The sequence below is a fragment of the Pseudomonas fluorescens genome (assembly GCF_002837185.1).
Lineage (GTDB): Bacteria > Pseudomonadota > Gammaproteobacteria > Pseudomonadales > Pseudomonadaceae > Aquipseudomonas > Aquipseudomonas fluorescens_AM.
In genome coordinates, this window is the sequence record NZ_KZ477985.1 from 111,601 (window position 1) to 168,177 (window position 56,577).

The 56,577-nt window shown below is 60.7% G+C and carries 49 protein-coding genes, 1 tRNA gene and 2 pseudogenes (2 of these 52 cut by a window edge); 26 read left to right on the forward strand and 26 right to left on the reverse strand.

The window, feature by feature from the left end:
• Positions 1 to 21, forward strand: the 3' end of a protein-coding gene (locus tag CIB54_RS00575; protein ID WP_065950650.1) for an energy-coupling factor ABC transporter permease. Its footprint begins 669 nt before the window's first position; 21 of the gene's 690 nt are visible here — the last part of the coding sequence; its start codon lies off the left edge, out of view; the stop codon is at positions 19 to 21.
• Between the two features lie 63 nt (positions 22 to 84).
• Entirely contained in the window at positions 85 to 300 is a 216-nt protein-coding gene (locus tag CIB54_RS00580; RefSeq protein WP_065950651.1) for a hypothetical protein, read from the forward strand.
• Here the strand turns inward: CIB54_RS00580 and yacG are convergent.
• Genes yacG through CIB54_RS00600 form a run of 4 tightly spaced genes read right to left on the reverse strand, consistent with a single transcriptional unit; the run spans position 297 to position 3,185 of the window.
• Positions 297 to 497, reverse strand: coding sequence for a DNA gyrase inhibitor YacG (gene yacG, locus CIB54_RS00585; protein WP_003188437.1), 201 nt, complete (start codon positions 495 to 497; stop codon positions 297 to 299). The two genes, CIB54_RS00580 and yacG, sit on opposite strands and share 4 nt — an antisense overlap.
• Positions 494 to 1,117, reverse strand: coding sequence for a dephospho-CoA kinase (gene coaE / locus CIB54_RS00590; protein WP_101218204.1), 624 nt, complete (start codon positions 1,115 to 1,117; stop codon positions 494 to 496). Before coaE ends, yacG begins: the two co-directional genes overlap by 4 nt.
• The gene (locus CIB54_RS00595; protein ID WP_101218205.1) at positions 1,114 to 1,980 is read right to left on the reverse strand and encodes a prepilin peptidase; all 867 of its coding nucleotides are present in this window, start codon (positions 1,978 to 1,980) and stop codon (positions 1,114 to 1,116) included. The genes coaE and CIB54_RS00595 overlap by 4 nt, the downstream gene beginning before the upstream one ends.
• On the reverse strand, positions 1,977 to 3,185 hold the full coding sequence (locus CIB54_RS00600) for a type II secretion system F family protein (RefSeq protein ID WP_101218206.1): 1,209 nt from the start codon (positions 3,183 to 3,185) through the stop codon (positions 1,977 to 1,979). The genes CIB54_RS00595 and CIB54_RS00600 overlap by 4 nt, the downstream gene beginning before the upstream one ends.
• Positions 3,186 to 3,383: 198 nt before the next feature.
• Here CIB54_RS00600 and CIB54_RS00605 point away from each other — a divergent pair, with 198 nt between their 5' ends.
• The 3 genes from CIB54_RS00605 (at position 3,384) to CIB54_RS00615 (ending at position 4,403) form a co-directional block, all read left to right on the forward strand.
• A complete protein-coding gene (locus CIB54_RS00605; protein WP_065950655.1) occupies positions 3,384 to 3,797 on the forward strand; it encodes a pilin in 414 nt (137 codons plus the stop codon).
• A gap of 64 nt (positions 3,798 to 3,861) precedes the next feature.
• Positions 3,862 to 3,937, forward strand: a tRNA-Thr gene (locus CIB54_RS00610).
• Positions 3,938 to 4,097: 160 nt separating this feature from the next.
• On the forward strand, positions 4,098 to 4,403 hold the full coding sequence (locus tag CIB54_RS00615; protein ID WP_065950656.1) for a DUF6388 family protein: 306 nt from the start codon (positions 4,098 to 4,100) through the stop codon (positions 4,401 to 4,403).
• A gap of 66 nt (positions 4,404 to 4,469) precedes the next feature.
• Here the strand turns inward: CIB54_RS00615 and nadC are convergent, their stop codons facing one another.
• Positions 4,470 to 5,318, reverse strand: coding sequence for a carboxylating nicotinate-nucleotide diphosphorylase (gene nadC, locus CIB54_RS00620; protein WP_101218207.1), 849 nt, complete (start codon positions 5,316 to 5,318; stop codon positions 4,470 to 4,472).
• A gap of 243 nt (positions 5,319 to 5,561) precedes the next feature.
• Between nadC and CIB54_RS00625 the strand changes: the two genes are divergently transcribed.
• The 5 genes from CIB54_RS00625 to CIB54_RS00645 all read left to right on the forward strand — a co-directional run bounded on the left by CIB54_RS00625 (position 5,562) and on the right by CIB54_RS00645 (position 11,904).
• Positions 5,562 to 7,718 (forward strand): DUF1631 domain-containing protein, encoded by a 2,157-nt coding sequence (locus CIB54_RS00625; RefSeq protein ID WP_101218208.1) that lies wholly within the window; start codon positions 5,562 to 5,564, stop codon positions 7,716 to 7,718.
• 61 nt (positions 7,719 to 7,779) lie between these two features.
• The gene (gene ampD / locus CIB54_RS00630) at positions 7,780 to 8,343 is read left to right on the forward strand and encodes a 1,6-anhydro-N-acetylmuramyl-L-alanine amidase AmpD (protein WP_065950659.1); all 564 of its coding nucleotides are present in this window, start codon (positions 7,780 to 7,782) and stop codon (positions 8,341 to 8,343) included.
• Positions 8,340 to 9,176: a regulatory signaling modulator protein AmpE gene (ampE, locus tag CIB54_RS00635; protein ID WP_065950660.1), complete on the forward strand. Its 837-nt coding sequence runs from the start codon at positions 8,340 to 8,342 to the stop codon at positions 9,174 to 9,176. Before ampD ends, ampE begins: the two co-directional genes overlap by 4 nt.
• Positions 9,177 to 10,645: 1,469 nt before the next feature.
• Positions 10,646 to 11,350, forward strand: coding sequence for a methyl-accepting chemotaxis protein (locus CIB54_RS27915; RefSeq protein ID WP_420094151.1), 705 nt, complete (start codon positions 10,646 to 10,648; stop codon positions 11,348 to 11,350).
• 125 nt (positions 11,351 to 11,475) lie between these two features.
• A complete protein-coding gene (locus tag CIB54_RS00645; RefSeq protein WP_065950662.1) occupies positions 11,476 to 11,904 on the forward strand; it encodes a hypothetical protein in 429 nt (142 codons plus the stop codon).
• Here the strand turns inward: CIB54_RS00645 and CIB54_RS00650 are convergent.
• Together CIB54_RS00650 and cra are read right to left on the reverse strand one after the other, a co-directional pair.
• Complete coding sequence (locus CIB54_RS00650; protein ID WP_065950663.1) at positions 11,851 to 12,627, reverse strand: TatD family hydrolase; 777 nt, start codon at positions 12,625 to 12,627, stop codon at positions 11,851 to 11,853. The two genes, CIB54_RS00645 and CIB54_RS00650, sit on opposite strands and share 54 nt — an antisense overlap.
• 2 nt (positions 12,628 to 12,629) lie before the next feature.
• Entirely contained in the window at positions 12,630 to 13,625 is a 996-nt protein-coding gene (gene cra, locus CIB54_RS00655) for a catabolite repressor/activator (protein ID WP_065950664.1), read from the reverse strand.
• 293 nt (positions 13,626 to 13,918) lie between these two features.
• On the opposite strand from cra, the gene ptsP reads away from it, so the two are divergent.
• The 4 genes from ptsP (at position 13,919) to CIB54_RS00680 (ending at position 21,149) form a co-directional block, all read left to right on the forward strand.
• Positions 13,919 to 16,777: a phosphoenolpyruvate--protein phosphotransferase gene (gene ptsP / locus CIB54_RS00660; RefSeq protein ID WP_101218210.1), complete on the forward strand. Its 2,859-nt coding sequence runs from the start codon at positions 13,919 to 13,921 to the stop codon at positions 16,775 to 16,777.
• The gene (gene pfkB / locus CIB54_RS00665; RefSeq protein ID WP_101218211.1) at positions 16,778 to 17,698 is read left to right on the forward strand and encodes a 1-phosphofructokinase; all 921 of its coding nucleotides are present in this window, start codon (positions 16,778 to 16,780) and stop codon (positions 17,696 to 17,698) included. It abuts the gene before it with no gap.
• A gap of 11 nt (positions 17,699 to 17,709) precedes the next feature.
• Positions 17,710 to 19,413 carry a PTS fructose-like transporter subunit IIB gene (locus tag CIB54_RS00670; RefSeq protein WP_101218212.1) on the forward strand — a complete coding sequence of 568 codons (1,704 nt, stop codon included), beginning with the start codon at positions 17,710 to 17,712 and terminating at the stop codon, positions 19,411 to 19,413.
• Positions 19,414 to 19,607: 194 nt separating this feature from the next.
• Positions 19,608 to 21,149: an alkaline phosphatase D family protein gene (locus CIB54_RS00680; RefSeq protein WP_101218214.1), complete on the forward strand. Its 1,542-nt coding sequence runs from the start codon at positions 19,608 to 19,610 to the stop codon at positions 21,147 to 21,149.
• A 132-nt stretch (positions 21,150 to 21,281) separates the two neighbouring features.
• Here the strand turns inward: CIB54_RS00680 and CIB54_RS00685 are convergent, their stop codons facing one another.
• A complete protein-coding gene (locus tag CIB54_RS00685; protein WP_101218215.1) occupies positions 21,282 to 23,819 on the reverse strand; it encodes a PepSY domain-containing protein in 2,538 nt (845 codons plus the stop codon).
• Positions 23,820 to 23,880: 61 nt separating this feature from the next.
• On the opposite strand from CIB54_RS00685, the pseudogene CIB54_RS00690 reads away from it, so the two are divergent.
• Positions 23,881 to 23,967 (forward strand): annotated as a pseudogene (locus CIB54_RS00690) (CopG family transcriptional regulator); the annotation flags it as partial.
• Positions 23,967 to 24,080: pseudogene (locus CIB54_RS00695) on the forward strand (type II toxin-antitoxin system RelE/ParE family toxin); the annotation flags it as partial. The pseudogenes CIB54_RS00690 and CIB54_RS00695, both read left to right, overlap by 1 nt.
• A gap of 65 nt (positions 24,081 to 24,145) precedes the next feature.
• Here CIB54_RS00695 and CIB54_RS00700 read toward each other — a convergent pair.
• From CIB54_RS00700 to CIB54_RS00720, 5 genes are all read right to left on the reverse strand, one after another.
• Positions 24,146 to 25,309 carry a type III PLP-dependent enzyme gene (locus tag CIB54_RS00700; protein WP_003188470.1) on the reverse strand — a complete coding sequence of 388 codons (1,164 nt, stop codon included), beginning with the start codon at positions 25,307 to 25,309 and terminating at the stop codon, positions 24,146 to 24,148.
• A 474-nt stretch (positions 25,310 to 25,783) separates the two neighbouring features.
• The gene (locus CIB54_RS00705) at positions 25,784 to 26,941 is read right to left on the reverse strand and encodes an osmoprotectant ABC transporter ATP-binding protein OsmV (RefSeq protein WP_005784718.1); all 1,158 of its coding nucleotides are present in this window, start codon (positions 26,939 to 26,941) and stop codon (positions 25,784 to 25,786) included.
• Positions 26,938 to 27,591 (reverse strand): ABC transporter permease, encoded by a 654-nt coding sequence (locus CIB54_RS00710; protein ID WP_057726112.1) that lies wholly within the window; start codon positions 27,589 to 27,591, stop codon positions 26,938 to 26,940. The genes CIB54_RS00705 and CIB54_RS00710 overlap by 4 nt, the downstream gene beginning before the upstream one ends.
• Positions 27,592 to 27,603: 12 nt before the next feature.
• Entirely contained in the window at positions 27,604 to 28,497 is an 894-nt protein-coding gene (locus CIB54_RS00715) for a glycine betaine ABC transporter substrate-binding protein (RefSeq protein ID WP_101218216.1), read from the reverse strand.
• A gap of 37 nt (positions 28,498 to 28,534) precedes the next feature.
• A complete protein-coding gene (locus CIB54_RS00720; RefSeq protein ID WP_370671691.1) occupies positions 28,535 to 29,287 on the reverse strand; it encodes an ABC transporter permease in 753 nt (250 codons plus the stop codon).
• A 296-nt stretch (positions 29,288 to 29,583) separates the two neighbouring features.
• Here CIB54_RS00720 and CIB54_RS00725 point away from each other — a divergent pair, with 296 nt between their 5' ends.
• From CIB54_RS00725 to CIB54_RS00735, 3 genes are all read left to right on the forward strand, one after another.
• Positions 29,584 to 31,167 carry a peptide chain release factor 3 gene (locus CIB54_RS00725; RefSeq protein WP_065883636.1) on the forward strand — a complete coding sequence of 528 codons (1,584 nt, stop codon included), beginning with the start codon at positions 29,584 to 29,586 and terminating at the stop codon, positions 31,165 to 31,167.
• A 297-nt stretch (positions 31,168 to 31,464) separates the two neighbouring features.
• A complete protein-coding gene (locus CIB54_RS00730) occupies positions 31,465 to 31,884 on the forward strand; it encodes a hypothetical protein (RefSeq protein WP_101218217.1) in 420 nt (139 codons plus the stop codon).
• Between the two features lie 310 nt (positions 31,885 to 32,194).
• Positions 32,195 to 32,440: a hypothetical protein gene (locus CIB54_RS00735; protein WP_101218218.1), complete on the forward strand. Its 246-nt coding sequence runs from the start codon at positions 32,195 to 32,197 to the stop codon at positions 32,438 to 32,440.
• 200 nt (positions 32,441 to 32,640) lie between these two features.
• Here the strand turns inward: CIB54_RS00735 and CIB54_RS00740 are convergent, their stop codons facing one another.
• The 10 genes from CIB54_RS00740 to CIB54_RS00785 form a co-directional block, all read right to left on the reverse strand.
• Positions 32,641 to 33,612, reverse strand: coding sequence for a peptide ABC transporter ATP-binding protein (locus tag CIB54_RS00740; RefSeq protein ID WP_057724522.1), 972 nt, complete (start codon positions 33,610 to 33,612; stop codon positions 32,641 to 32,643).
• Positions 33,612 to 34,580, reverse strand: coding sequence for an ABC transporter ATP-binding protein (locus CIB54_RS00745; protein ID WP_065951577.1), 969 nt, complete (start codon positions 34,578 to 34,580; stop codon positions 33,612 to 33,614). The genes CIB54_RS00740 and CIB54_RS00745 overlap by 1 nt, the downstream gene beginning before the upstream one ends.
• A gap of 10 nt (positions 34,581 to 34,590) precedes the next feature.
• Positions 34,591 to 35,502 (reverse strand): ABC transporter permease subunit, encoded by a 912-nt coding sequence (locus CIB54_RS00750; protein ID WP_005784738.1) that lies wholly within the window; start codon positions 35,500 to 35,502, stop codon positions 34,591 to 34,593.
• Between the two features lie 10 nt (positions 35,503 to 35,512).
• Complete coding sequence (locus CIB54_RS00755; protein WP_003171721.1) at positions 35,513 to 36,523, reverse strand: ABC transporter permease subunit; 1,011 nt, start codon at positions 36,521 to 36,523, stop codon at positions 35,513 to 35,515.
• Between the two features lie 76 nt (positions 36,524 to 36,599).
• Positions 36,600 to 38,195 carry an ABC transporter substrate-binding protein gene (locus CIB54_RS00760; RefSeq protein ID WP_065951578.1) on the reverse strand — a complete coding sequence of 532 codons (1,596 nt, stop codon included), beginning with the start codon at positions 38,193 to 38,195 and terminating at the stop codon, positions 36,600 to 36,602.
• A gap of 80 nt (positions 38,196 to 38,275) precedes the next feature.
• Positions 38,276 to 39,670, reverse strand: coding sequence for an OprD family outer membrane porin (locus CIB54_RS00765; protein ID WP_065951579.1), 1,395 nt, complete (start codon positions 39,668 to 39,670; stop codon positions 38,276 to 38,278).
• 171 nt (positions 39,671 to 39,841) lie between these two features.
• Entirely contained in the window at positions 39,842 to 41,446 is a 1,605-nt protein-coding gene (locus CIB54_RS00770) for an ABC transporter substrate-binding protein (protein ID WP_065951580.1), read from the reverse strand.
• A 303-nt stretch (positions 41,447 to 41,749) separates the two neighbouring features.
• Positions 41,750 to 43,378 (reverse strand): ABC transporter substrate-binding protein, encoded by a 1,629-nt coding sequence (locus CIB54_RS00775; protein ID WP_065951581.1) that lies wholly within the window; start codon positions 43,376 to 43,378, stop codon positions 41,750 to 41,752.
• A 257-nt stretch (positions 43,379 to 43,635) separates the two neighbouring features.
• Complete coding sequence (locus CIB54_RS00780; protein ID WP_101218219.1) at positions 43,636 to 45,237, reverse strand: ABC transporter substrate-binding protein; 1,602 nt, start codon at positions 45,235 to 45,237, stop codon at positions 43,636 to 43,638.
• A gap of 91 nt (positions 45,238 to 45,328) precedes the next feature.
• The gene (locus CIB54_RS00785; RefSeq protein WP_065951583.1) at positions 45,329 to 46,042 is read right to left on the reverse strand and encodes an SIMPL domain-containing protein; all 714 of its coding nucleotides are present in this window, start codon (positions 46,040 to 46,042) and stop codon (positions 45,329 to 45,331) included.
• Between the two features lie 266 nt (positions 46,043 to 46,308).
• Between CIB54_RS00785 and CIB54_RS00790 the strand changes: the two genes are divergently transcribed.
• The 3 genes from CIB54_RS00790 (at position 46,309) to CIB54_RS00800 (ending at position 49,948) form a co-directional block, all read left to right on the forward strand.
• A complete protein-coding gene (locus tag CIB54_RS00790) occupies positions 46,309 to 47,571 on the forward strand; it encodes an ATP-binding protein (protein WP_101218220.1) in 1,263 nt (420 codons plus the stop codon).
• The gene (locus CIB54_RS00795) at positions 47,564 to 48,124 is read left to right on the forward strand and encodes a response regulator transcription factor (RefSeq protein WP_010213178.1); all 561 of its coding nucleotides are present in this window, start codon (positions 47,564 to 47,566) and stop codon (positions 48,122 to 48,124) included. The genes CIB54_RS00790 and CIB54_RS00795 overlap by 8 nt, the downstream gene beginning before the upstream one ends.
• 99 nt (positions 48,125 to 48,223) lie before the next feature.
• Positions 48,224 to 49,948 carry an ABC transporter ATP-binding protein/permease gene (locus CIB54_RS00800; RefSeq protein ID WP_101218221.1) on the forward strand — a complete coding sequence of 575 codons (1,725 nt, stop codon included), beginning with the start codon at positions 48,224 to 48,226 and terminating at the stop codon, positions 49,946 to 49,948.
• A 209-nt stretch (positions 49,949 to 50,157) separates the two neighbouring features.
• Here the strand turns inward: CIB54_RS00800 and CIB54_RS00805 are convergent, their stop codons facing one another.
• On the reverse strand, positions 50,158 to 50,595 hold the full coding sequence (locus CIB54_RS00805; RefSeq protein ID WP_057724532.1) for a Z-ring associated ZapG family protein: 438 nt from the start codon (positions 50,593 to 50,595) through the stop codon (positions 50,158 to 50,160).
• A gap of 146 nt (positions 50,596 to 50,741) precedes the next feature.
• Between CIB54_RS00805 and CIB54_RS00810 the strand changes: the two genes are divergently transcribed.
• The 3 genes from CIB54_RS00810 to zapE all read left to right on the forward strand — a co-directional run bounded on the left by CIB54_RS00810 (position 50,742) and on the right by zapE (position 53,917).
• Entirely contained in the window at positions 50,742 to 51,371 is a 630-nt protein-coding gene (locus CIB54_RS00810) for an alpha/beta hydrolase (protein ID WP_065951585.1), read from the forward strand.
• 16 nt (positions 51,372 to 51,387) lie between these two features.
• A complete protein-coding gene (locus CIB54_RS00815) occupies positions 51,388 to 52,743 on the forward strand; it encodes a tryptophan--tRNA ligase (RefSeq protein WP_101218222.1) in 1,356 nt (451 codons plus the stop codon).
• 79 nt (positions 52,744 to 52,822) lie between these two features.
• Positions 52,823 to 53,917: a cell division protein ZapE gene (zapE, locus tag CIB54_RS00820; protein WP_101218223.1), complete on the forward strand. Its 1,095-nt coding sequence runs from the start codon at positions 52,823 to 52,825 to the stop codon at positions 53,915 to 53,917.
• A 66-nt stretch (positions 53,918 to 53,983) separates the two neighbouring features.
• Here zapE and CIB54_RS00825 read toward each other — a convergent pair whose 3' ends face one another.
• A complete protein-coding gene (locus CIB54_RS00825; protein WP_101218224.1) occupies positions 53,984 to 54,193 on the reverse strand; it encodes a hypothetical protein in 210 nt (69 codons plus the stop codon).
• 259 nt (positions 54,194 to 54,452) lie between these two features.
• Complete coding sequence (locus tag CIB54_RS00830) at positions 54,453 to 55,373, reverse strand: GlxA family transcriptional regulator (protein WP_198557178.1); 921 nt, start codon at positions 55,371 to 55,373, stop codon at positions 54,453 to 54,455.
• 220 nt (positions 55,374 to 55,593) lie between these two features.
• Here CIB54_RS00830 and CIB54_RS00835 point away from each other — a divergent pair, with 220 nt between their 5' ends.
• Positions 55,594 to 56,577: the 5' portion of an acyl-CoA dehydrogenase family protein gene (locus tag CIB54_RS00835; protein WP_101218226.1), read on the forward strand. The gene runs 153 nt beyond the window's last position; 984 of the gene's 1,137 nt are visible here — the first part of the coding sequence; its start codon is at positions 55,594 to 55,596; the stop codon falls past the right edge of the window.

Below are 56,577 nucleotides of genomic sequence, written 5' to 3' on the forward strand. Positions count from 1 at the left end.
GACGACGATTCGCGGCGTTGATCCAGATCAAAGAGCGCATGAGTGCACAGGCCCATGCTCTGCGAAACTTCAGGAGCACCAATCATGAGTGTGTACGAATGGGCACGGCAGGAGTTGCGCAGAAGCCAGGATGCAGCGCAGGAAATCGGTTTTGATCCGGGCTTGACCCTGCGCGCCATGCTCAGCGCGGTGGTGCAGCAGAGCAAGGGCGTTCGCAGCTTTGAAGACTTGGCCGACGAGTTGCAATACCTTGCGGAAAACCTCGACGACCAGCAGGCGTACGCCTTTATGCGGCCTTAATGGCGCGGCGGCAGGTCTTCGGAAAACAACTCGTCTTCGGCGTCCGGGGCCACCGGGATTTTGTGTTCTTCAGCGGCCCAGGCACCCAGGTCGATGAGTTTGCAACGGTCCGAGCAGAACGGCCGGTTGAGGTTGGTCGCTTTCCATTCCACGGGTGCGCCGCAGGTTGGGCAATCGACGGTCAAGGGTTGGCTCATGATCGGCCTCCACGCAAAGTAAGGTAAAAGTGGTGCAGTCGCTCGACCTCGCCGTGCAGCCAGGCAAGGTCCTGGTCATTGACCAGTACGTCATCGGCATGGTTCAGGCGGTCTTCGCGGCTCGACTGGGCTTTGAGAATGGCCTGCACCTGTGGCTCGCTGATGCCGTCGCGCTGCAGGGTACGCTGAATCTGCAGTGATTGCGGCACGTCGATCACCAGGATGCGTTGGGTCATGCTGTATTGGCCGGACTCGATCAGCAGCGGTGACACCAGAATCGCGTAAGGCGACTGGGCGCGTGCCAGGTGATCGCGAATTTCGTCAGCGATCAGCGGGTGCAACAGGCCTTCGAGCCAGCGACGTTCTTCGGGTACTTCAAAAATCAATTTGCGCAACGCGGCGCGGTCCAGTTGGCCGTCCGCCTGCAGCACACCGCTGCCGAAATGCTCGGCAATGCGCGCCAGCGCCGGCCGGCCGGGCTCGACCACCCAGCGGGCGGCATGATCGGCGTCGACCAGGTCGACACCCAGCTTGGTGAAGTGCTCGGCTGCAGCGCTTTTACCGCTGCCGATACCGCCGGTGAGGCCGAGAATCCAGGGTGTTGCAACAGGAGTGGTCATGTGAAACCGACAGACTGCAAATAGAAGTCGGTTATTTGACCACCCCAGAGCAATGCAATCCAGCCGGCAATTGCCAGGCAGGGTCCAAATGGGATGGGTGCCGACACGTGCGTCTTGCGCCAGCGCATCAGCAGCAGCCCGGCAGACACGCCGAGCAGTGACGCCATCAGCAGCGTCATCGGCAGTATCTGCCAGCCGCCCCAGGCACCTAACAGCGCCAATAGCTTGAAGTCGCCATGGCCCATGCCATCCTTGCCGGTGACCAGCTTGAACAGCCAGAACACGCTCCACAGGCTCATGTAGCCCAGCACCGCGCCCCATAACGCATCGGGCAATGTTACGAGCAGGCCCAGGCTGTTGAGGACAAGCCCCAACCATAGCAACGGCAGCACCATGGCATCCGGCAGCAGTTGATGATCCACATCGATCAGGCTCATGCCCAGCAGCCCCCAACTCAGCAGTATCACCGCACCCGCCTGCCAGCCAAAGCCGTAGTGCCAGGCAACGGTGGCGGATATCAGCGCACATGCCAGTTCGGTGAGGGGGTAGCGCGCGCTGATGGTTGCACGGCAGTGGGTGCAACGTCCCTTGAGCATCAGGTAGCTGAGCAGGGGGATATTCTCCCAGGGGCGAATCGGCTGGTCGCAGTGTGGACAGCACGAATTCGGGCGCATCAGGTTATAGACCGGCCCCGCTGGCGCAGCAGGCAGGCCGAGGATCTCATGGGCCTGGGCGCGCCATTCGCGCTCGAGCATCTTGGGCAGGCGCCATACCAGCACATTGAGAAAACTGCCAACGATCAGGCCCAGCACCAGCGCCATGCCGACAAATGCCCAGGGCTGCTCGCCCAGCAACGCGCTCAAAATGCCGAACCGAGTTGAAACACCGGCAGGTACATTGCAATCACCAACGCGCCGACGATGCTCCCCAGTACTACCATGATCAGCGGTTCCATCAAGCTGGTGAGGTTATCGACGAGGGTCTCTACGTCGGCCTCGTAATGGTCCGCGACTCTTTCCAGCATGTGGTCCAGGGTGCCGGACTCTTCGCCGATTGCCGTCATCTGGATCGCCATGCCTGGAAACAGGCCGCTGGCGGCCATGGACTGATTCAACTGCATGCCTGTGGATACATCGTGGCGCATATGTTCGATTGCCTGTTTGAAAGGGTCATTGCCGACGGCGCCGGCCACTGAGCCGAGCGCCTGCACCAGGGGAACACCTGCTGCAAAGGTGGTTGAAAGCGTGCGGGCGTAGCGGGCGACGGCAGCTTTGTTCATTAGTTTGCCTGCCAGGGGTACTTTCAACAAACCTGCCTGCAGCCGGTAGCGAAACTGCGCAGAACCACGGTAGGCGTGGCGCAGCCCGCCGATGGCCGTGCCCAGGCCCAGCACCAGTATCCACCAGGCCCGTTGCAGAAAATCGGAGAGGGCGATGACCCCCAGGGTAAAACCGGGCAATTGACTGTCGACTCCGGCGAACAGGTGCTGGAACTGCGGCACCACCTGTATCAACAACACTGCGCTGACGAGGCCGGCCACCACCAGCACTGCAAGAGGGTAGGTCAGGGCTTTTTTGATTCTGGTTTTGAGGCGTTGGCTTTTTTCCAGCTGAATGGCCACGCGCTCCAGCAGTGTTTCCAGGGCTCCGGCCTGTTCACCGGCGGCAATCAGGTGGCAGTACAGGTCATCGAAGTAAAGGGGGTATTGGCGCAGCGTGCTGGTCAGGCTGTTACCGGCGGCGACGTGTTGCTTCAGCCCCTTGACCAGCTCGCGCAGTGGGCGGTTTTCGACGCCCTCGCTGATGATGTCGAAGGCTTGCAGCAGCGGGATACCGGCCTTCAACAGCGTCGCCAGCTGGCGGGTGAACAGCGCGATATCCGCCGGCAGTATCGGCGCCGCCAGGCTTGGCAGGCCTGACGATTGCTTGCGCACATGTTCGGGGCAGATTCCTTGCTGGCGCAGTCGTGCCTTGATCCATGCAGGGTCATGCCCCGAGATTTTCCCGCACACCCTGCGGCCGTTGCGGTTGATGCCCTGCCAGGCATAGATCGTCGAGGTGTCGTTCATGTCGCGTTCGCACATGCAGATTAAGAATTTACAGCTTAGCCAGCGGGCGGATACAGGCAGGCGGGTGTTGGGCGATAAAATGTCAGATTGTGCTTCTGGTATGCGATTGGCCGCTCAGGGATGAGTACACTGGCGCCGCTGCACAATACGGGGCGCAGGATGCGCCTTGTCATGGTTCTATTCTGGAGAGTGAAAGTGATGCGTCAGAAAGGCTTTACCTTGATCGAGTTGTTGATCGTCGTGGCAATCATCGGCATTTTGGCCACGATTGGCTTGCCCATGTACACCAAGCACCAGGCCAAGGCCAAGTTCACGGCGGGGTTGGCCGAAATCAGCGCGTTGAAGGCCGGCTACGAAGATGTCATTAACCAGGGCGCTGTGCCCACGGTGCCGTTGATTGGCGGCAAGAGTCCCACTGCCAATTGCAAGGTCGATGTGACAGCAGATGTCACCACGGGCAGCGGCTCCATCAGCTGTGAAATCCTTGATGCACCTGCGCCCGTACTGGGCAAGACCATCACCTTGACGCGCAGCGCCACCAGCGGCTGGACCTGTGTCACCACGGCCGAGGCGCAATACGTCGCCAAGGGTTGTGGCGCCAACGGCGCATGACGGCTGCCGGGCGGTGAGCGAGCCGGTTGCCGCATGCCCAATGCGGTGCTAGCTTTAGCCCACTGCCCGTGTAGCTCAGCCGGTAGAGCAGCGCACTCGTAACGCGAAGGTCGCAGGTTCGATTCCTGTCTCGGGCACCAAGGCAACACTGTTTCAAAGGCATGTTTCAAAGGCACTGTTTTCAGATGATCCACAGAATGGTTCTGAAGGCCAGACGAGCCGGTATTCGCGCCTGCTCTTTGTATCTGCGCAACCTTGATGACCCAGATGCATCCCCATTCCTCGATCTAAGAGAACGACATGACCACGACTGAGATGACCCAGGAAGCACGGCACGAAGAAGCGCTCAAGAAGTATCTTGATGATATGCCGCAGCTTAAAGAAGAGATCAAGGACCTGAGCGCTGACGACCAGCGTGATCAGATTCAGTGGGCATTCGAGGACGAGGCGGAGAGCCAGAACCTCCAGCCTTGGGAACTGACCCTCAAGTACACCTCTACCCCGGAAGAGTTCGAAGTCGCACGCCTGGTCTTGCACAAGGAGGCCGCCGAAGTGCTGGGTGTCGAATGGGAAGAGTACTGCGAGATGAATAATCTTGTAGTTTGAGATCAGCTTCAAGCTTCAAGCCGCAAGGGACGCGACACCCTCTTGCAGCTTGCAGCTTGCAGCTGCTCAAATACTCAACCGCATCGACAAATCCACAGCCTTCACATCCTTGGTCAGCGCACCAATGGAGATGTAGTCCACGCCCGTCTCGGCGATGGGCAGCAGGGTACTTTCATTGATCCCGCCGCTGGCTTCCAGACTGGCCTTGCCTGCGTTCAACCGCACGGCTTCGCGCATGTCGTCCAGGCTCAGTTCATCGAGCATGATGATGTCGGCGCCCGCCGCCAATGCTTCGCGCAACTCCTGCAGGCTTTCCACTTCGACCTCCACCGGCTTGCCCGGGGCGATTTTGTGGGCCGCGCTGATGGCCTGGGCAATGCCCCCGCATGCGGCGATATGGTTTTCCTTGATCAGGAAGGCGTCATACAGCCCGATGCGATGATTGTGGCAACCGCCGCAGGTCACTGCGTATTTCTGCGCCAGGCGCAGGCCCGGCAACGTCTTGCGAGTGTCCAGCAGCTTGACCTGGGTGCTGGCGACGAAATCCGCCAGGTATCGGGCACGGGTGGCGACGCCTGACAGCATCTGCAGGAAATTCAGCGCACTGCGTTCACCGGTGAGCAGCGAACGCGCCGGCCCTTCAAGGTGAAACAGCGGCTGGTTGGGGCTGACACGTTCACCATCGGCCACTTGCCAATGCACGGCGACGCGGGGGTCCAGTTGGCGGAAGACCGTATCCACCCAGGCGGTCCCGGCAATAACGGCCGCATCGCGGGTAATGATCGTGGCCTTGGCCAGCCGTTCGGCCGGGATCAGCTGTGCGGTGATATCACCACTGCCGACGTCTTCCAGCAGTGCGCGGCGCACGTTGGCTTCGATTTCAGCGGCGAGGTCGGCAAGACGCAGGTTCGGCATAACAGTCTCCACAGACAAAGTGCCGCGATTATAGGGGCTGTGTGGACTGGAACCCAGACTCGTCACTCATTTACCGCGCAGGGCAGAGTTTACTGGCGCAACGGCCCTGATTTGCCGATAATCTCGCGCCTTGCGATTGGCGTCATAGCTTTGACGTCCTGATGGTGGCCGGTACTCGCAGCGCCCAGCAGGCCTGCTTCCGTTCCTTGCCCATCTCAACACCCGCCGTTTCAGGAGGCCAGGATGCACAATGACGGGAAGGTGGTGCCTATCAAACAGGCACAGGCCACGCCATCGCCGCTCGCACGTCTACCGGTGGTGGTGCTGCAGGTGCGTGACAAAGCGGCGCAGCAGTTGCAACAGGGATTGCAGGAACTGTTCGATAACGCCGACGACACCCTGTTTGAAATGGCCGACAAGGCCCGCAGCACGGTTGACCAGCATATTTTCTTTCAGGCCATGCGCGACCTGCGCCTCAAGCGCAAGAACTTCGAGCGCGTGCTCATGGAGCAACTGTTTGCCGCCTTCGCCAATCTGAGCCAGGTCGATAGCGGCGGGTTGCATCCGGTGCCTGTGGTGTCCTATGAGATGGCCGGCGCTACCCGGGCTGATGACCGGGAAAAGGCCGTGGCACTGGAGGCAATGCTCGGTCGGGTACGGCACCGTGATGGCCTGGCGCTCGGGCAACTGAGCGCGCGCTTGAGTGAAGTGTTGGGCAGGCCTTTGACCGACCATGAGAACCCTCTGGGCCCTGCACGGCTTTGCCAGTTTTTTCTGCAGGCGGGCCGCAGCCTGGGGGTGGAGATCCGGGTCAAGCTGATCATGCTCAAGCTCTTCGAGAAATACGTGCTCAGCGATGCCGACCAACTCTATGGCGAAGCCAATCAACTGCTGGTTGCCACCGGGGTCCTGCCTGAACTCAAGAGCGTGCCCTCCCGTCGTGCGGGTGGACGCGCGTCGCGTGAGCTTCAGCACCAGGCTCGTCCGCCGGCCACCGACCCTCCTTGTGACGAAAGCGGCCAGCAAGCCTTTACCGCCTTGCAAGCCTTGCTGGTGGCGGTGCGCGGCAGCGTCGCGCCGACCCTTGAAGCCAGTGCGCAACCGCAACCCATCGCCAGCCGAGACCTGCTGCGCCTGCTGTCGCATTTGCAGCAATACGTACCGGAGCCTGGGGCTGAGGACGATTTCGACCTGCGCAACCAGCTCGAACAGTTGCTGACCCGAGTCAGCGTCAAGAGCGGCAAGTCGCGGGTGGTGGAGGCGGCTGACGAGGATGTGATCAACCTTGTCGCGCTGCTTTTTGAGTTCATCCTCAATGACGCCAGTGTGCCCCACGCCTTCAAAGCCCTGATCGCTCGCTTGCAGATCCCGATACTGAAAGTCGCCCTGCTGGACAAGAGCCTGTTCAGTTACCCCGGGCACCCGGCACGCCGCTTGCTCAATCAGATCGCCAGTGCCGCCATGGGTTGCAGCCCGCATAATGGCTATCAGAACGACAGCCTGTACCTGCGTATCGAGCAGGTCATCCAGCGCTTGTTGAATGAGTTCGTCGAAGATCCGGCGATTTTTTCGCAGTTACTGGCGCCATTCAGCACGTTCATCAATGAAGAGCAGCAGCGCAGTGCGTTGCTCGAACAGCACACCCGTGACGTCGAGGAAGGGCGCCTGCGTACCGAGGTCGCGCGCCAGCGCGTGGCACAAGCGCTGAACCGGCGGTTATCGGGCAAGGTCCTGCCGCCATTCGTGGTGCAGTTTCTGCAACACACCTGGAGCCAGGTGCTGTTGCTGGCCAATCTCAAGCACGGCGAACACTCGGTGCAGTGGCAGGCCGGGCTGCGCACCATGGATGAATTGATCTGGAGCGTCGGCCTGCACGAAGACACCGAGGCGGGCCGGCATCTGCTGGAGCAATTGCCAGGGTTGCTCAAGTCGTTGCGCGCCGGGTTGGCCGGTGCGGCGTTCGATCCTTTCAGCACTCGGGAATTTTTTTTACGATTGCAGACCGTACATGTTCAAACATGCGAAGGCGAGGGCGACGACGGGCTGATTGAAGTCCGCGAGCCCTTCGTTCTCGGCACCCAACTGTCGGACGCCATCGAAGCCTGGCCGCATGATGACCCGGACCTGCTCAAGGTTCGCCCATTACGGGTCGGTGGTTGGGTGGAGTTCCAGCAGGACGACGACACGATATTGCGGTGCAAGCTCACGGCGATCATGGCGCCGAACCATCGTTATATTTTCGTCAGCCGCACGGGGCTCAAGGTCCTGGAGCAAACCCCCGGGCAATTGGCTGCGGCTTTTAAGCGCGGCGCCCTGCGCAGCCTGGACGAGGGTTTGCTGTTCGACCGCGCGCTGGCGGCGGTGATTGGCAACCTGCGTCAACTCAATCGCGGCAAGTGATCGCAACCGCAGGGCGGAACGCGGCATACTGGTAACACTTTGTCTCAGTCAAGGAGCCTGTATGCAGTTGGACCCCGTCAGCGGTTGGTTCGAGGGCATTCGTCATTGCCCTTCGCCCAACTTCAACGAGCGCCCGGCAGGCGAGGTATCGTTGTTGGTGATACATAACATCAGCTTGCCCCCGGCGCAGTTTGCCACCGGTAAAGTGCATGAGTTTTTCCAGAATCGCCTGGATGTAACGGAACACGCCTACTTTGAGGGGATCGTCCACCTACGGGTTTCTGCGCATTTTCTGATTGAACGCGACGGTGCAGTGACGCAGTTTGTGGCGTGCCAGGACCGGGCCTGGCATGCGGGCGTTTCCAGCTTTGAAGGCCGGGATACCTGCAACGACTTTTCGTTGGGAATCGAGCTGGAAGGCACAGACGATCTGCCGTTCACCGACGCCCAGTACCAGGCGCTGATTGAGCTGACGCGCCAGTTGCTCCCAGCTTACCCTGCGATTACCCCCCAGCGTATCTGCGGTCACAGCGACATCGCCCCAGGCCGCAAAACCGATCCGGGCCCGGCTTTTGATTGGAAGCGCTTTCGTAGCGCGCTGCAGGATGGAGGACACAAACTATGAGTTTTCTGGTGCTGGTACTGGCAGTGTGGATCGAGAAGTTCTCGGCCTTGCGCCAGCGGTTGCAGCGCGACGGCGGCTGGCTGCGCGAGCTGGCCAGGCTTGAATCGAGCCCGCGCATGGCCAAGCGGCCCTGGCTGATCCTGCTGGCGCTGGTGGTGCTGCCCGTGGCGCTGCTGGGCTTGTTGCTGCTGGTGCTGGAGCCCGTGGCCTATGGTTTGTTGGCGTTGCCGGTGCATGTGCTGGTGGTGATCTACAGCCTGGGCCGTGGCGATCTGTTGGCCGCGTTGGGGCCGTTTCGTGATGCCTGGCGGCGGGGTGATCTGCAAGCCGCCGAGCATGTGGCCGAACGTGACCTGAACCTGGGTGCCGACAGTGGCGAGCAACTGCTCGAGCGGGTTCAAGGCCATTTGCTGTGGCAGGCGTACCAGAGCTTTTTCGCGGTGATTTTCTGGTATTTCCTGCTGGGCCCGGTGGCCGCTCTGGCCTATCGCCTGCTGGCGCTGGCCAGTGAGCACAGCCAGAATCCCCTGGTGGCCGAACGCGCCACGCACATGCGCCACGCCTTTGACTGGCTGCCGGTGCGCCTGCTGGCGGCGAGCTTTGCCCTGGTGGGCAATTTTGTCGGGGTCAGCCGGGTCATGCTCCACGAATTGCTCAGTTGGGATATCAGCGCTGCACAGCTGGTGGAAAAAGTCGGCCTGGCCGCTGCGCAGATACCGCCTCCGGTGGTGGGCGCCGAAGGTATCACCAGTCTTGATCAGCTGTGGGAATTGCTGCTGCGTGCGGCGGTGCTGTGGTATGCCGGTTTTGCAATCTGGACGGTGTTGCCCTGAGACAGCCGGCAGGGGCACCCCCTGCCGTTAACCTTACGTTACAAAACTCCCCTTCAAATTGAGCTATACAGACAGAATGCCAAATAGTGGCTATCTGCCGCCGCCCTGCGCCTCAATAAAAATAAAAGTAAGGGAGATCACCTGTGAAGCGCTTGCTCTATCCCGCCGTCGCGTTGATGAATCGCCTGAGTTTCGGCCTGAAGTTCAGTCTGATCAGCGTGCTGTTCCTGCTGCCGATGCTGGCGACCAACTATTTTCTGGTGCGTGACGCCTGGGCTGAGTTCCAGGGCACCCGTATTGAGCTGCAGAGCCTCGATCTGCTGGGCAGCAGCCTGGTGGTGCGTCGCGAGCTGGAAGCACTCAATAACCAGGTGCAGATCAACGCGACCCTCGGCCAGTCCGGCAAGGCCGGCGACCTTGAAGCCAGGATCGGCGCCCTGGAGCAGAGTGTGCTCGGCCGTGTGCAGGGACTCAGCGCGATGGCGACCCAGCCCGAACAGGTTGCAGCTTTCGATGCCAAGCGTGATGAGCTGATCGCTGCGTTCAAGGCTCAGCAACAGGAAACGTCACTGCTCAACAAAACTGCATTGATCGGCAAATTGCTCAACCAGGCCCAGATACTCAGCCAGATCATCGCCAGTCAATCCGGCTTGAGCCGAGATTCGCAGAGCGATCTGCGCCAACTCAGCGAACTGATCACCGCCGTCACCCCACACGTTACGCAGTTGCTCGGGGAAGGGCGTGCGATGGGCGCGTACTCCCTGGGCCAGGGCTTTATCAATTCATCTTCCAGCACACGCTTTGACGAGCTGCTGCAGCAATTGGAAAAACTCCAGGGCGAATACGGCTTGAAGCTGCAGGATGCGCTCGGCGCCAGCAGTGCCGCGCAGGCGGCGCTTGATACCGTAGCGCAAGCCAGCCAGGCCAGCCTCAAGCAGGGCGCTGAATTGTTCGAAGAACGGGTGGTGGTGGCTGAAACCCTGGACACACCGTGGCAGGGCTTTTATGACGACGTCAGTCAACTGATGGCCAAGACCTATCAACTCGATGACGCCTCCCTGGCATTCCTCAAGCAGCAACTGGAACAACGCCTGGCGCAAAAGCGCCTGCACATGATGCTGTTGGTCACGGCGCTGGTGGCGGTATTTGCGCTGATTTTCTATTTGTATGCAGGCTTCTATGCTTCCACGCGCGCGACCTTGCGCAGCCTTGGGGCGATGATGGATAAAGTGGCGGCCGGCGATATGACGGTCAGTTTCGTTGCAGAAAGTCGCGATGAACTGGGGGATCTGGGCCAGGTATTCAATGGCACCGTGGCCAAGATCCACGACCTGATCGAGCGCGTCGGGCACACGGTCGGCCAGGTCGAGCTGCAAGCCGGGCAAGTCCAGGCGGTCTCGGCACAGAGCAACCAGGCGGTGTCCGGCCAGCGCAGCCAGATCGAGCAAGTGGCCACAGCGATGAACCAGATGTCATCCACCGCCCAAGAGGTGGCGCGCAGCGCCGCAGCCGCTGTCAGCAGCGCCCACAGTGTCAACGATGAAACCGTCAACGGCCGCGGACTGGTGCAGTCCCAGCAAGGCAGCATCGCGCGCCTGGCGTCGGAGATCGATGAGTCGGTGCGGGTGATCAACCAGTTGGCTGTCGACAGCCAGTCCATCAGCAGCGTGTTGGACGTCATCAAAAGCATCGCCGGGCAAACCAATTTGCTGGCACTCAACGCGGCGATCGAGGCCGCGCGCGCCGGTGAGCAGGGGCGCGGTTTTGCCGTAGTGGCCGACGAGGTGCGTACGCTGGCGCGGCGTACGCAGCAGTCCACCGAAGAAATCGAGCAGATGATCGCGCGCCTGCACAGTGGCGTCGGCGCAGCGGTCAAGGCCATGGGCGCCAGCCATGACATGGCCAATGGCACGGTAGGGCAGTCCGAAGAAGTCCAGCAAGCCTTGGAGAATATTCTCGGTGCGGTAGGAATGATCGTCGATCAGAACCAGCAGATCGCCGCCGCCGTGGAGCAGCAAACGGCCGTCGCCCACGAGATCGATCAGAATATCGTCGCGATCAATCGTGCGGGTGAGCACGCCGCCCAGGGCGCCGACCAGACCGAAGCGGCCAGCCATCAGCTGTCGCAGCAGGTCACTCAATTGAAGCTATTGATTGGCGCGTTTCGCGTGTAGGAACTCTCGGTGGGATTTAACTCGGTAGGGCGTGGCACTTGTCCTGATTTCGCTGATGGCCTTTCAATGCGCCGTGAATAGGTGGAATTTGTATCATCTGGTCACGGTCTCAAGGAGGCACGGCGATGGCCGCTGTCATCGGCATCAAAGGGCATTGCGCCCACTGCGACATGACGTTTGAACTCAAACCCTGGCAACTGAACGCCATTGCCATCGACGAGCCCTTTGTCTGTACCTATTGCCATGCGTGCCTGCAGCTGTGTTGTCGAAAACAGCTGCGTCGATTTCGTGCCCTGGACCAATGGGCGCTGGTGCCGCCCGGCATGATCATGCTGACGTGCGCGACCCTCCTGGTGGCGCTGTTTGCAGAGTGGCTGGGACTGCTCAGTGTGATCGGGCAATTCAACATTTCGTTGACGACGCTGTTGATCCACTTCCTGGTGCTGCGCTACGTGCGTCATCGGCGAAGGATGACCTTGAACCTGCAAGCCGTCAGCCGGTTACCACTTGAACAGCTCGCACGCGTTGCGTGTGCTCGCCTCAGCCAGCCGTGAAGCGCTGATGCCCATCCGCTCGGCCAGGGCGCTGCAGATAGCCGGCAAGTGGTGTGGGCTGTTGCGCCGGCCCGGGTACATGGCGGGGGCCATATCCGGCGCGTCCGTCTCCAGCACCACGGCTTCCAGCGGCAATTGAGCCAGCACCTTGTGCATGCGCAAGGCCTGCGGCCAGGTGGCGGCACCGCCCAGGCCCAGCTTGAAGCCGAGCTTGATGTACTCGCGGGCTTCTTCCCGGCTGCCGGCGAACGCATGAATAATGCCGCCACGCGGCAGGTGAATGCGCTTGAGCGTGGCGATCACCGCCGCGTGACTGCGGCGTACGTGGAGCAAGGCCGGCAGGGCGAAATCCACCGCGAGTTTCAACTGGGCTTCGAACAGCGCTTGCTGGCGCTCACGGTCCAGGTGTTCAAGAAAGTAATCCAGGCCGATTTCACCCACGGCGCACAGTTGCCGGTGGCCCTGCAGGCGCGCCAGCCAGTCGCCCAATTCCAGCAGGTCGGCAGGGCGATGCTCATCCAGATACACCGGGTGCAGGCCGAAAGCGGCGAACAAGCCTTCATCCTCCACCACCAGATCCCACAACCGCTGCCAATTGCGCTGATAAACCCCGAGCACCACCATGCGCCGCACACCGAGTTGACGGCTGTGGGCGAGGACCTGCGGACGATCATCGTCGAAGTCCGCGAAATCCAGGTGGGTGTGGGTGTCGATCAGCTCCACGCTCAGGCCTCGTGAATACGCTGCTTGAAGGTCCGGCTGATGCCGTGCACACCGGGCTGGTAATGTTCTTCTTCAATGGCCGCCAGGGCCAGGCGCAGGGCGGTGTCGGCGATCAGTTGATGCTGCTGGGCCATGGCGTTGACCGGCAGCGGCAGGAAGTCCAGCAACTGCGTATCGCCGAAGGTGCCCAGGCGCAGTGGCCGAGATTTGAGCGGGAAGTCGTGAAGGGCGTCAAACACGCCTTGCAGCAGCACGTAGGACGTGGTCACCAGAGCGTCAGGCAGATGCCCCAGGCGCTGCAGTAATTGCTCCATCAGCTGTCGCCCGCAGTCGCGGCTGAAGGCTTCGCCCTGTTCGATGATCACCTCACCGGTAAAGCCTTGCAGGGCTTCACGGAAACCCGCGGCACGTTCCTGGCTGATGCTCAGCTCCGGATGTGCGCCGATCAGCGCGATTTGCTTGGGCAACGGTTGCAGCAGGCTGCGGGTAAGCTGGTGACAGGCTTGACGGTCGTCGCTGACCACCGAACAGAACTGGCTGGACTCCATGACCCGGTCGATAGCGATCACCGGCAAGCCTTTGGCCTGCAGTTCGCGATAGCTGTCATCCTCGGCTGGCAGGCAGCTGGCAACGAACAGCGCATCGCAGCGCCGCGCGCGGAACAGTTGCAGCAACTGGCGCTCGCTGTCAGCTTCATCGTCGGAGCTGGCGATCAGCAATTGATAGCCGCGCGCCCGTGCGCCTTGTTCGAGCAACTTGGCAATGCGTGCGTAACTGGGGTTCTCCAGGTCCGGCAGGATAAAGCCCAGGGTGCGCGTGTGCCGGCTGCGCAATCCGGCCGCTTGGGGGTTAGGCGTAAACCCGTGGGCCTGGACCACGGCCCGCACCCGCTCCACCGTCGCGTTGCTGATACGTTGCTGTTCGGCCTTGCCATTGATGACATAGCTGGCGGTGGTCACGGACACACCGGCCAGACGTGCGATATCACTGAGTTTCAAACCGGGTTTCCTTGTTTTTTTGAGCGTGCCCCGACATTTTGTCCAATCGTAACCGATTCCAGCATACGACCAATGTCCCACAGCAGGCGCCGAGTGGCCCTTCAAGCTTGCGCAATTAACGCGTAATCTGCCATAAATTCTAGATTAAACGTTTCAGCAAGGGTATTTTTACGATGTTCGCCGCTGAGTGGCTACTGCCAACTGACCGCTCAGTCAGTTAATTTTGAACACCGCTAAGCTGATTTATTCAAAACAATACCTAGTGCGCACCTCGCACTAACTAGGAGAACGGCATGCTCGAGCTCACTGTAGAGCAGATATCCATGGGCCAGGTGGCAGTGGATAAATCTGCGGCCTTGCACCTGCTCGCTGAAAAACTGGTGGCCGATGGCCTGGTTGCCGAGGGTTATCTCAGTGGCTTGCAAGCCCGTGAAGCCCAAGGCTCGACCTTTCTTGGCCAAGGCATCGCCATTCCTCACGGCACCCCGGAAACCCGCGACCAGGTATTTTCCACTGGCGTGCGTCTGTTGCAGTTTCCCGAAGGCGTGGACTGGGGCGACGGCCAGGTCGTGTACCTGGCGATCGGGATTGCCGCCAAATCCGATGAACACTTGCGCCTGCTGCAATTGCTGACCCGCGCCCTGGGTGAGACCGACCTCGGCCAGGCGCTGCGCCGCGCCGGTTCCGCCGAGGCGTTGCTGAAACTGCTGCAAGGCGCGCCGCAGGAACTGGCACTGGATGCACAGATGATCAGCCTCGGCGTGTCGGCCGATGATTTCGAGGAACTGGTGTGGCGAGGCGCGCGCCTGTTACGCCAGGCCGATTGCGTGAGCAACGGGTTTGCCGCCGTGTTGCAGCAAGTCGATGCACTGCCCCTGGGCGATGGCCTGTGGTGGTTGCACAGCGAGCAGACGGTCAAGCGCCCGGGCCTGGCGTTCGTCACGCCGGACAAACCCATGCGCTATCTGGGCCAGCCGCTCAATGGCCTGTTCTGCCTGGCCAGCCTGGGCGAAGCGCATCAGGCGTTGCTCGAGCGCCTGTGTGCCTTGCTGATCGAAGGGCGCGGCCAGGAATTGGGCCGCGCCACCAGCAGCCGTGCCGTGCTTGAAGTGCTGGGTGGCGAACTGCCGCCCGACTGGCCCAGTGCCCGCATCACCCTGGCCAACGCCCACGGCCTGCATGCACGCCCGGCGAAGATCCTCGCGCAACTGGCGAAAAGTTTCGACGGCGATATTCGCGTGCGCATTGTCGATGGCCCGGTCGGTGCGGTGTCGGTTAAAAGCCTGAGCAAGCTGTTGAGCCTCGGCGCGCGGCGTGGCCAGGTGCTGGAATTCGTCGCTGAGCCGGCGATCGCTGGCGATGCGCTGCCAGCCCTGTTGACCGCGATTGAAGAAGGCCTGGGCGAAGAGGTCGAGCCGTTGCCGACCGTCAGCGCCCAGCCCGCCACCGTCGACATCGAGCCAGTCATCAGCGCGCCGCTGTCCGGTAGCCAGATCCAGGCAATTGCCGCCGCGCCCGGTATCGCCATCGGCCCCGCGCATATCCAGGTGCAACAGGTCTTCGACTATCCACTGCGCGGTGAGTCCTGCGGTGTCGAGCGCCAACGCCTGCAGGCTGCGCTGAGTGATGTTCGTCGCGATATCGAGGGCCTGATCGAACGCAGCCAGTCCAAGGCGATTCGCGAGATCTTCATCACCCACCAGGAAATGCTCGACGACCCGGAGCTTACCGACGAAGTCGACACCCGCCTCAAGCAAGGCGAAAGCGCCGAAGCGGCCTGGATGAGCGTGATCGAAGCGGCCGCCAGGCAGCAGGAGTCGTTGCAGGATGCCCTGCTTGCCGAGCGCGCCGCCGACCTGCGCGACATCGGTCGCCGCGTACTGGCGCAACTGTGTGGTGTCGACACCGCGCAGGAGCCCAATGAGCCCTACATTCTGGTGATGGACGAAGTCGGTCCTTCGGACGTTGCGCGCCTGGACCCGGCCCGTGTCGCCGGCATCCTCACGGCCCGTGGCGGCGCCACGGCCCACAGCGCCATCGTCGCCCGCGCGCTTGGCATTCCCGCGCTGGTCGGGGCCGGCGCGGCGGTATTGCTGTTGAGCGCCGGTACACCCTTGTTGCTCGATGGCCAGCGCGGCCGCCTGCACGTCGACCCCGATGCCGCCACCCTGCAACGCGCGACCGTTGAGCGCGACACCCGCGAACAACGCCTGCAAGCCGCCTCCGCACAACGCCATGAACCGGCGCTGACCCGCGACGGCCACGCGGTGGAAGTGTTCGCCAATATCGGCGAAAGCGCCGGAGTGGCCGCGGCGGTGGAGCAGGGCGCCGAGGGCATCGGCCTGTTACGCACCGAGCTGATTTTCATGGCCCACCCCCAAGCCCCGGACGAAGCCACCCAGGAAGCCGAATACCGGCGCGTACTCGACGGCCTCGACGGGCGCCCGCTGGTGGTGCGCACCCTCGACGTGGGCGGCGATAAACCGCTGCCGTACTGGCCGATTGCCGAGGAAGAAAACCCGTTCCTCGGTGTGCGCGGCATTCGCCTGACCCTGCAACGCCCGCAGATCATGGAAGCGCAACTGCGCGCGCTGTTGCGTTCGGCAGACAGCCGGCCGTTGCGCATCATGTTCCCCATGGTCGGCAGCGTGGATGAATGGCGCGCGGCCCGCGACATGACCGAGCGTCTGCGCCTGGAAATCCCGGTGGCCGACCTGCAACTGGGGATCATGATCGAAGTGCCTTCGGCCGCGCTGCTGGCGCCGGTACTCGCCCGGGAAGTCGACTTTTTCAGCGTCGGCACCAACGACCTGACCCAATACACCCTGGCCATCGACCGTGGGCACCCGACGCTGTCGGCCCAGGCCGATGGCCTGCACCCGGCCGTGCTGCAACTGATCGACATCACCGTGCGTGCCGCCCATGCCCATGGCAAATGGGTCGGCGTGTGCGGTGAGCTGGCGGCGGACCCGCTGGCGGTGCCGGTGCTGATTGGCTTGGGTGTGGACGAGTTGAGCGTGTCGGCGCGCAGCATCCCCGAAGTGAAGGCGCGGGTGCGTGAATTCAGCCTGAGCCAGGCCCAGGGCCTGGCGCAACAGGCACTCGCGGTGGGTTCGCCCGCCGAAGTACGTGCTCTAGTGGAGGCCGTGTAAATGGCAAGGATTTTGACCCTGACGCTGAATCCGGCGTTGGACCTCACGGTACGCCTGGCGCGCCTGGAACCCGGTGCAGTCAACCGCAGCGAAACGCTCATCACCCATGCCGCCGGCAAGGGCGTGAACGTGGCGCAGGTGCTGGCGGACCTCGGCCACGAGGTCAGTGTGGGCGGCTTTCTCGGCGCGGATAACCCCCAGGCGTTCGAGGCGCTGATCGCCAGCCGTGGGTTTGGCGATTCGTTCATCCGCGTGCCGGGCGAAACCCGCAGCAATATCAAGATTGCCGAGCAGGATGGCCGGGTCACCGACATCAATGCTCCGGGGCCGTTGGTGAGCGCGCAGGCGCAGGAAGAACTGCTCAAGATGATCACGCTCGTCGGCCCCGAATTCGATGCGGTGGTGGTCGCCGGCAGCTTGCCGCGTGGCGTGAGCCCACAATGGTTTCAGGCCCTGATCGAGCAATTGAAAAACCTCGGTTTGAAAGTGGCCCTGGACACCAGCGGCGAAGCCTTGCGCGCCGGCTTGAAGGCAGGCCCCTGGATGGTCAAGCCCAATACTGAAGAGCTTGCCCAGGCCTTGGATAACGCCACGGATGCCATCAGTCAGTTGCATCAACAGGGTGTGGAACATGTGGTGGTCTCGGACGGTGCTGCCGGCGTGAGCTGGTACAGCTCGGGTGCGACCGTGCAGGCCACGCCGCCCAGGGTGACGGTTGCCAGCACCGTAGGCGCCGGCGACTCGCTGCTGGCGGGCATGCTCCACGGCCTGCTGCGCGACGAAGCGCCCGAGCAGACCCTGCGCCGCGCCACGGCAATTGCCGCGATGGCGGTGACGCAAATCGGTTTCGGCATCAGCGATGACGCGCAGTTGGCGCGCCTCGAAGGCGGCGTCGATGTGCGCACGCTGACAGAACAATAAGAGGGTTTGTGATGAAGTTAGCCATTGTTACCGCCTGCCCGAACGGCATGGTCACCAGTGTGCTGTGCGCGCGCTTGCTGGACGCCGCCGCACAGCGCCAGGGCTGGAGCACCAGGGTCGAAGTGGTGGACGTGCAACGCCCGGACAGCCAGTTGTCCCAGGCGACCCTCGATGACGCCGAATGGGTGCTGCTGGTCAGCAGCACGCCGGTGGATATGCACCGTTTTGTCGGCAAACGGGTGTTCCAGAGCACGCCGGCCCAGGCGCTGGCGGATGTCGACGCGGTGTTGCGTCGGGGCGCCGAGGAGGCGCAGGTGTATGTGGCGACCGAGGCGCCGGCTGGGAAGGCCCCGCGCATAGTCGCGATTACCGCTTGCCCGACCGGCGTTGCCCATACATTCATGGCCGCCGAGGCCTTGCAGCAGACCGCCAAGCGCCTGGGCTACGACTTGCAGGTCGAGACCCAGGGCTCGGTCGGTGCGCGCACGCCGCTGAGTCCGCAGGCCATCGCCGATGCCGACGTGGTGCTGCTGGCGGCGGATATCGAAGTCGCCACCGAGCGCTTTGCCGGCAAGAAAATCTACCGCTGCGGCACCGGCATTGCCCTCAAGCAATCGGAAGCCACCCTCAACAAGGCGCTGGCCGAAGGCGCGGTGGAAAGCGCCGGCAGCGGCGCAGTGGCCAAGTCGGAGAAAACCGGCGTGTACAAACACCTGCTCACCGGGGTGTCGTTCATGCTGCCGATGGTGGTGGCGGGCGGTTTGTTGATTGCGTTGTCCTTTGTGTTCGGCATCCATGCCTTCGAGGAAAAAGGCACCCTGGCGGCGGCGCTGAAAACCGTCGGCGACCAGGCGTTCATGCTGATGGTGCCGTTGCTCGCGGGCTACATCGCCTACTCGATTGCCGATCGTCCCGGCCTCGCGCCAGGCATGATCGGCGGCCTGCTGGCGGGCACGCTGGGTGCCGGGTTCATTGGCGGGATCTTCGCCGGTTTCCTGGCCGGCTACAGCGTCAAGCTGATCTCGCGGGCGGTGCGCTTGCCGCAAAGCCTGGAGGCGCTCAAGCCGATCCTGATCATCCCGTTGCTGGCCAGTTTGTTCACCGGCCTTGCCATGATCTATCTGGTCGGCCCACCGGTGGCCCGCTTGCTGACCGGGCTGACGGATTTCCTCAGCACCATGGGCACCACCAACGCGGTGCTGTTGGGCATCCTGTTGGGCGGCATGATGTGCGTCGACCTGGGCGGCCCGATCAACAAGGCGGCGTATGCGTTTTCCGTCGGCCTGCTGGCGGCGTCAAGCGGGGCGCCGATGGCTGCGACCATGGCCGCCGGCATGGTGCCGCCGATTGGCATGGGCATCGCGACGTTCCTGGCCCGGCGCAAGTTCGCCCAGACTGAACGCGAAGCCGGCAAGGCCGCGATGATTCTCGGCCTGTGCTTTATCTCCGAAGGCGCCATTCCGTTTGCGGCCAAGGACCCGCTGCGGGTCATCCCGGCCAGCATTGCCGGTGGTGCGCTGACGGGGGCGCTGTCGATGTACTTCGGCTGCAAACTGGCCGCGCCTCACGGCGGGTTGTTTGTGCTGGTGATTCCGAATGCGATGAATCATGCGCTGCTGTATCTGCTGGCGATTGTAGCCGGCAGTGTGCTGACCGGTGTGGTGTATGCGCTGATCAAGCGGCCGGAAGCGGCGGAGTTGGCCGTCACTGCCTGATGCGGTAAAAAAATGTGGGAGGGGGCTTGCCCCCGATAGCGGTGTGTCAGCCAGTACATCTGGTGCCTGACACACTGCCATCGGGGGCAAGCCCCCTCCCACATTTGGATTTGCATTGGCGGTAAGGGCGGTGTCATATCTGCTTCATCCGGCCATGCTTAAGTGGCCCTTTTGATACTCAAGAGGGCACTCGCATGAGCCAGTTCGATCTCGGACGTCGCCGCGTGATGCAAGCTGTCGGTGCCGGCCTGCTGCTGCCGGGCCTGGCGCCGGCGGTGATTGCGTCGGTCAAGGACCGCCCGCTGCTCACCGACGGTGTGCAATCAGGCGATGTGCTCGGTGACCGCGCAATGATCTGGAGCCGCAGCGACCGCCCGGCGCGGATGGTGGTGGAGTGGGACACCCGCAGTGTGTTCAGCAACCCACGCCGACTCGTCTCGCCGCTGGCCGATAACCGCAGCGATTTTACCGCCCGCGTCGAACTCACCGGGTTGCCCGCCGACCAGGCGATTTTCTACCGCGTGCATTTCGAAGACGCCCAGACCGGCATCGCCAGCGAGCCGTGGTTCGGCCACCTGCGCAGCGTGCCGCAACAGCGGCGCGACATCCGTTTTGTGTGGAGTGGCGACACCGTCGGGCAAGGCTTCGGCATCAACCCGGACATCGGCGGCATGCGCATCTATGAAGCCATGCGCCTGCGCCTGCCGGACTTTTTTATCCACAGTGGCGACACCATCTACGCTGACGGCCCGGTACCGGCGCAACTGGCCACCGAAGGTGGACGCATCTGGCGCAACATCACCACCGAAGCCAAGAGCAAAGTCGCCGAAACCCTGGATGAATACCGCGGCAATTACCGCTACAACCTGTTGGATGAAAACGTGCGCCGCTTCAATGCCGAGGTGCCGCAGATCTGGCAGTGGGACGACCACGAAGTGATCAACAACTGGTCGTCGAGTAAACAGTTGGATGAGCGCTACCAGACTCGCGACATCAACACCCTGGTCGGCCGTGCGCGCCAGGCCTGGCTGGAATATTCACCGATGCGCCGGCAAAGCGCCGACGCGGGCGGGCGGATTTATCGCAAGCTCGGTTATGGTCCGCTGCTGGACGTGTTCGTGCTGGACATGCGCAGTTATCGCGGCCCGAACGACGACAACCTGGGCGGCGAAAAGCCTTTCCTCGGCCGCGAGCAACTGGACTGGCTCAAGCGCGAACTCAAGGCGTTCCGGGCGCAGTGGAAAGTGGTCGCAGCCGACATGCCTATCGGCCTGGGCGTGCCCGACGGTGAAGTCAGCCCCGGCGTGCCGCGCTGGGAAGCGATTGCCAACGGCGATCCCGGCCCGGCCCAGGGGCGTGAGCTGGAAATTGCCGAACTGCTTGGGTTCCTGCGCGCACACAAGGTGCGCAACCACGTATGGCTGACCGCTGACGTGCACTACTGCGCGGCGCATCACTATCACCCGGATCGGGCGGCGTTCCAGGATTTCGAACCGTTCTGGGAGTTCGTCGCGGGGCCGTTGAATGCGGGGAGCTTCGGGCCCAATCCGTTGGACAAGACCTTCGGACCCGAGGTGGTGTTCGAGAAGGCACCACCGGCGCAGAACACCTCGCCGTTTGCCGGTTTTCAGTTTTTCGGCGAGGTGCAGATTGATGGGCAGACGGCGGAGTTGACCGTTATTTTGCGCGATCTGGATGGCATCTCGGTGTTCGAGCAAAAACTGCAGCCCGCTTGACCTGGAACGCGGTTAAAACTGTGGGAGGGGGCTTGCCCCCGATGGCGGTGGGTCAGTCATTGATCAATGACTGTCAGACCGCTATCGGGGGCAAGTCCCCTCCCACATTTGGTCTTCAGTGTCGGTAAAGGATCAGTACACATCCCGGCGATAGCGGCCTTGTTCGATCAGGCGCTCCACTGCTTCACTGCCGAGGATGTCCACCAACGCCTGGTCCACACCCGTGGCCATGCCCTGCAAACTGCCGCATACATAAATTGCCGCGCCATCGGCCAGCCATTTGCGCAGCACATCGGCGGACTCACGCAGGCGATCCTGCACGTAGATTTTTTCCGCCTGATCCCGCGAGAACGCCAGGTCCAGCAGGGCCAGGTCACCACTGGCCAGCCAGCCTTGCAGTTCTTCCCGGCACAGGTAGTCGTGGGCGATATGGCGTTCGCCGAACAGCAGCCAGTTACGCTGCCGGCCGTCGGCAATGCGCGCCTTGAGCAGGCTGCGCAGGCCGGCGAGCCCGGTGCCGTTGCCCAGCAGGATCAGCGGCACTGGCGCATCGGGCAGATGGAAGCCGCTGTTGCGGCGCAGACGCAGGCTGATGCCCGAGCCGATGACGGCGTGTTCAGTCAGCCAACCGGAGCCCAGGCCCAGGCTGCCGTCCGGATGACGCTCCTGGCGCACGATCAGCTCCAGCACGCCATCACTGGCAATCGAGGCGATCGAGTATTCGCGCATGCCCAGCGGCACCAGCGCATCCACCAGTGCCTGGGCATGCAGGCCGACCAGGTGGGTGCGGTTGTGCGGCAACTGGCGCGTGGCCAGGGCTTGATCGAGGGTATGCGCTACGCCGTCGATCAGCACACCGTCACTGCCGACCAACCCCAAGCCGTCAAGGAAATGTGCGATGGCCCACGGGCAATTGCGCGGCAGGATTTCCACCAGGTCACCGGCCAGCCAACCGCTGGGCGAGGGCGGCGTGAGGCCCAACAGGTACACGGGGGCACCGACGCTGTCAGGGTTGAGCAGGGTGCGGTGACTCAAGGTCCAGTGTTCAAACTGGGCCGTCTGCCAGGCCGCCGCCGGCGCGTGTCCGGTAAGCTGGCCGAGCTGTTGTTGCCAGGTCAGCAAGGCCTCTGTGTCGCCGCTGTCGACTTCCACCGGCGCAAACAGCGGGTTACCGCCCTGATGGGTCAGCCAGAAATTCAGGCGTCGGGCAAAGCCGCAAAAGTGCGCGTACTGGCGGTCGCCCAGGGCCAGCACCGAGTAGTTCAAGCCTTTGAGGGACAGATCCTGGCCGAGCACGCTGCGCTCAAAGCCACGGGCGCTGTCGGGCGCTTCGCCGTCGCCGAACGTGCTGACCACGAACAACGCCTGTTGCGCCTGGCTGAGGTCATCGCGGCTGATGCTGCCCAGGGGCTGCACCTTCACCCCAAGCCCTGCGGCCTGCAATTGCCCGGCGGTCTGCCAGGCCAACTGTTCGGCAAAGCCGCTCTGGCTGGCAAAGCCGATCAACCAGGCCGGTGCGTCGCTGTGGCTGTCCACCAGGCCTTTGCGCGCGTCACGCACCTGGCGTTTTTTGCGGCGACGGTCCAGGTACAGCAGCCAGCCGGTGATAAAGAACAAGGGCATGAGCAGCGCGCTCACCGTGAGCACAATTCGCCCGACCAGCCCGAAATAACTGCCGGTGTGCAGCGCATAGACACTGGTCAGCAACTGCGCCTTGAGGCTCTTGCTGGCGTAACGCTCATGGGACGTGACCTCGCCGGTGACCGGGTCGAGGTTGATCTGGTTCAGCGCACGGTCATGGGGCGAGCTGTCGAGCAGGTAATACACGGTGGCCGGTTGCCCGGCGACGGCTGGCAGGCGGATGTTGTAGGCGCTCAAGCCAGGGCCGGCGTTGCTGTAGATGCTGCTCCAGATGGCCTCGTAGTTGGTCTCGTAGTTGGCCACCGGCGCAGGGCCTGCGGGCGGCGGGCCGCGCTTGCGCAGGCGCTCGTTCTGCGGCGCATCGGACAGCAGTTGGGTCACGCCACGGCTGTACCAGTCGTAGGACCAAAACAGCCCGGTCAGCGCTGCCAGCAGATAAAACAGCAGGCACCAGGTGCCGAACACCGAGTGCAAATCCCAATTGAAGCTGCGGCCCTTTTTACGCCAGTCCAGGGTCAGCCACACACGCCAGTTCCTGACCTGGCGCGGCCAGCGCAGGTACAGGCCGGAAAGGCAGAAAAACAGCAGGATCAGGGTGCAGGCGCCGGTGATGTTACGGCCTGTTTCGCCGATGGCGAGGAAGCGGTGCAGCTGCAGGATGAAGCCGAATACGTCCTGGCCGACGACGTCACCCAGGTAGTCGCCGGTATACGGATCGAAGTAACGCAACGGGCCACGCTGCTCGCCAGGCGGCGGGGTAAAGGACACGCGGGCGGCTTTGCCGCTGTGGTCTTCCACCCACAGCATGGCTACGCGCTTGCCTTCGGCGGCTTCCAGCTTGCGCACCAGCTCGGCGGGCGGCAGCACGCCGGCTTCGCGTTTCTGCACGTTCAGTACCGTGGGGTTGAGCGCGCGCAGGATTTCATCCTGGAACGAGTAAGCAGCCCCGGTGATCCCCATCAAGGCCAGCACCAGCCCGGCCGTGATGCCGAAGAACCAATGCAACTGGAACAGGGTTTTCTTCAACACGTCAAAGCGCCTCGCTTAGCTGGATAGAGGTATCACGGCGCGCATTATGCCGTGAGTTGCCGATGGGGGGCGTGTGATTGATCACCAGGCAGTGCAGGCCTGGGCCGATAGCCTGGGCATGGACTCGCCGCTACCGGTTCCGCGCTGATGGCGCTGAAGTGGACAAGTAAAGCCTTATCCGACTTGGCTCGATTGTACGACTTCCTCTCTGTGGTGAACCGCCAAGCTGCCGCGCGCACCGTGCAGGCACTGTCCCGGGCGCTGAAACTGCGGAGCACGCACAAAAAAGCCCATGAAACGTCATGGGCTTTTTAGTTGCAGCCGTCTTACACGTAGAACGATTTCAACGGCGGAAACCCATTGAACTCAACCGCGCTGTAGCTGGTGGTGTAGGCACCGGTCGACAGCCAGTACAAACGATCGCCAATCGCCAGGTTCAGCGGCAGGCCGTACTTGTAGTTCTCGTACATGATGTCGGCGCTGTCGCAGGTGGGGCCGGCGATGACCACTTCTTCCATCTCGCCTTTCTTCTCGGTCCAGATCGGGAACTTGATGGCTTCGTCCATGGTTTCGATCAGGCCGGAGAACTTGCCCACATCCGTGTATACCCAACGCTCGACGGCGGTACGCGACTTACGCGCTACCAGCACCACTTCGCTGACCAGGATACCGGCGTTGGCGATCAACGAACGGCCCGGCTCCAGGATGATTTCCGGCAGGTCGTCACCGAAGTCTTCCTTGAGGAAGCGGATGATTTCTTCAGCGTAGGTTTCCAGGCTGTTGGTGCGGGTGATGTAGTTGGCCGGGAAGCCACCGCCCATGTTGATCAGCTTCAACTCGATGCCGTCTTCTTCTTTCAGGCGCTCGAAGATCACTTTGACCTTGGCGATCGCCGCGTCCCACACGCTGATGTCGCGCTGCTGGGAACCGACGTGGAACGAGATGCCGTACGGCACCAGGCCCAGGTCACGGGCGAGGATCAGCAGGTCCATGGCCATGTCGGTCTGGCAGCCGAACTTGCGCGACAAAGGCCAGTCGGCCGTGGTCGAGCCTTCGGTGAGGATGCGCACATAGACTTTCGAGCCCGGCGCGGCCTTGGCGATGTTGCGCAGGTCGGCTTCGGAGTCGGTGGAGAACAGACGCACGCCCTTCTCATAGAAGTAGCGGATGTCTTTGGATTTCTTGATGGTGTTGCCGTAGCTGATACGGTCGGCGCTGACGCCACGGTCCATGACCTTGTCCAGCTCGTAGATCGAGGCGATGTCGAAGCTCGAACCCTTGTCTTTCAACAGGTCGATGATCTCGACGGCCGGGTTGGCCTTGACCGCGTAATACACCTTGGCGAATTCGAAACCGGCGCGCAGGTCATCGTAGGCCTGGCTGATCATCGCGGTGTCGATCACCACGAACGGGGTTTCCTGTTTGTCGGCGAACGCCTTCATTTTGTCAAAGGTGGCGCGCGCGAAATAATCTTCGACGTTGATCGACATGCTGGGAACTCCTAAGGGCAAACTGTATTAATCAATGGGCGCAAATGAACGTCCTCCGTATCCCCACTTTGGTTCGCCTACTTCCCAAGGCATGTCGCCGAAAGCAAAAAGGCCATGGGATACGCGTCCCTTGGCCTTGCTGTCTCGTCGTCAGTACTTGAGCCGGATGGATCGTTTCCAGCATGGACGTTCGGCGCGAACTTTAGGGCTTGACGGGCGTGGGATCAACTAAAAATGTCGCGTTTTTGCACGCGTTCGTCGCGCGACCCCGTGCAGCTACTTATGTAACCGACCGGTGTGACGGATTGATGTTCCCCGCTGAGTGGGAATTGAGGACATTTCCCTGACTCACCGTGGGGCAAATGTGGGAGGGGGCTTGCCCCCGATAGCGGTGGGTCAGTTAAATAGTTATCAACTGACCCTCCCTCATCGGGGGCAAGCCCCCTCCCACATTTTGACCTGTGTCGCGTCAGGTCAGGCCAGGGCGGTCTCGGCCGGGGAGACGATGCTGGTCTTGCCGCCACGGGACTTGCCGGAACTCAGGTACTCGGCAATCGACTCCTGGGTCACCTCACCCAGGAACACCCGCTCGGCATCCATCACCGGCAACCATGAACGGTTGAACTCGTACATGCGCGACAGCAGGATGCGCAAGTGCTCGTCATACGCGGCCGTGGCGTTGAACTCGCGCAGGTACTGGCCGCAGGTACCGGTCTGACGGTGCAGGTCGCGACGGCGTACATAGCCCAGCGCCTTGTTCTCGGCGCAGGTGACCACCACATAGCGGCGGTCGTGCTCATCCATCAGCTCCAGCGCATCGGCCACCGGGGTTTCCGGGCTCACCGACGGCGCGTTGTCCGCCGCGTCTTCGGCCTTCACCAGCAACAGGCGCTTGAGGGTACTGTCCTGGCCGACGAAGTTGCTGACAAACTCGTCCGCCGGGTGCGCCAGCAGCGTATCGGGATGGTCGATCTGCAGCAGCTTGCCGGCGCGGAAGATCGCAATCTTGTCGCCCAGCTTGATGGCCTCGTCGATGTCGTGGCTGACCATGATCACGGTCTTGTTCAGCGCCCGCTGCATTTCGAAGAACTCGTTCTGGATCATCTCGCGGTTGATCGGGTCGACCGCGCCGAACGGTTCATCCATCAGCAGCAACGGTGCATCGGCCGCCAGGGCGCGAATCACACCGATGCGCTGTTGCTGGCCACCCGACAACTCACGTGGGTAGCGGTGCAGGTACTGCTTGGGTTCGAGCTTGATCATGCTCATCAGTTCGCGGGCGCGGTCGTGGCATTTCTGCTTGTCCCAGCCGAGCAGCTTGGGCACCACCACGATGTTTTCTTCGATGGTCATGTTCGGGAACAGGCCGATCTGCTGGATCACGTAGCCGATATTGCGACGCAGGGTCACTTCATCCAGGTCGGTGGTGTCTTCGCCGTTGATCAGGATCTTGCCCGAGGAGGGCTTGATCAGACGGTTGATCATCTTCAGCGTCGTACTCTTGCCGCAGCCCGAAGGACCGAGGAATACGCAAATTTCGCCTTCGTTGACGGTCAGGCTTACATCGTTGACGGCGGTGACAGTCTTGCCGTTGCTTTGAAAAGTCTTGGACAGGTTTTGAAGTTCGATCATTTGAGCAATCCTTTTGGAGTCAGCGAGCGTTGCAGCCATTGCAGAAGCAGGTCGGCGAAGATGGCCAGGAGACTGACCAGCACGGCGCCGACAATCAGCATCGACATGTCGCTGCGGCTGATGGAAGCCAGAATAAGTACACCCAGGCCACCGGCGCCGATGGTGGCGGCGATGGTCATCACACCGATGTTCATCACCACGGCGGTGCGCACGCCGGCGAGGATCACCGGTACGGCAATCGGCAGTTCGACCATGCGCAGGCGCTGGCCGAAGGTCATGCCGATACCTTTGGCGGCCTCGCGAATGCCCGGCTCGACACCGGTGAGCGCCAGGTAGGTATTACGCATGATCGGCAGCAGGGAGTAGAGGAACACGGCGGTAATCGCCGGCATCGGCCCCAGGCCCTGGCCGAACTTGGAGTAGAACGGCAGCAGCAGGCCGAACAGGGCGATGGAGGGCACTGTGAGCAATACCGTGGCGCTGGCTTGCAAGGGGCCGGCGAGTGTCGGGTAGCGGGTCATCAGCACGCCCAGGGGCACACCGACGACAATCGCGAGGATCACAGCGATACCGACCAGGGTGATGTGCTGCCAGGTCAGGTGCAGGACCTGGGCCCAATCAAGATGGGAAAAGGCGTTCAAAAATTCCATGTCTTCTCCTCGTTAGTTGATTGGATGTTGGCGCAGGAAATCGGCGGCAACGGCGGACGGGCTTTCATGGTCGACGTCGACCCGTGCATTGAGCTGGCGCATGGTTTCGTCGTCGAACAGCGTGGCCAAAGGCTTGAGCTCGGCGGCCAGTTGCGGGTGCTGGTCGAGGTATTCCTGGCGGATCACCGGGGCAGCGGTGTAGTCCGGGAAGTAGTGTTTGTCGTCTTCGAGCAGCTTCAACTTGAACGCGTTCAGGCGACCGTCGGTGGTGTAGACCAGGCCGGCAAACACCTGGCCATTACGCAACGCGGTGTAGACCAGGCCCGCGTCCATCTGCCGAGTGTTCTTGCGCGTCAGGTTCATCTCGTAGAGCTTGACCATGCCCGCCAGACCGTCGGAGCGGTTGGCGAACTCGGTGTCCAGGGCGACCAGGCGGTAATCCTTGGCGTCTTCGGCCATGGCTTGGGTGAGATCGCTGATGCTGTTGATCTCGGGATGTTCCTGAGCAACCTTCTCCGGCAACGCCAGGGCGTAGGTGTTGCTGAAGCGCGATGGCGACAGCCAGACCAGGCCCTTTTTCGCGTCGAGTTCCTTGACCCGTGCGTAGGACTGTTCGCTGTCGAGCTTCTCGTCGATGTGGTTGTAAGCCACCAGCGACACGCCGGTGTATTCCCAGATCAGATCCAGTTGCCCGCTTTCCTGGGCGCTGCGCGCCAGGTTGCTGCCCAGGCCGCCGGTCACGCGGGCGTCGTAGCCCTTGGTGCGCAGGTATTGGGAGGTGATTTCGGCCAGCAGGGTCTGTTCGGTGAATACCCGGGCGCCGATGCGAATCACCGGTTTTTCAGCGGCTTGCGCAGTACCTGCAAACAGCAGGACGCAGCCTAATATCAAGCTTAGTGTTTTCATGTGAGTTCCTGTTTCAGGCCTAAAACGTGGCCAAGCCTCAAGACGGACGTAACCCGCGTTCCAGCCAGAGGCGGCTGGCCATGGTCACCAGACCATCAAGCAGCAATGCGAGCAGCGCGGTGCAGGCGGCGCCGAGCAGCAGTTGCGGCTGGTTGTTCAGGGCAATGCCGGGGAAGATCAGGCTGCCCAGGCTGTTGGCACCGATCAGGAACGCCAGCGGCGCGGTACCGACGTTGATCGCCAGGGCCACCCGTACACCACCGATGATGATCGGCACGGCATTGGGCAATTCCACGCGAAACAGCACCTGGCGCGGGGTCATGCCGATGCCGGTGGCGGCTTCCTTGAGTGAGCCCTGCACATTTTTCAGGCCTTCGTAGGTGTTACGCACGATGGGCAGGAGAGAGGCGAGAAACAACGCGAAGATGGCCGGGCCGCTGCCGATGCCGAGGACGCCGAGGGCGATGGCCAGTACGGCCAGGGGAGGGACGGTGTTGCCGATGTTGAAAATCTGCATGAAACGTTCTGCGCGCCCGACCATGTTCGGTCGACTGAGCAGGATACCGGCGGGGATCCCCACAATCAGGGCGGCCAGCATGGAGACCAGGACGAGAATCAAATGAGCTTGCAGGTAAAACAATAAATCGTCGCGGTACAATTCGATCGTGTTGATGCCGATCCAATGGACCAGCAGGGCCAGGAGCGCGACGACAACCGCTGCTCCCATAAGCCCTTTGCCATAGCGAATAGCCACAGGCGGACTCCTTTTTTCTTCTGTCGACGAACACATTCACGCGTGGCACGCCATTGCTGGCTGTCAGCGAAATGTGATCGCGAAATGCAGCTCGCCAATGCCGTCAAAAGCGGCATGAGTTCGAGCCATAAGCGCAGCCTCGTCAGGCTAACTTGCTGATTTTCCAGCCCCTGTTCCGAGTGCGTAAGCAGGGGAGTGGACGTCTCTACCTTTTAAAAGGTTCCACACTTGGGAGCATTTAGCCACCCCCAATGGGCTCAACGGTGGTCCGTGCCCTCGCGTTTGCGCTATACTCGCCGCCCTTTTTTGACTCACCTGCCAGGCGATTTCCCATGACCCACCAGGCCGCCGAAGTCGCGAAACGCCGCACTTTCGCCATTATTTCCCACCCCGATGCCGGTAAAACCACCATCACCGAAAAGCTGTTGCTGATGGGCAAGGCAATTGCGGTGGCCGGCACGGTGAAATCGCGTAAATCCGACCGCCATGCGACATCCGACTGGATGGAAATGGAAAAGCAACGGGGTATTTCCATTACCACCTCGGTCATGCAGTTTCCGTATCGCGACCACATGGTCAACCTGCTTGATACCCCGGGCCACGAAGATTTCTCCGAAGACACCTACCGCACCCTGACGGCAGTGGACTCGGCGCTGATGGTGCTCGACGGCGGTAAAGGCGTCGAGCCACGCACCATCGCGTTGATGGACGTGTGCCGGTTGCGCGACACGCCGATTGTCAGCTTCATCAACAAACTCGACCGCGATATCCGCGATCCCATCGAGCTGCTGGATGAAATCGAAGCCGTCCTGAAGATCAAGGCCGCGCCGATCACCTGGCCGATTGGTTGCTACCGCGACTTCAAGGGCGTGTATCACCTGGCCGATGACTACATCATCGTCTACACCGCCGGCCACGGGCATGAGCGCACCGATGTGAAAATCATCGAAAAGCTCGACTCCGACGAAGCCCGCGCCCACCTGGGCGACGAGTACGACCGCTTCGTCGACCAGCTGGAACTGGTGCAGGGCGCCTGCCATGAATTCAACCAGCAGGAATTCCTCGACGGTCAGTTGACTCCGGTGTTCTTCGGCACCGCCCTGGGCAACTTCGGCGTCGACCACGTGCTCGACGCCGTGGTGAATTGGGCACCGAAGCCCTTGGCCCGTGTCGCCAACGAGCGCACCGTGGAACCGGTCGAAGAGAAATTCACCGGCTTCGTGTTCAAGATCCAGGCGAACATGGACCCCAAGCACCGCGACCGTATCGCCTTCATGCGTATCTGCTCCGGCCGCTACGAAAAGGGCATGAAGATGCGCCACGTGCGCACCGGCAAGGACGTACGCATCGGCGACGCCCTGACGTTCTTCTCCTCCGAGCGTGAACAGCTCGAAGAAGCCTACGCTGGCGACATCATCGGTTTGCACAACCACGGCACCATCCAGATCGGCGACACCTTCACAGAAGGCGAAGCGCTGGGCTTCACCGGTATCCCGCACTTCGCTCCGGAACTGTTCCGCCGTGTACGCCTGCGCGACCCGCTCAAATCCAAGCAACTGCGCCAGGGCTTGCAGCAGTTGGCGGAAGAGGGCGCCACCCAGGTGTTCTTCCCCGAGCGCAGCAACGACATCATCCTCGGCGCCGTCGGTGTGCTGCAGTTCGATGTGGTCGCCAGCCGCTTGAAAGAGGAATACAAGGTTGAATGCTCCTACGAGCCGATCACCGTGTATTCGGCGCGCTGGATCGAGTGCAGCGATAAGAAAAAACTGGAAGAGTTTTCCAACAAGGCCGTGGAAAACCTGGCGGTGGATGGCGGTGGTCACCTGACCTACCTGGCCCCGACCCGGGTCAACCTGGCGCTGATGGAAGAGCGCTGGCCGGATGTAAAATTCCGCGCGACCCGCGAGCACCATTGATTCAGGGCTCTCATCTTGAGCAACTAATTAAAAACCCTAAAGATTTTACCTTTAGGGTTTTTTTTTTTGACTTCGTAAGCGCCTATAAGTCAACTGTGAAGTTTGACAGTAGATTCTTATCGTGTTCAGCCGTTAGATAGACCAGGAGAAGAATGTAAGAACGGTTCTGCTTCTTGAACAGGCAAGGTCGTGTGGCCTACCGTCAGTGCTTGTAAGTAGACGTTCAACAGCATGTTTTTGGTTTGGGATTTGAACGCACAGATCTTTCTATCAGTTACCTGGCATGGAGATTGGATCATGGTCAGTCATGAGGAAGAACAGATACAGAATGCCACTGGATACTTTGAATATCGTTTTGAAAACGGGGGGCTGGTAATCCCGCCGTTTAAGTACGTATATCTTGCAGAGGGGCCGCAACCGATTCTACCGATATTCAAAGGTCGGGATACTGAGAACGGTATTCGTGAAACGGGCTTTACCTTTACATTCGACTCGTATGACTTTTGGGGTGTCGATATTCCTGTCGGTCAGGGATTCCGTGTGGATCATTATGTAGTAGGGGGGCGTACTGAAGTTACGTCCGGTTCTGTGACTGGAATGATAAATTCCTCAGAGAAATCCGGATTTTTTAAGTTTGATCTCAATGTGGATGTTCAGGGCTCGCCGAGGCGCGTCGAAGGGTTCTTTATATTGAAGCAGAACGTTACTGTATTATAGTCTCGAAAGGTTCTCTCGCCTGGTTCCAGCATTGGGCAATCAGGTGATGATGGAAGGTGAGCACCATAAGATCTTGGCGGTTGAGAGAAGGGCGAAGCTGTAATGGCTTCGCCCTTTTTTGGCTGTGAAATACAATCAAATGTGGGAGGGGGCTTGCCCCCGATGGCGGTCTATCAGTGACATGTAACGTCCTGACCCACTGCTATCGGGGGCAAGCCCCCTCCCACATTCTGATCTCTGTAAGGCTGGGAATTGGCGAGAACCCTGCATCGGGTCTAGCGTTCACACACTGACTGCGAAGGAGTCCACCGTGCGAAAGGTTCGATACGTTATTTGTCTGATGCTATTGGCAGGCCCACTGCTGACGACCGTCCCGGCACTGGCCGGCGATGGCACCCCCCAGTGGAAGGACACCGGCCCTGTCACCAAGAGAAAGGCCAACGAGGTCAATTCCGGCAGTTGGAAACCGCAGCCCCAGCCCACAGATGTCAGGGATCCGGAAAACCCCATCAACGAAGGGGAAGACAGTGAAACCTTTGATGACGGCGAAACCTGAGACGCCGCGCTAACCCGAAAAAAAGAAGCCCCTCCCGCCAGGCTGATGCGCAACCTGACGGAAAGGGCTGTAGAACTCACTGACGCCGCATCACCCCTGTAGGAGCGAGCTTGCTCGCGAAGAACGCAAGGGCACTGTGATTAACCAGATGCCCGCGTAATTGTTGACGTTTTTCGCGAGCAAGCTCGCTCCTACATGATTCAGGCCACGAACTGCTCTGCGTAGTGGCAAGCCACCTGCCGATTATCCAACGGCCGCAACAGCGGCTCCTCGGTGCTGCAGCGCGCCGTCGCATACGGGCAGCGCTTGTGGAACGCGCAGCCAGGTGGCGGATTCAGCGGGTTGGGCAATTCGCCGACGATCTTGATCTTCGGCTTGTTCGGGTCCGGGTGAATGGTCGGGGTGGCCGACAGCAGCGCCTGGGTGTAAGGGTGCAGGGGACGGGCGTAGATGTCTTCCTTGGGGCCCACTTCCACCGGGCGGCCGAGGTACATCACCATCACGTCGTCGGCGACGTGCTGCACCACCGCCAGGTTGTGGGAAATGAACACGTAGGCGGTGTTGAATTCCTGCTGCAAATCCATGAACAGGTTGAGCACCTGGGCCTGGATCGACACGTCCAGCGCCGAGGTCGGTTCGTCCGCCACCAGCACCTTGGGTTGCAGCATCATCGCCCGGGCCAGGGCGATACGCTGGCGCTGGCCACCGGAGAACATGTGCGGGTAGCGCTGATAATGCTCGGGGCGCAGGCCCACTTGCTTCATCATCGCCTGCACTTTTTCGCGGCGTTCGGCGGCGGACAGGTTGGTGTTGATCAGCAGCGGCTCGCCGAGCTGATCACCGACCTTCTGGCGTGGGTTCAACGAGGCGTAGGGGCTCTGGAACACCATCTGCACGTCTTTGCGCAATTGCTTGCGCTGGGCCTTGTCGGCACCGGCGACTTCCTGGCCAGCGATTTTAAGCGAGCCCGAAGACGGTTCTTCGATCAGCGTGAGGGCGCGGGCCAGGGTGGACTTGCCGCAACCCGATTCGCCCACTACGGCGAGGGTCTTGCCGGCTTCGAGTTCGAAGGACACACCATTAAGGGCACGCACCGTGGCGTGGCCCTTGAACAGGCCACGGGACACTTCGTAGTGACGGGTCAGGTCGCGGGCGGTAAGAACGACGGCCATTACGCCACCTCCTGGTTCAAGGGGTAGAAGCAGCGCGCAAGGCTGTTGGTTTTCGGATCAAGGCTTGGGCGCTGGGTGCGGCAGTTTTCCTGCACGTACGGGCAACGCGGCGACAGCAGGCAACCCTGCGGACGGTCATAGCGGCCCGGCACGATGCCCGGCAGGGTGGCCAGCCGCGTGGCGCCCAGGCTGTGTTCCGGAATCGCCTTGAGCAGCGCTTCGCTGTACGGGTGCGCCGGGATGTCGAACAGTTGCGGCACCTGGCCAACTTCCACGGCCTGGCCCGCATACATTACGCATACGCGCTGGGCGGTTTCAGCCACTACCGCGAGGTCATGGGTGATCAGCACCAGGCCCATGTTCTGTTCTTTCTGCAGGGCCAGCAGCAGGTCCATGATCTGCGCCTGGATGGTCACGTCCAGGGCAGTGGTCGGTTCGTCGGCGATCAGCAGTTTCGGCTCGCCGGCAATCGCCATGGCGATGGCTACGCGCTGGCTCATACCGCCGGAGAGTTGATGCGGGTAGGCATCCATACGGCTGGCGGCGCCCGGGATTTCAACTTTTTCCAGCAGTTCGATGGCCCGTTTGCGCGCTTGCCGGCCAGACATTTTCAGGTGCAGGCGCAGCACTTCTTCAATCTGGAAACCCACGGTGTAGCTGGGGTTCAGCGCGGTCATCGGGTCCTGGAACACCATCGCCAGGTCTTTGCCGACGATCTGGCGGCGCTGGCGGTTGCTCAGCTTGAGCATGTCCTTGCCGTCGAAATTCAGCGCATCGGCCGTCACGATGCCGGGATGCTCGATCAGGCCCATCAGCGCCATCATGGTCACGGATTTACCCGAGCCCGACTCGCCAACGATTGCCAGGACTTCGCCTTTGTCGACCGAAATGTCGAGGCCATCGACCACCGGCACGGCGGTCTTGTCGCCGAAGCGCACATTGAGATTCTTGATTTCTAACAGTGACATGGGAATCTCCTCAGGCGGCGTTCTTGAGTTTCGGGTCCAGCGCGTCGCGCAGGCCGTCACCCATCAAGTTGATTGCCAGCACGCTGAGCAAAATGGTCAGACCCGGCAGGCTCACGACCCACCAGGCGCGTTCAATGTAGTCACGGGCCGAGGCCAGCATGGTGCCCCACTCAGGCGTTGGCGGTTGGACGCCAAGGCCAAGGAAGCCCAGGGCCGCGGCATCGAGAATCGCCGAGGAAAAGCTCAGGGTCGCTTGTACGATCAGCGGTGCCATGCAGTTGGGCAGCACGGTGATGAACATCAGGCGTGGCAGGCCGGCACCGGCCAGGCGCGCGGCAGTCACGTAGTCGCGGTTCAACTCGCCCATTACCGCAGCGCGGGTCAGGCGCACGTAGGACGGCAGCGACACGATGGCGATAGCAATCACGGTGTTGATCAGGCCAGGGCCGAGGATCGCGACAATCGCCACAGCCAGCAGCAGCGAGGGCAGGGCCAGCATGATGTCCATCAAACGCATGATGGTCGGGCCGAGCAGCCGCGGGAAGAACCCGGCGAACAGGCCAAGGAGAATGCCCGGAATCAGCGACATCACCACCGACGACAAGCCGATCAGCAGCGACAGGCGCGAACCCTGGATCAGGCGCGAGAGCAGGTCGCGGCCCAGTTCGTCGGTGCCGAGCAGGAACTGCATCTGCCCGCCTTCCAGCCACGCGGGCGGGGTGAGCAGGAAATCGCGGTATTGCTCGCTCGGGTTATGCGGTGCAACCCACGGTGCGAAGATTGCGCAGAACACGATCAGCAGCATGAACAGCAGGCCGGCAACCGCGCCTTTGTTCTTGGAGAAGGCTTGCCAGAATTCTTTGTACGGGGACGGGTACAGCAGGCTCTGATCGACTGCTGACACTGGAGTAGAGGTAGTCATGGTCATGATCTCAGCGCTGGTGACGGATGCGTGGGTTGGCGAAGCCGTAGAGGATGTCCACCACGAAGTTCACCAGGATCACCAGGCAGGCGATCAACAGAATGCCGTTCTGCACCACCGGGTAGTCCCGCGCGCCAATGGCTTCGATCAGCCATTTGCCGATGCCGGGCCACGAGAAGATGGTTTCGGTCAGTACGGCGCCGGCCAGCAGCGTGCCGACTTGCAGGCCGACCACGGTCAGCACCGGGATCAGCGCGTTGCGCAGGCCGTGCACGAACACCACGCGCGCCGGCGACAGGCCCTTGGCCTTGGCGGTGCGTATGTAGTCCTCACGCAGTACTTCGAGCATCGACGAACGGGTCATCCGCGCGATCACCGCCAGCGGGATGGTGCCCAGCACGATGGCCGGCAGAATCAAGTGGTGCAAGGCGTCCCAGAACGCGTCCGGCTCATCGGCCAGCAACGTGTCGATCAGCATGAAACCGGTGCGTGGCTCGATGTCGTAGAGCAGGTCGATACGCCCGGAAACCGGGGTCCAGCCCAGGCTCACCGAGAAGAACATGATCAGGATCAGGCCCCACCAGAAGATCGGCATCGAATAGCCCGCCAGGGAGATGCCCATCACCCCGTGGTCGAACAGGGACCCTCGCTTGAGTGCCGCGATCACCCCGGCCAGCAGGCCCAGAATACCGGCGAACAACAGGGCGGCCATGGACAGTTCCAGGGTCGCCGGAAAGAGTGCGGTGAACTCGGTCCACACGCTGGTGCGGGTGCGCAGGGATTCGCCGAGGTCGCCCTGGGCAAGTTTGCCCACATAGTCCAGGTATTGCGCATACAACGGCTTGTTCAAGCCAAGGCGTTCCATTGCCTGGGCATGCATTTCGGGGTCAACCCGCCGCTCGCCCATCATGACTTCTACGGGGTCGCCTGGAATCATGCGAATCAACGCAAAGGTCAGCAACGTGATGCCGAAGAACGTGGGGATCAATAACCCCAGTCGGCGGGCAATAAAACTAAACATCTTGGTGTATACCTCAATCAGCCGGTTAGGCAGGTTCGGCGCCGTCAATAGCGACGGCGCCGAGCGTTTTTCTTATTTACTTCACCTGGGTGGTGGCGAAGTTATTGTTCGTCAGAGGGCTTTGGGTATAACCCTCGACGTTCTTGCGCATGGCGGTAAACATTTTCGGGTAAGCCATTGGAATCCATGGCTGATCCTTTTCAAACACATCCAGGGCTTGTTCATAGAGTGCGGCGCGCTCAGCGGGTTCAGCGATGGCGCGGGCCTTGTCGATCAAGCCTTGAAATTCTTTGTTACACCAGCGGGCGTAGTTTTCGCCGTTTTTCGCCGCATCGCAACTCAGGTTTGGGGTGAGGAAGTTGTCCGGGTCCCCGTTATCCCCGGCCCAGCCGGCGGAAACCATGTCGTGTTCGCCGGCTTTGGCGCGCTTGAGCATCTCGCCCCATTCCATGACCTTGATATTGACCTTCAGGCCAATCTGCGCCAGATCCGCCTGCATGCGCTGCGCGCCGAGCATCGGGTTGGGATTGGTCGGGCCACCGCCGTTACGGGTGAACAGCGTGAACTCGGTGCCTTCCGGTACGCCGGCTTCCTTGAGCAGGGCGCGGGCTTTGTCGAGGTCGCGGGGCGGGTTCTTGAGCTTGTCATTGAAGCCCAGCAAGGTCGGTGGATACGGGCCGGTGCCGACGACTGCGTTGCCTTTGCCGTACAAGGCGTCGGTGTAGCCGGCCTTGTCGAACGCAATGTTGATCGCGTGACGTACCCGTGGGTCGCTCATGTACTTGTGGGTAGTGTTCAGGGCGGTGTAGCTGGTGGTCATGGCCGCCAGCTCATCCACTTTCAGGTTCGGATCTTTCTTGATACTCGGCAGATCATCCGGCTTGGGATAAAGCGCGATTTGGCATTCGTTGGCCTTGAGCTTTTGCAGGCGCACATTGTTGTCGACCGCAATGGCCAGGATCAACGGGTCGGCCGGCGGCTTGCCACGGAAGTATTCCGGGTTGGCCTTGAAGCGCACCTGAGCGTCTTTCTGATAGCGGATGAAGATGAACGGGCCGGTGCCGATCGGCTTGCTGTTGAGTTCGTCGGTCTTGCCGGCGGCGAGCAGCTTGTCGGCGTATTCGGCGGAGTGGATAGCGGTGAACGGCATTGCGACATCGGCCAGGAACGGTGCCTCAGGGCGCGTCAGGGTGAAGACCACGGTGTGGTCGTCAACCTTCTCGACACTCTTGAGCAGTTCCTTGAAACCCATGCTTTCAAAATAAGGGAAACCGGTGGTGGACTTGTTATGCCACGGGTGTTTCGGGTCCAACTGGCGCTGGAAGCTCCACAGCACATCGTCGGCATTCAAGTTGCGCGTGGGCTTGAAGTAATCGGTAGTGTGGAACTTGACGTCGTCGCGCAGGTGGAACGTATAGGTCAGGCCGTCATCACTGATGTCCCAGGACTTGGCGAGCGCTGGAACCACTTCGGTGGTGCCGGGCTTGAAGTCCACCAGGCGGTTGAACATGGTTTCGGCAGCGGCGTCAGCGGTCACGGCGGTGGTGTACAGGACCGGGTCGAAACCTTCCGGGCTGGCTTCGGTGCAGACCACCAGCGGTTTGGCCGAAACGCCGATCGCCACGCTCAGCAGCGCAGCGGCCATGGCAGCTTGTAACGGGAGCATTTTCATTCAGAGCCCTCTGCAATCGATGGAGCCAGAAACGCGAAGACGGCGGGCTCGTCCTGAGCCCGCCGCTTACCTGGCGCTAATTAAAGAATGTTGAACGGGATGGTGGTGACCAGACGGAACTCTTTGATGCTGCCGTCGGACTGGAACTCGCTGCCACGGTGCTCAACATACGTTGCGCGCACGGTAGTGGCTTTGAGTGGGCCGCTTTGCAGGGCGTAAGAGGCGCCTACACCGTATTCCTGGTGTTTCTCGCCGTCCTGGGACTGAATGCCGTCGTAGGCGAACTTGGCGCGACCGTTGTTGCCGGTGTAGTGAGTACCGTCGATGCCCCAGCCGCGGGCCGAGTAGGCGTTGAACTTCAGGCCTGGCACGCCGTATTCGGCCATGTTGATGGCATAGGCGATCTGCAGCGATTTCTCGTTCGGGCCGTTGAAGTCAGACGTCAGGGAGTTGGCCAGGTAGATGCCGTTGGTTTCGTGCAGGTAGTCGAAGTACTCGTTACCGTTCACTTGCTGGTAGCCGAAGGTCAGGCTGTGGGCCTGGTGAGTCAGGCCCAGGGACAGGGAGAAGGTATCGTTGTCGATTTCCCCCATCTCTTTTTTGCCTTCATCGACCGTCTTGTAGTAGTTGAAGCCGGTGGTCAGGCCCAGTTGTTGAGCGTCGCCCAATTCGTGGGTGGCGCCGAAGTAGTACTGGTTCCAGAAGTCCTTCACGTTGGCGGCGAAGAAGCTGGTCTTCAGGCTTTTCAGCGGCTGGTAGTTCACACCCAGGGTGGAGACTTTGTCGGTTTCTGCGCCGTTGCCGTATTCGCTGCGGAATTTCGACAGGCTCTGTTCGCTACGCGGGGAAACGCGGTCAAACACGCCGCCCTGGAACGACAGGTTGCTGAACTCTTCGCTGTTGAAGCTCACACCCTGGAAGCTTGAAGGCAGCGCACGGTTGCCGATGGTGTCGACGATGCCGCTGCTGAAATTCTGGCGACCGGCGGTCAGTGTGGTGTTGGACACGCGGAACTGCACGTTGGCCAGGCCCAGTTTGCTCCACTGGTCGACGGCGTCACCGTTGGAATCGGCCAGGGTGCGGTTGGAGCCGCCCTTGATATCACGCTTGCTGCGGTCCAGGACCAGCGCGTTGTACACCGCCACTTCGGTCTTGACGCCGACAGTGCCCTGGGTGAAACCCGAGCTGGCGTTGAGGATGGTGCCCTGCACCCAGTTGGTACGGTTGCGGTCGGTCAGGGTTTGGCCATGCTTCTGGTAAGCGAAGGTGCCCCCACGGTATTTGCTTTCATGGGAGTACCAGTTACGCGTGGTGCCGCCCAGGCTGAAATCTTCGATGAAGCCCTTGGCCTCGCTTTGGGCGCTGGTGCCGGCCAGAGTGGTAGGAACGAAGTCCTGGCTCTGCGTTTCAGCGTAGGCGGTGGCCGTGATGCTGCTGATGGCCAGGGCCAGAAGCGCTTTGCTGCTCAGTTTCATGGGTGAAGCTCCTTTGGTTCTCTTTTTTATGCCGGTCTTTTTAGGTGAACCGGCTATTGGGTGTGTAACTCGTTCAAGCTATTGCAAACGTTTGCCGTAGGAAAAATCCCAACAAAAGGCTGCACGTTTGCCGCAGGGCCTACGTCGCCCTGCGCAATCCGGTTATTTTTTTTATGGGGTGATACTGACGCCCGAAAACACGTTGCGGCCGAAGGGGCTCACTTTGAAACCTTCGACTTTGGCGCTCAACGGCTGGTTGACCGTCGAATGGGCGACTGGCGTGATCGGCACCTGCTGCTTGAGCAGTTGCTGCGCCTGTTTGTACAGAACAGTCCTTTGTTCGCGGTCGGTGACGACCTTGGCTTGCTTGATCAGCTTGTCGTACGCCGGGTCACACCACATGGAGTAGTTGTTCCCGCCGATGGCGTCGCAGCTGTAGAGGGTGCCCAGCCAGTTGTCCGGGTCACCGTTGTCGCCGGTCCAGCCGATCAGGCTGACATCGTGCTCACCGTTCTTGGTGCGCTTGATGTATTCGCCCCATTCGTAGCTGACGATCTTCACTTTCAGGCCGATCTTGGCCCAATCGTTCTGCAGCATTTCAGCCATCAGCTTGGCGTTGGGGTTGTACGGACGTTGTACCGGCATCGCCCAGAGGGTGATCTCGGTGCCTTCCTTCACACCGGCGGCCTTGAGCAGTTCCTTGGCTTTTTCCGGGTTGTAGGCGGCGTCCTTGATGCTGTCGTCGTAGGACCACTGGGTCGGCGGCATGGCGTTCACTGCCAGTTGCCCCGCACCCTGGTACACGGCGTTGAGGATGCTCTGCTTGTTCACCGCCATGTCCAGCGCCTGGCGCACTTCAAGCTGGTCGAATGGCTTGTGGCGCACGTTGTAGGCGATGTAGCCGAGGTTGAAGCCCGGCTTGGTCAGCAGTTGCAGGTTCGGGTCGGCCTTGAGCGCGTCGACATCGGCAGGGCGCGGGTGCAGGGTGACCTGGCACTCGCCGGCCTTGAGCTTCTGCACACGCACCGAAGCGTCGGTGTTGATGGCGAAGATCAGTTGGTCGAGCTTGACCCTGCTCGGGTCCCAGTACTGTTTGTTCGCCACGTAGCGAATCTGCGAGTCTTTCTGGTAACGCTGGAACACAAACGGGCCGGTGCCGATCGGCTTCTGGTTGATATCGCTGGGTTTGCCTTCCTTGAGCAACTGCTCGGCATACTCGGCGGAGAGGATCGCGGCGAAGCTCATGGCGATGTTTTGCACGAACGCGGCGTCGACCGTGTTCAAGGTGATCACCACGGTGTGCGGATCGGTTTTTTCGACCTTGGCGATGTTCTTGTTCAGGCTCATCCCGTTGAAGTAGGGGAACTCGGTAGGGTAGGCCTTGCGAAACGGATGGTCGGGGTCAAGCATGCGGTTGAAGGTGAACAGCACGTCGTCGGCGTTGAAGTCGCGCGTCGGCTTGAATTCCTTGTTGCTGTGGAACTTCACCCCTTCACGCAGGTGAAACGTGTAGGTCAGCCCGTCTTCGGAAATATCCCATTTGGTTGCCAGCCCAGGCACTACGTCAGTTGCGCCTTTTTCGAACTCGACCAAGCGGTTGTACAACGGCTCTGCGGCATCGTTGTCGGTGGCGGTGGTGTATTGCGCGGTGTCAAAGCCTGCCGGGCTGCCCTCGGAGCAGAACACCAGGCTCTTCTTGTCGGCGGCTTGAGCCATGGTGGCCACGGCCAGAAGGCTGGTGGCAAACAGTGCGGATAGAACGGTGGTATGGCGCATGACGATCCCGATCCTTGTTTGTAGTTATCAACAGCGAGCGATCCCACTGGCCACAGCCAGGGAGACATCACTGATCCCACACACAGCGAGTTCCTTTCTCAAATTTGGGCCTCTGCTGTCCTACGACGTTATGGGTCGCGGACTTCACAGTAAATACGCCAAATCGGATTGACCTTGTAGGTAACGGAGACATGAAGCGCAGTTCATTACTGTAGGACAGCAGCGCTTAAAATGTGGTCTGTTTCCTACGGTCCAGGCGGATGAAATAACGGCGACGTTGTGACACGTCGCCGTTATTGATCCTTACTTGCCGCTTACGCTGACGCCGTAGAAGGAGTTCAAGCCAAACGGGCTGATCTTGAAGTCCTGCACGGTGTTGCGCATGGGTTGATACACCGTCGAGTGCGCGATAGGTGTCATCGGAACTGCGTCTTTCAGAACATGTTGCGCCTGCTTGTACAGCTCGGTGCGTTTGGCGACATCCGAGGTTTTCTTGGCTTCTTTCACGATGCCGTCGAATTTCTTGTCGCACCACTTGGAGAAGTTGTTGCCCGACAGCGAGTCGCAGCCGAACAGCACGTTCAGCCAGTTGTCCGGGTCACCATTGTCGCCGCTCCAGCCAATGATCATGGCCTGGTTCTCGCCGCCCTTGGAGCGCTTGATGTATTCGCCCCATTCGTAGCTGGTGATCTTGACCTTCAAGCCGATCTTGGACCAGTCGTTCTGCAGCATCTCGGCCATCAGTTTGGCGTTCGGGTTGTACGGACGCTGAACCGGCATGGCCCACAGCACGATCTCGGTGCCTTCCTTGATGCCGGCTTCCTTGAGCAGCGCCTTGGCTTTCTCAGGATTGTAGGCGGCGTCCTTGATGGTTGTGTCGTAGGACCATTGGGTCGGCGGCATGGCGTTGACGGCCAATTGACCGGCACCCTGGTACACCGAGTCGATGATCTGCTGCTTGTTCACCGACATGTCCAGCGCCTGACGTACGCGCAGGTCCGCCAGCGGGTTTGGCTGATCGCTGCCCTTGACCTTGTCCATCACGTTGTAGGCCACGTAGCCCAGGTTGAAACCGGCCTGGTGCGGCAGTTTCAGGTCTTTGTCTTCACCCAGCGCCTTGAGGTCGGCCGGACGTGGGAACAGGGTGACCTGGCATTCGTTTTTCTTGAGCTTCTGGATACGCACCGACGGATCAGTGGTGATGGCGAAGATCAGGTTATCGATCTTCACGTCATCAGGTTTCCAGTAGTCCTTGTTGCCGGTATAGCGAATGTTCGAGTCTTTCTGGTAGCTCTTGAACACGAACGGACCCGTACCGACCGGCTTCTGGTTGATGTCGGCGGGTTTGCCTTCCTTCAACAATTGCGCGGCGTATTCGGCGGATTGGATCGAGGCGAAGCTCATTGCCATGTTCTGAATGAACGCGGCGTCCACGGTGCCAAGGGTGAACTTGACGGTGTGGTCATCGATTTTCTCGATGTTCTTGATGTTGGTGTCCATCCCCATGTCCGTGAAATACGGGAACTCGGTAGGGTAGGCCTTACGGAATGGATCGTCTTTATTGATCATCCGGTTAAACGTGAACAGTACGTCGTCGGCCGAAAATTCACGAGTCGGCTTGAAGTACGGTGTGGTGTGGAACTTGACGCCTTCGCGCAGGTGGAAGGTATACGTCAGGCCGTCAGGGGACACGTCCCAGCTGGTGGCAAGGCCAGGCACCACGGCGGTGCCGCCGCGTTCGAACTGGCTCAGGCGGTTGAACATGGTTTCGGCCGAGGCATCGAAGTCTGTTCCGGTGGTGTACTGGCCTGGGTCAAAACCGGCCGGGCTCCCTTCGGAGCAGAACACCAGGTTAGTTGCCGCTTGGGCAAATGGGGCTGCGGCCATAAGGCCAGCGCTCACTAATAACGGAAGGACTGCGTGTTTAAGCATGTTGGCCTCATGATTTGTTGTCATTTTTGGTGGTGAGGGCGACCTCGTGAGTCGGCCTGCGGATACTTATGCAGGCGCCATACCCATTGCAAGATGTTGAACGGTTGCAAGCGCCAAACAGTGGGACGGGCGTACAAGAATGTCGCATTTATGAAAGTTTCGACATAATTTGTCTGTTTGACGGGTTTTTTCGGTGCGTCGGGCGCACCGGAAAAGCCCAATCGAGGCGTCTAGTGCACTCGATTGGGGCGTTGTTGTTACTTATCTAGACTCACACCATAGAACGGTGTCAGCCCGAACGGGCTGATCTTGAAGTCGCGCACGTGCTTGCGCATTGGCTGGAAAACCGTCGAGTTCGCAATAGGCGTTATAGGTACTTGTTCCTTAAGGATTTTTTGCGCCTGTTGATACCACTTGATGCGCTGTTCGCGATCGTTGCTGACCTTGGCCTGCTGCACCAGCTTGTCATACGCCGGGTTACACCACTTTGCGTAGTTGCTGCCCTTGACCGCGGCACAACTGTAGAGCACGCCGAGCCAGTTATCGGGGTCGCCGTTGTCGCCGGTCCAGCCATAAATCATCGCGTCATGTTCACCATTTTTGGCGCGCTTGATGTATTCGCCCCACTCATAGCTGACGATATTGGCCTTGATGCCGACCTTGGCCCAATCCTGTTGGATCATTTGTGCCGACATGCGCGCATTCGGGTTGGAGGCGCGTTGCACGGTCATCGCCCAGAGATTGATGGTGGTACCTGGTGCAACCCCTGCTTCTTTTAGTAGCGCCCGGGCCTTGGTTGGATCGTAAGGCGCATCCTTGATGGCCGGGTCATAAGACCACTGCGCCGGTGGCAGTGCGTTCTGCGCCAATTGTCCGGCACCCTGGTAAACCGCCTTGATGATCGCAGGCTTGTCGATGGCCATATCCAGGGCCTGGCGCACTTTGAGCTGATCCAGCGGCGCATGGGTGACGTTGTACGCCAGGAAACCCAGGTTGAAGCCAGCCTGCTGGAGCACTCGCAAGTCAGGGTCCTGCTTCATCACCTCGATGTCGGCGGGGCGCGGGTAGCCGCTGACCTGGCATTCGCCGGCCTTGAGTTTCTGCAGGCGCGCGGCGGCGTCCGGGGTAATGGCGAATACCAGGTTGTCGAGTTTCACATCCTCGGGTTTCCAATACTGTTTATTGGCGGCGTAGCGGATCTGCGAGTCTTTCTGGTAGCGCTTGAACACGAACGGTCCGGTGCCCACCGGTTTCTGATTGATGTCCTCGGCCTTGCCTTGCTTGAGGAGCTGGGCGGCGTACTCGGCCGATTGCACCGAGGCGAAACTCATGGCCAGGTTCTGCACGAACGAGGCATCGACGTTGTTCAGGTTGAAGCGCACGGTGTGGTCGTCGAGTTTGTCGACGCTTTTGATCGTGGTGTTCAGGCCCATGTCGGTGAAGTAGGGCGATTCGGAGGGGTAGGCCTTGCGAAACGGGCTCTCGGCATCCAGCAGGCGGGTGAAGGTAAACACCACATCATCGGCGTTGAAGTCGCGGGTCGGGGTGAAGAAGTCGGTGGTGTGAAACTTGACGCCATCGCGCAAGTGGAAGGTGTAGGTGAGGCCGTCTTCGGACACATCCCAGCGGGTGGCGAGGCCGGGCTCGACTTCGGTGCCGCCACGCTTGAACTGGGTGAGGCGGTTGAACACGGTTTCGGCGGAGGCGTCAAAGTCGGTGCCGCTGGTGTATTGGCTGGGGTCGAAGCCGGCGGGGCTGGCTTCGGAGCAGTACACCAGGGTGGTGGAGGCGTTGGCCAGCGGCATAAAGGCCAGCAGGCCTGCGGCAAGGAGGAGCGGTTTGAAGGCAATTCTGTCCATGGAGACCCCTGAAATCGCAACCCTGTAAAAGCTGCGCAAATGAAAACGGCGGTCACCGAGGTTACCGCCGTTCAGGGTTGTCAGGTAGGGGTCACTGCATCTGCACTTCAATCACGCCGTCTGCACTCATGTTGACCTGGCTGGTGCCGGCCTCCACTTCAGGCGTGGGCGCTGAATCGGCCATCGCCGCTTTCATCATCATGGCGCCGCGTGCATAGGGCATCGGATAGCCGTTGGTGTTGAAATTCAGGTTGACGATTTTGTAACCCTTGCCGCCGAGTGCATCGGTTGCCAGTTGCGCACGGGCCTTGAACGCTGCGACCGCGTCTTTGAGCATCGCATCTTCGCTGGCCTTGCGCGTGCTGTCAGCGATGGCGAAGTCCATGCTGTCCATTTTCAGAGTGTTCAACAGCTCGCCGGTGAGTTTGGACAGCGCCGGGAAGTCCGCGCTTTCCAGGCGCAGTTCGGCGCGTTCACGCCAGCCGGTGATTTTCTGGTTCTTGCTGTCGTAGATCGGGTAGCTGTTGCGGCTGCCTTGGCGCAGGGTCACGGCCTTGACTTCGCGGGCCTGGCCCAGGGCAGTGTTGATGCTGGTGGTGATTTCGGCGGCGAGCTTGGCCGGGTCGGCGTTCTGCGATTCGGTGTAGAGGGTCACGATCATCTTGTCGCGCGCCACTTCCTGGCTGACTTCGGCCCGCAGGGAGATCTGGTTGTAATGCAGTTCATCGGCGGCCATGGCCGGCAGGCTGGCCAGGGCGCTGGCGCCGAGGGTGAGGACAGCGGCACTGCGAATGAAACGGGACATGAAAGCTCCTTGAGATTGTCGTGTTCGGTATGACTGTAGACGGTGGGATCGGGTTCTTCGGGTTTAGGGATTTGTAAAAAGTTTCAAGCTGCAAGCTGCAAGCTACAAGTGAAAGCGAAGTTGACTTGCAGCTTGTAGCTTGCAGCTTGCAGCTTGTGTCTTATAGCTGCAGCGCCCACTGCGTCAAAGAGCCACACACCCAATGCCGGGGCGCTGCTTCGTTTATACTCGTGCCGATCCGCCTGCAGCGCTCATCGGGAGAGCTCATGCTCGCCGCCGTAAAACTGACTTCCGCCACCCGCCAGAACCTCTGGCGCCTGACGTTCATTCGCACCCTGGTATTGGCCGCACAGGCCGGTTCCGTCGGGCTTGCCTATTGGTTCGACCTGCTGCCGCTGCCCTGGCTGCAACTGGCCGTGACCCTCGGCTTCTCCAGCGTGCTGTGTGCGTTTACCGCCATCCGCTTGCGTACCACCTGGCCGGTCACCGAGTTGGAATACGCGCTGCAATTGGCCTGCGACCTGTTTATCCACAGTGTGTTGCTGTACTTCTCCGGCGGTTCCACCAACCCGTTTGTGTCTTATTACCTGGTGCCACTGACCATTGCCGCCGTGACCTTGCCTTGGCGCTATTCGGTGGTGCTGTCGGGCATTGCGCTGACGCTGTACACGCTGCTGCTGGCGCAATTCTATCCCTTGCAAACCTTTCCGATCGCTCGGGAAAATCTGCAGATCTACGGGATGTGGCTCAGCTTTGCCTTGTCTGCCGCCGTCATCACGTTTTTTGCCGCGCGCATGGCCGAAGAGTTGCGCCGTCAGGAAGAGCTGCGCGCGATTCGCCGCGAAGAAGGCCTGCGCGACCAGCAATTGCTGGCGGTCGCCACGCAGGCGGCAGGTGCCGCCCATGAGCTGGGCACGCCGCTGGCGACCATGAGTGTGCTGCTCAAGGAAATGACCCAGGACCATCACGACCCGGCGTTGCAGGATGACCTGAGCGTGCTGCAGGAACAGGTCAAGCAGTGCAAGTTGACCCTGCAGCAACTGGTACGCGCCGCCGAAGCCAATCGGCGTCTGGCGGTAGAGATACAGGATGTCACCCAGTGGCTTGACGAAGCCCTGAACCGCTGGCACTTGATGCGCCCCGAAGCCAGTTACCGTTTCAGCCTGTTGGGCCAGGGCAGTGTGCCGCGCATGGCGCCGCCGCCGGATCTCACCCAGGCCTTGCTCAACCTGTTGAACAATGCCGCCGATGCCTGCCCTGAAGGCCTTGGCGTGCAGCTGGACTGGGACGCGGAAAACGTCACCATCAGCATTCGTGACCACGGCGCGGGCGTGCCGCTGGCCATCGCCGAGCAGATCGGCAAACCCTTCTTTACCACCAAGGGCAAAGGTTTCGGCCTCGGCCTGTTTTTGAGCAAGGCCAGCGTGACCCGCGCGGGCGGCTCAGTGAAGCTCTATAGTCATGAGGAAGGCGGCACGCTCACCGAGCTGCGCCTGCCCCGTGTCGCACGAGGAGATATCGATGAGTGACGAGATCCAAGTCGAAGGCGAAGAACTGCCGCACCTGTTGCTGGTAGATGATGACGCCACCTTTACCCGCGTGATGGCGCGCGCCATGAGCCGTCGCGGCTTTCGCGTCAGCACCGCAGGCTCAGCCGAAGAGGGCTTTACCATCGCCCAGGCCGACCTGCCGGACTACGCCGCGCTCGACCTGAAAATGGACGGCGACTCGGGCCTGGTGTTGTTGCCCAAGCTGCTCGAACTTGACCCGGAAATGCGCGTGGTGATCCTCACCGGCTATTCCAGCATCGCCACTGCCGTCGAAGCCATCAAGCGTGGCGCCTGCAACTATCTGTGCAAGCCGGCGGATGCCGATGACGTGCTCGCCGCGCTGCTTTCCGAGCACGCCGACCTCGATACCCTGGTGCCGGAAAACCCCATGTCGGTGGACCGCCTGCAATGGGAACACATCCAGCGCGTGCTGACCGAGCACGAAGGCAACATCTCCGCCACTGCTCGGGCGTTGGGCATGCACCGCCGTACCTTGCAACGTAAATTGCAGAAGCGCCCGGTACGGCGCTGAACGAACACTGAACAAGCTGCTTCAGGCCGCACGGAGCCCTGAACCGATCGCCTCTGATCGGTTCAAACGCCTGTCATATTTCCCTACCGAGCCTGAACGATGAATCAGAACGCTGAGTACTCCGCGGTCAATGATGCGGTGCGCGGGCAATTCTTCCGCCGAACCTGGGCGATGATCACGCCGTATTGGCGCAGTGAAGAGAAGGGCAGGGCCTGGTTGCTGCTGGCCGCCGTGATTGGTTTGTCGCTGTTCAGCGTGGCGATCTCGGTGTGGATCAACCACTGGTACAAGGATTTCTACAACGCGCTGGAGAAGAAGGACACGGCGGCTTTCTGGCAATTGATCGGTTACTTCGGCGGCATCGCGGCCGTGGCGATCCTGGGCGCGGTGTACCGCTTGTACCTGACCCAGATGCTCACCATCCGCTGGCGTGCCTGGCTGACCGAACAGCACTTCGCACGCTGGCTCGCCCACAAGAACTACTACCAGCTGGAGCAGGGCGGCTACACCGATAACCCGGACCAGCGGATTTCCGAAGACCTCAATACGTTCACCTCCAGCACCTTGAGCCTGGGCCTGGGGCTGTTGCGCAACGTGGTCAGCGTGGTGTCGTTCTCGATCATCCTGTGGGGCGTGTCGGGCAGCATCGAGGTGTTCGGCCTCACCATTCCCGGCTACATGTTCTGGTGCGCGCTGCTGTATGCCGCCGTGGGCAGTTGGCTGACGCATTTGATCGGCCGCCGCTTGATCGGCCTGAGCAACCAGCAACAGCGCTTCGAAGCGGACTTGCGCTTTTCCATGGTGCGGGTACGTGAGAATGCCGAGAGTATCGCCCTGTACAACGGTGAACCGAACGAGAGGCAACGCCTGAGCACGCGTTTCGGCCAGGTCTGTCACAACTTCTGGGACATCATGAAAGTGTCCAAGCGCCTGACCTTTTTCACCTCCGGCTACAGCCAGATTGCGATCATCTTCCCGTTTATCGTCGCCGCGCCGCGCTACTTCACCGGCAAGATCGAGCTGGGCGAGCTGATGCAAATCAATTCGGCGTTCGGCAACGTGCAGGAGAACTTCAGCTGGTTTATCAACGCCTATTCGGAACTGGCAACCTGGCGCGCCACCAGCGATCGTCTGTTGAGCTTCCAGCAGGCGATGAGCGACAACGAGCAACGGGCCCCGGCCATTGATGTGCGCCCTGAAGGCGAGCGTCTGGTGATCAGGGATCTGGGCATGGACCTGGCTGATGGCCGTCACTTGCTCACCGATGCCGACATGACTGTGGAACCCGGCCAGCGCGTGATGCTCAGCGGGCGTTCCGGCAGCGGTAAAAGTACGCTGCTGCGCGCAATGGGCGACTTGTGGCCGGCAGGCCATGGCAGCATTCGTCTACCGGCGACGCGCTATCTGTTTCTGCCGCAGAAGCCGTATTTACCGATTGGCACGTTGAAAGCGGTGTTGAGTTATCCACAGGACGACAACGCTTACCCGGCGCAACGTTATGCACAGGTGCTGGAAACCTGCCGCTTGCCGCATCTGGTTGGTCGCCTTGATGAAGCCAATCACTGGCAGCGCATGCTCTCGCCGGGCGAACAGCAGCGCCTGGCCTTTGCCCGCGCCTTGTTGTTCGCGCCGCAATGGCTGTACATGGACGAAGCCACCTCGGCCATGGATGAAGAGGATGAGGCAAGGTTGTATCAGGCGCTGATCGATGAGCTGCCGGGGCTGAGCATCGTCAGCGTGGGTCATCGCAGCAGCCTCAAGCGCTTCCACGGGCGGCATGTGCGGATCGAGGGTGGGCGGTTGCAGGAGCAGCAACCGGCCTGAGGACAAACTCGGTCAGTGTGGGAGGGGGCTTGCCCCCGATGGCCGTCTGTCAGTCACCTGATTCGGGTCTGACACACTGCAATCGGGAGCAAGCCCCTCCCACATTGAATCTCCCAGTGTCAGGAAAACCGAGCCCCAACAAACCGAGCCCCAACAAAAAGCCCGGCTGATCAGCGATCAGCCGGGCTTTTTAATGGTTTGAAGATGTATTACTTCTTCAAGCCGTAATGCTCATCCAGCATACCTGGAGCGTCCGGCGTTTTTGGCGCGTAGTCCCGCGGCGGTTCCTGGTTTTCCCGGGGCGGGGTCAGGCGTTCCCGCGGGGTTTGCGGTGCATCGGAATGCAGCGCGGCCAGCAGGCGCTGGCGGGTGATGTCGTCGAGGGCCAGGCGGTTTGCGCCATCGGCGAGGTGATCCTGTACTTCCTGGTAGCTCTGGGTGAGCTTCTTGACCAGGGTCGCGGTGCTGTTGAAGTGGGTAACAACCTCGTTCTGATAACTGTCAAAACGTTCCTGAATGTCATCCAGCTGACGTTGCGTGCGGTTAGGCGCGGCATTCGGCAGCAGGCGAGCAACCAGGAATCCAATGGCGACACCGGCAACCAGGGCAAGAGTCGGCAACAACCAAACTAAGAGCGAGTGTTCCACGAGTCCTTCCTCTATAAACGGCTTTGCTTTACGTTAACGGCTCAAACCTGCGCTGTATACCGCGATTAAGCTCGCAATGATGCCATGCACAGACTTTTAGCTAGACGAGTCGACCCCTTGAGAGGTCACGGAGTTCATCCTTGCTCATGCGTGAAACCCCCGTTTTGATCGATGGCCCGGTGGGTCAACTGGAAGCCCTGTATCTGGATCACCCCGAACCACGTGGCCTGGCGCTGATCTGCCACCCCAACCCGGTGCAGGGCGGGACCATGCTCAATAAAGTGGTGTCGACCCTGCAGCGCACCGCGCGCGATGCCGGTTTGATTACGTTGCGTTTCAATTATCGTGGCGTCGGCGCCAGCGCCGGTTCCCACGATATGGCCAGCGGTGAAGTCGACGATGCCGAAGCGGCCGCCACCTGGTTGCGGGAAAAACACCCGCAGTTGCCGCTGACCCTGCTGGGGTTTTCCTTCGGTGGCTATGTGGCCGCAAGCCTGGGTGGCCGCCTGGAAGCCAAGGGTGAAAAGCTTGCGCACCTGTTTATGGTCGCCGCTGCCGTGATGCGTCTGCGCGAGACCGATGTGCTGCCACAGGGTTGCCCGTTGACCCTGATCCAGCCGGAAACCGATGAAGTGGTCGACCCGCAAATCGTCTACGACTGGTCCGCCGCCTTGAATCGCCCCCATGAGCTGCTGAAAGTGGCAGAATGCGGACACTTTTTTCATGGCAAGCTGACCGATCTCAAGGATCTGGTGCTGCCACGCCTTTCGAATTGACGACAAGCGATCACCCATGACGACCCGTACCCGCATCCTCACCGGCATTACCACCACCGGCACGCCGCACCTGGGCAACTACGCCGGTGCGATCCGCCCGGCGATCCTTGCCAGCCAGGACGCCAATGCCGACTCCTTCTACTTCCTGGCCGACTACCACGCCCTGATCAAATGCGATGACCCGCAGCGCATCCAGCGCTCGCGTATGGAAATCGCCGCGACCTGGCTGGCCGGTGGCCTGGATGTGAACCGAGTGACGTTCTATCGCCAGTCCGACATACCCGAGATCCCCGAACTGACCTGGCTGCTGACCTGTGTGGCCGCCAAGGGCCTGCTCAACCGCGCCCACGCCTACAAAGCGTCGGTGGACAAAAACGTGGAGAGCGGCGAAGACCCGGACGCGGGCATCAGCATGGGCCTGTACAGCTACCCGGTGCTGATGGCGGCGGACATCCTGATGTTCAACGCGCACAAGGTGCCGGTCGGTCGCGACCAGATCCAGCACGTGGAAATGGCCCGCGACATCGGCCAGCGTTTCAACCACCTGTTCGGCAACGGTAAAGAATTCTTCACCATGCCTGAAGCGTTGATCGAAGAAAGCGTCGCCACCTTGCCGGGCCTGGATGGCCGCAAGATGTCCAAGAGCTATGACAACACCATCCCGTTGTTCACCAGCGCCAAGGACATGAAGGACGCGATCTCGCGGATCGTCACCGATTCGCGCGCGCCCGGCGAGGCGAAGGACCCGGACAATTCCCACTTGTTCACCCTGTACCAGGCGTTTGCGAGCAAGGCCCAGGAGGAAGAATTCCGTGGCGACCTGCTGCAAGGCCTGGGCTGGGGTGAAGCGAAGAATCGTCTGTTCCAGCTGCTGGACGGTCAACTGAGTGAAGCGCGCGAGCGCTACCACCAACTGATGTCGCGCCCCTCGGACATGGAAGACCTGCTGCTGATCGGCGCGAAAAAAGCCCGAGCCGTGGCGGCGCCGTTCCTGGCTGAGCTGCGCGAAGCGGTGGGCCTGCGCTCGTTCGTCAACCAGGCGGCGGCGCCGGTCGCAACCAAGAAGAAAACAGCGAAGGCTGCGCGCTTCGTGAGCTTTCGTGAAGACGACGGCAGCTTCCGCTTCCGCCTGTTGGCGGCCGATGGCGAGCAACTGCTGCTGTCGCGCAACTTCGCCGACGGCAAAGCGGCGGGCGCGGTGACCAAGCAACTGCAAAGCGGCGATGCGCTGGACGTACGCACCGAGGCCCAGCGCTTCAGCGTATGGCTGGACGCCGCCGCTGTGGCCGACAGCGCCGAGTTCGCCGACAGCGCCTCCCGCGATGCCGCCATCGCCGCGTTGCGCGTCGCGTTGGCCCCTTCCGAGGATTAACCCGACCAAGGGTTGATTGCCATTATTCAGGGCCGTCGTTACAGTGACGGCCCGTTTTTGTTGCCTTGCTAACGAAATTATGACGCCCCTAGAACGATATCAAGCTGATCTGAAACGCCCTGACTTCTTCCATGACGCGGCCCAGGAAAATGCGGTGCGTCATTTGCAGCGCCTGTATGACGACCTGGTCGCGGCCTCGCAAACCAAGCCGGGGATGTTCAGCAAGCTGTTTGGCAAAAAAGACCACACGCCGGTCAAGGGCCTGTACTTCTGGGGTGGCGTCGGCCGGGGCAAGACTTACCTGGTGGACACCTTCTTCGAAGCGCTGCCGTTCAAGGAAAAGGTGCGGACTCACTTCCACCGCTTCATGAAGCGTGTGCACGAAGAGATGAAGACCCTGCCGGGGGAAAAGAACCCGCTGACGATCATTGCCAAGCGTTTCTCCGACGAAGCGCGGGTGATCTGCTTCGATGAGTTCTTCGTTTCCGATATCACTGATGCCATGATCCTCGGCACCTTGATGGAAGAGTTGTTCAAGAACGGCGTGACCCTGGTCGCCACCTCGAACATCGTGCCCGATGGCCTCTACAAGGACGGCCTGCAGCGCGCACGCTTCCTGCCGGCCATTGCCTTGATCAAGCAGAACACCGATATCGTCAATGTCGACAGCGGCGTCGACTATCGTTTGCGTCACCTCGAGCAAGCGGAGCTGTTCCACTTCCCGCTGAACGAAGCGGCCCACGAAAGCCTGAGAAAGAGCTTCCGCGCCCTCACGCCGGAATGCACCCAAGCGGTGGAAAACGACAAGCTGATGATCGAGAACCGCGAAATCATCGCCTTGCGTACCTGCGATGACGTGGCCTGGTTCGAATTCCGCCAACTCTGCGACGGCCCGCGTAGCCAGAATGACTACATCGAGTTGGGCAAGATTTTCCATGCGGTGATCTTGAGCGGTGTAGAGCAGATGGGCGTGACCACCGACGACATCGCGCGGCGCTTTATCAACATGGTCGATGAGTTCTACGACCGTAACGTGAAGCTGATCATCTCGGCGGAAGTCGAACTCAAGGACCTGTATACCGGCGGGCGTTTGAACTTTGAATTCCAGCGCACGCTGAGTCGTTTGCTTGAGATGCAGTCCCACGAGTTTCTGTCGCGCGGTCACAAACCTTAGGCTGGTGAGTAAGTGAAAAAGCCTGCGGATTTGCAGGCTTTTTCGTGGGGTAGTCCTGATCAGAAACTAATCATATTGTTTTTTGGGTGGGGGAGCTATCTGTTGCCATTTACCCTCAATGAGCTGATAGGTTGCACCGTCGTCGCCAACTCTAATCTCACCTTCGTCCTTTTTTTCCTCATCCTTGTTTTCTTTCTTCATTTTGTCTTCTTTACCCATGGCCGTTTGGTCCATTTCTATGGGCATGTAGGGTTTGTTGCCTGTGACGGGAAGCATAGTGAGGCTCCAGTGTAAATATGAGCTGAATGGCCTGTAAGAGCCTTTGCGATTATGGAAGAGCAGCCCTTGGCTAAGGGCGCTTCAACGGATAGCGTGCACGCTCACAGCCTGGAGTGGATTCGTTTTTTTCCTGTTCTGCCGTAAGAGCTGCGAACTATCTTGTGTCTGAATTAGTGAATGCGATCGTAGCGATTTTTGCAGGACCCCACGCCATTGCGGGTTCGCAGGGTCTTTCGCGCACTCCTGTGGGGCGTGGCTACGCCGCTTGCTGGAACTGTTGTCGATATTGATTCGGCGACAACTCGGTGTGCTGCCTGAACAACCGCGCAAAAAAGCTCGCATCGTCATAACCCACCTCGTAGCTGATGGTCTTGATGCTTTTGCGACTGGCCGACAGCAGGCCCTTGGCGGTCTCGATGCGCAACCGTTGCAGATAATGCAGTGGCTTGTCGCCGGTGGCGGCCTGGAAGCGCCGCATGAAGTTGCGGATGCTCATGCCGTGCTCCCTGGCGACGTCTTCGAAGCGGAACTTGTCGGCAAAGTGTTCTTCGAGCCAATGCTGGATCTGCAGGATGATCACATCCTGGTGCAGCTTCTGCCCGCCAAAACCGATGCGCCCTGGCGAATAGCTGCGTTGCACTTCATACAGTATGTCGCGGGCCACGGCCTGGGCGATGTTGGCGCCGCAGAAGCGTTCGATCAGATAAATGTAGAGGTCGCAGGCTGAGGTGGTGCCGCCGGCGCAGTACAGGTTGTCGGCGTCGGTCAGGTGCTTGTCCTGGTTGAGCTGCACCTGGGGGAAGCGTTCGCTGAATACAGTGAAGAAGCGCCAGTAAGTGGTCGCTTCCTTGCCATCGAGCAGGCCGGCCTCGGCCAGCCAGAACACCCCGGTGGCTTCGCCGCACAACACAGCGCCGCGTGCGTGCTGCTCGCGCAGCCACGGCAGCACCTGGGGGTAGCGGGTGCACATGGCGTCGAAGTCGTCCCAGAAGGCCGGCAGCACGATGATGTCGGCGTCTTCCAGGCCACCGTCCACCGGCATGATCACATCGCTGAAGCTTCGCACTGATTGCCCGTCGGGGCTGACCAGGCGTGTCTCAAACCCAGGGGTCAGGCCCTGGCCGAGCTGCTTGCCGTAACGCAGGCTGGCGAGATGGAAGAAATCCTTGGCTTGCATGAGGGTTGAAGCAAATACCCGATCAATGGCCAAAATGCTGACGCGCCGCAACGGCGTGGAGATTTGGTTAGACATAATTTCATTTATTCTTATAGGGGAAAGTGGTCACCAGACGGCTGGATCGTCTTATTTTTTGTCGCATGTGTCCAGTGTCCCGTGACGCATTCACGGCATAGGCTCTGTGGCAGCGTTTTTGTCCGACAATCCACGCAGGTGACCCATGATTGCCAGAACCTTGTTCAGCCCGGAGCACGAACTCTTTCGCGAGAGCGTGCGCACCTTTCTTGAAAAGGACGCGGCGCCATTCCATGGGCAATGGGAGAAACAGGGCTATATCGACCGCAGTCTCTGGGACAAGGCGGGGGAGGCAGGGATGCTGTGTTCTCATCTGCCGGAGGAATACGGCGGGCTGGGCGCGGACTTTTTGTACAGCGCGGTGGTGATCGAGGAGATCAGCCGGCTGGGTCTCACCGGTATCGGTTTTTCCCTGCACTCGGACATTGTGGCGCCGTACATCCTGCATTACGGCAGTGAGGCGCTGAAGCACAAATACCTGCCGAAATTGATCTCCGGCGAGATGGTCACGGCCATTGCCATGACCGAACCGGGGGCGGGTTCCGACCTGCAAGGGGTGAAGACCACGGCGGTGCTGGACGGTGATGACTATGTGATCAACGGCTCCAAGACGTTTATCACCAATGGCTACCTGGCCGACTTGGTCATCGTGGTGGCCAAGACCGACCCCAAGGCCGGTGCCAAGGGCACCAGCCTGTTCCTGGTGGAAGCCGACACGCCGGGCTTCGCCAAGGGCAAGCGCCTGGAGAAAGTCGGCATGAAGGCCCAAGACACCTCTGAGCTGTTCTTCCAGGATGTGCGAGTGCCCAAGGAAAACCTGCTGGGCCAGGCGGGCATGGGCTTTGCGTACCTGATGCAGGAGTTGCCTCAGGAGCGATTGACCGTGGCGATTGGTGCCTTGTCATCTGCTGAGGCCGCTTTGCAGTGGACGCTGGAATACACCCGCGAACGCAAGGCGTTCGGCAAGGCGATTGCCGACTTTCAGAACACCCGGTTCAAGCTGGCGGAGATGGCCACCGAGATTCAGATCGGCCGCGTGTTCGTGGATAAATGCCTGGCACTGCACCTGGAAGGCAAGCTGGATGTGCCCACGGCGGCAATGGCCAAATATTGGGCGACGGACCTGCAA

Excerpts from the sequence above, each read along its gene's own strand:
- CIB54_RS00580 (WP_065950651.1), top strand. The coding sequence starts at position 85 with ATGAGTGTGTACGAATGGGCACGGCAGGAGTTGCGCAGAAGCCAGGAT.
- yacG (WP_003188437.1), bottom strand. The coding sequence starts at position 497 with ATGAGCCAACCCTTGACCGTCGATTGCCCAACCTGCGGCGCACCCGTG.
- coaE (WP_101218204.1), bottom strand. The coding sequence starts at position 1,117 with ATGACCACTCCTGTTGCAACACCCTGGATTCTCGGCCTCACCGGCGGT.
- CIB54_RS00600 (WP_101218206.1), bottom strand. The coding sequence starts at position 3,185 with ATGAACGACACCTCGACGATCTATGCCTGGCAGGGCATCAACCGCAAC.
- CIB54_RS00605 (WP_065950655.1), top strand. The coding sequence starts at position 3,384 with ATGCGTCAGAAAGGCTTTACCTTGATCGAGTTGTTGATCGTCGTGGCA.
- CIB54_RS00615 (WP_065950656.1), top strand. The coding sequence starts at position 4,098 with ATGACCACGACTGAGATGACCCAGGAAGCACGGCACGAAGAAGCGCTC.
- nadC (WP_101218207.1), bottom strand. The coding sequence starts at position 5,318 with ATGCCGAACCTGCGTCTTGCCGACCTCGCCGCTGAAATCGAAGCCAAC.
- CIB54_RS00625 (WP_101218208.1), top strand. The coding sequence starts at position 5,562 with ATGCACAATGACGGGAAGGTGGTGCCTATCAAACAGGCACAGGCCACG.
- ampD (WP_065950659.1), top strand. The coding sequence starts at position 7,780 with ATGCAGTTGGACCCCGTCAGCGGTTGGTTCGAGGGCATTCGTCATTGC.
- ampE (WP_065950660.1), top strand. The coding sequence starts at position 8,340 with ATGAGTTTTCTGGTGCTGGTACTGGCAGTGTGGATCGAGAAGTTCTCG.
- CIB54_RS27915 (WP_420094151.1), top strand. The coding sequence starts at position 10,646 with ATGTCATCCACCGCCCAAGAGGTGGCGCGCAGCGCCGCAGCCGCTGTC.
- CIB54_RS00645 (WP_065950662.1), top strand. The coding sequence starts at position 11,476 with ATGGCCGCTGTCATCGGCATCAAAGGGCATTGCGCCCACTGCGACATG.
- ptsP (WP_101218210.1), top strand. The coding sequence starts at position 13,919 with ATGCTCGAGCTCACTGTAGAGCAGATATCCATGGGCCAGGTGGCAGTG.
- pfkB (WP_101218211.1), top strand. The coding sequence starts at position 16,778 with ATGGCAAGGATTTTGACCCTGACGCTGAATCCGGCGTTGGACCTCACG.
- CIB54_RS00670 (WP_101218212.1), top strand. The coding sequence starts at position 17,710 with ATGAAGTTAGCCATTGTTACCGCCTGCCCGAACGGCATGGTCACCAGT.
- CIB54_RS00680 (WP_101218214.1), top strand. The coding sequence starts at position 19,608 with ATGAGCCAGTTCGATCTCGGACGTCGCCGCGTGATGCAAGCTGTCGGT.
- CIB54_RS00700 (WP_003188470.1), bottom strand. The coding sequence starts at position 25,309 with ATGTCGATCAACGTCGAAGATTATTTCGCGCGCGCCACCTTTGACAAA.
- CIB54_RS00705 (WP_005784718.1), bottom strand. The coding sequence starts at position 26,941 with ATGATCGAACTTCAAAACCTGTCCAAGACTTTTCAAAGCAACGGCAAG.
- CIB54_RS00710 (WP_057726112.1), bottom strand. The coding sequence starts at position 27,591 with ATGGAATTTTTGAACGCCTTTTCCCATCTTGATTGGGCCCAGGTCCTG.
- CIB54_RS00715 (WP_101218216.1), bottom strand. The coding sequence starts at position 28,497 with ATGAAAACACTAAGCTTGATATTAGGCTGCGTCCTGCTGTTTGCAGGT.
- CIB54_RS00720 (WP_370671691.1), bottom strand. The coding sequence starts at position 29,287 with ATGTGTTCGTCGACAGAAGAAAAAAGGAGTCCGCCTGTGGCTATTCGC.
- CIB54_RS00725 (WP_065883636.1), top strand. The coding sequence starts at position 29,584 with ATGACCCACCAGGCCGCCGAAGTCGCGAAACGCCGCACTTTCGCCATT.
- CIB54_RS00730 (WP_101218217.1), top strand. The coding sequence starts at position 31,465 with ATGGTCAGTCATGAGGAAGAACAGATACAGAATGCCACTGGATACTTT.
- CIB54_RS00740 (WP_057724522.1), bottom strand. The coding sequence starts at position 33,612 with ATGGCCGTCGTTCTTACCGCCCGCGACCTGACCCGTCACTACGAAGTG.
- CIB54_RS00745 (WP_065951577.1), bottom strand. The coding sequence starts at position 34,580 with ATGTCACTGTTAGAAATCAAGAATCTCAATGTGCGCTTCGGCGACAAG.
- CIB54_RS00750 (WP_005784738.1), bottom strand. The coding sequence starts at position 35,502 with ATGACTACCTCTACTCCAGTGTCAGCAGTCGATCAGAGCCTGCTGTAC.
- CIB54_RS00755 (WP_003171721.1), bottom strand. The coding sequence starts at position 36,523 with ATGTTTAGTTTTATTGCCCGCCGACTGGGGTTATTGATCCCCACGTTC.
- CIB54_RS00760 (WP_065951578.1), bottom strand. The coding sequence starts at position 38,195 with ATGAAAATGCTCCCGTTACAAGCTGCCATGGCCGCTGCGCTGCTGAGC.
- CIB54_RS00765 (WP_065951579.1), bottom strand. The coding sequence starts at position 39,670 with ATGAAACTGAGCAGCAAAGCGCTTCTGGCCCTGGCCATCAGCAGCATC.
- CIB54_RS00770 (WP_065951580.1), bottom strand. The coding sequence starts at position 41,446 with ATGCGCCATACCACCGTTCTATCCGCACTGTTTGCCACCAGCCTTCTG.
- CIB54_RS00775 (WP_065951581.1), bottom strand. The coding sequence starts at position 43,378 with ATGCTTAAACACGCAGTCCTTCCGTTATTAGTGAGCGCTGGCCTTATG.
- CIB54_RS00780 (WP_101218219.1), bottom strand. The coding sequence starts at position 45,237 with ATGGACAGAATTGCCTTCAAACCGCTCCTCCTTGCCGCAGGCCTGCTG.
- CIB54_RS00785 (WP_065951583.1), bottom strand. The coding sequence starts at position 46,042 with ATGTCCCGTTTCATTCGCAGTGCCGCTGTCCTCACCCTCGGCGCCAGC.
- CIB54_RS00790 (WP_101218220.1), top strand. The coding sequence starts at position 46,309 with ATGCTCGCCGCCGTAAAACTGACTTCCGCCACCCGCCAGAACCTCTGG.
- CIB54_RS00795 (WP_010213178.1), top strand. The coding sequence starts at position 47,564 with ATGAGTGACGAGATCCAAGTCGAAGGCGAAGAACTGCCGCACCTGTTG.
- CIB54_RS00800 (WP_101218221.1), top strand. The coding sequence starts at position 48,224 with ATGAATCAGAACGCTGAGTACTCCGCGGTCAATGATGCGGTGCGCGGG.
- CIB54_RS00810 (WP_065951585.1), top strand. The coding sequence starts at position 50,742 with ATGCGTGAAACCCCCGTTTTGATCGATGGCCCGGTGGGTCAACTGGAA.
- CIB54_RS00815 (WP_101218222.1), top strand. The coding sequence starts at position 51,388 with ATGACGACCCGTACCCGCATCCTCACCGGCATTACCACCACCGGCACG.
- zapE (WP_101218223.1), top strand. The coding sequence starts at position 52,823 with ATGACGCCCCTAGAACGATATCAAGCTGATCTGAAACGCCCTGACTTC.
- CIB54_RS00825 (WP_101218224.1), bottom strand. The coding sequence starts at position 54,193 with ATGCTTCCCGTCACAGGCAACAAACCCTACATGCCCATAGAAATGGAC.
- CIB54_RS00830 (WP_198557178.1), bottom strand. The coding sequence starts at position 55,373 with ATGCAAGCCAAGGATTTCTTCCATCTCGCCAGCCTGCGTTACGGCAAG.